Below are 45,144 nucleotides of genomic sequence, written 5' to 3'. Positions count from 1 at the left end.
CTCGGTGCCGGTCAACTTCGTGTCGGAGATGGACATCAGTGACGGCAACGCCGGCGTGCCGGTAATGGATGCGCAGGGCAGTTGGTCGGTCTGGGGTTCGACGGCAACCGGGAGTCGGTCAGCAGCGACTGGACCTCCGACCCGGCGATGACCCGCTCGACCGCTGCACAAAGCGATCTGCGCTGGATCATGACCGCGGTGGCGCCCGCATTGCAGGTACCGAAGGTGCCGGGTGTGCGCTGGGTCGGCCGGGCAGGGGGCGGGGAGCGGTTATGATGCGGTCCGGTTTCGCCGCAGCGAGCCGCCCCTCCCCCAAGGAACTCTCAGCGCATGCGCATCCTGCTTGCTCGTCACGGCGAGACGCCGTGGAACGCCGAAGGCCGTTACCAGGGCCAGATCGATATCCCGCTGTCGCCGGTGGGCGAAGGGCAGGCACGTGCGCTGGGCGAACGGCTGCACACGCTGCAGATCGACCGCGCAGTGGCCTCGCCGCTGTCGCGCGCGCAGGCTACCGCCAAGGCTGCGTTGGGTGCATCGCGCGAAAGCCTGCTGCAGACCGATGCCGACCTGCAGGAAATCGCCCATGGCGAGTGGGAAGGCCTGCTGGCCAGCGAGATCAACGACAAGGATCCCGCCCGCCTGCGCGCCTGGCGCGAAGAACCGGACACCGTGCTGATGCCGGGCGGCGAATCGTTGCGCCAGGTGCTGGACCGCAGCTGGCGCGGCCTGGCGCGTGCCGCCGATGGGCTGGGCGCCGACGACACCTTGCTGGTGGTTGCGCACGACGCGGTCAATCGCGTGATCCTGTGCAAGATCCTCGGCCTGCCGCTGTCCAAGCTGTGGAGCTTTCGCCAGGCGCCCACCACGCTCAACCTGCTCGAAGGCGACGACGTCGATCATCTCGAAGTGGTCCGTTTGAACGACTGCGCCCACCACACGCCGTTTTTCGGCGAGGCCAAGCATCGGGCGTTGTAAGACGACGTAGGCAAGGCGCCAGGGCACGCAATGACGCGTCACACCGTCGCAATCCGTAGCTGGCCGAACGCCGTTCGTTACACGCTGTTTGCGAGTGCGATCGGTGTTGGCGCTCGGGGCGTTTTCCGATTTCATTCCCGCACCGTTTCTATCCGGACAACGCTGGATCGCACCGATGTGGCTGCTGGGTGCTGGATTGACGGCGTTTGTCGTTGTGCAGGCGTACCGCAGCGGTGGATGGAAGGCGGTCATCGGCAAGCACGTGGTCAATACAATTTTGGCGGTCTGTCTCGCGCCACCGTTACTGGGTTTTTTGTGTTGGCTGGTGCTGGCCAGAGGTGGGCCTTGGGTCTACACGCGCATCGCTGGTGTTGAGTTTGAAGAAGTGCATGTCATGCAGACCGCCTATGTGCGCACTGCGCGGACCTGCAAATACCGGTTGAGTGGCGGGCCGCTCGCGCATCGGTTTCCAGGCCATCTGTGCATCGACGAAGCACTGTACCGACGTCATCCGGAGCAGCAGATGCCGGTGCGGTTGCGTGGTCAACGGTCTGCGCTGGGCATGCGTATTGCGGTGGTCGCTGAAGACGCTTGACTGTGTGCGTGGCGGCGTTCGCCAATGTGCTGGTCGATTTCGTGTCACTTCGTTTGACGAAGCATCGCGATGTCTTGAGCAGCCCTGCAGTGTGCGTTGCACAAGTACAAACGGCAATAATGTGACCCTCTTTCGTGCAACCCTTGCCATGAACGCCACCGATTCTCTCTCCGACTGGCTCGCCTACATCGAGCAGCAGCATCCCAGCGCCATCGACATGGGCCTGGAGCGCGTGCGCGAGGTTGCGGCGCGCCTGCAGATCGAAGCGCCCGCCAGGCATGTCATCGTCGTGGGCGGTACCAACGGCAAGGGCTCGACGGTGGCCTTCATCGAGGCGATCGGGCGCGCGGCCGGCTGGAAGGTCGGCGCCTACACCTCGCCGCATCTGCTGCGCTACAACGAACGCGTGCGCATCGACGGCAACGAGGCCAGCGACGCGCAGCTGGTCGAAGCGTTTGCTGCGGTCGAGGCGGTGCGCGGTGATACCACGCTGACCTATTTCGAATACGGCACGCTCGCCGCGCTGTGGCTGTTTCAGCAGTCCGCGCTGGAGTTGGCGGTGCTGGAAATCGGCCTGGGTGGGCGCCTGGATGCGGTCAACATCGTCGATTCGGACGTGGCGGTGATCACCACTGTGGATATCGACCACACCGACTGGCTGGGCGAGGATCGCGAGGCGATCGGCACCGAGAAGGCCGGCATCATCCGCGCCTGGAAACCGGTGGTGCTGGGCGAAATCGACCCGCCTTCCAGCGTGCTGCGGCGCGCTTACCAACTGGGTGCCAACGCCATCCGCGCCGGCAGCGATTACTTCTTCGAGCCGATCGACGCCCGGCAATGGCGTTGGCGCGATGTGGCCGTGACCCTGGAGCTGCCGATGCCGGCCCTGCTGGCGCCGGTGCAGCTGGCCAATGCCGCGGCCGCCATCGCAGCGCTGCAGGCGCTGCCGGTGGAGGTGCCCGCAGCGGCCTGGGTGCAGGGCATGACCGATACGCAGGTGGTGGGGCGCCTGCAGCGCATGGACGTCGCCGGCGTGGAGGTGCTGCTGGATGTGGGGCACAACCCGCAGGCTGCACGCGCGCTGGGTCAGGCACTGGCCGCGCAGCCGATCGCCGGCGTCACCCATGCCGTCTATGCCGGGTTGGCGGACAAGGATGCGGTGGGCGTAGTGGAGGCAGTGGCGGGGCAGGTGGATCACTGGACGCTGGCGGGGCTGCAAGGTGCCCGCGCCCAATCGGCGCAGGCCCTGCAGCAGCGTCTGCAGGGCACGGCCGCGGCCCAGGCGGCGTGTCATGCCGATGTTGCGCATGCGCTACGCGCGGTGCTGGCCGCCGCCCGGCCCGGCGACCGTGTATTGGTCTTTGGCTCCTTTCTTACCGTTGCCGACGCGCTAACCGCACTTCGTTCAGCCCACTAGGGTCGGCGGGGTGGCGCCGGCCTTATAATCGCCGCGGCACCCCGCCACGCCGCCTTTAGCTCTCTTCTGTGGACACTGCTCTGAAACAGCGACTGATTGGCGCCATCGTTCTGGTGGCACTTGCCGTGATTTTCCTTCCGATGCTGGTCAAGGGCCCCGCGCCATCCAGCGGCGTGGCCGACGTCCCGCTCGAAGCGCCTGCCGCGCCCGGCAATGGCGAATTCGAAACCCGTGAATTGCCGCTGGTGACCCCGGGCAATGCACCGGCTGGTGGCGCCTTGGGTATGGCGGGTGCCCCCGGCGCGCCTGCAGCGCTGCAGGACAACCCGGATGCCGCCGATCTGGCCAACCCCTCCAGCGCGCCGTCGGCGCCAGAAGTGGCGGCCGGCAACTACGCGGTGAATTTTGGCGCGTATGCCACCAGCGCCGATGCCGATGCGGTGATTGCGCGGCTCAAGCAGGCGAACTTGCCTGGCTTCAGCGAGAAGACCCAGATCGGTGGCCGCCCCGCCTGGCGCGTGCGCGTGGGGCCGTATGCCGATCAGGCCCAGGCCGAATCGGCCCGCCTGCAGGCAGTGAAGGTGCGCAGCGACGTCAATGCGCAGGTGGTGACGCTGGACGCGAATGCCGCCGCACCGGCGCCGGTCGCGACGCCGACGCCCGCGCCGGCTGCTAAACCGAGCAGCAGCGTGGCCGCTGCCAGCGCGCCGGCTGCGCCAAAGACCGAGAGCCTTCCGCCGGAACCGGCCAAGCCGGTCGCAGCGGCACCCAAGCCGGCCGAAGCGCCCAAGCCGACACCCGCCCAGCCAGACGTTGCCAAGGCAGCGCCGGCCAAGCCAGAACCTGCCAAGCCCGAAGTTGCCAAGCCGGTCGCCGCTGCGCCGACCGCGCCGCCAGCACCTGCCGCGAGCGGCGTCGGGTTTGCCGTGCAGCTGGGCGCATTCGGGCGCGCCGAAGATGCCGACGCCCTGCGCGACCGCGTGCGCGCCGCCGGCTTCAGCGCCTTCGTCGAACAGGTTCGTACCGACAAGGGCGCGCTCAACCGCGTGCGTGTCGGGCCAGTGGCCAATCGCGGCGATGCCGAGCAGTTGCGTGCGCAGGTCGCTGCCAAGGTCGGCATTTCCGGCATGGTGCGCCCGCATCCGTAAACGCCTGCGCCGGCCGCAAGCAAGCGCGGCCGCTGCGTGTGCGGCAGCCGCTCGTACACTGCACGGCTGGCGCACCGCCATGTGTCCGCTAGCTGCCCGCATTGCGCTGCCGGCTGCGGCTGGATTTTTTGAACGCCTCGCACCCACGGAGGGGAGGGCAATGACGACCGAGCCAGAGTGCAGCAACGGCGCGCGCGCCGCGCGGAGACCTCGCCAATGATCGACATGGTGCTGGGCGTCATCATTGTGGTGTCGGCGTTGCTGGGCCTGCTGCGCGGCTTCGTCGCCATCGTGGTCGGCACCTTGTCGTGGCTGCTGGCCGGCTGGGCCACCTTTCTGTTCGGCGGCGCGGCGGCCCACTGGCTGGCCGATGGCAAGCATCCCTCGGCCACCGAGTCGTTCGGTGGCTACGCCATGGTGTTTGTCGGCGTGCTGATCAGCGTGGCGGTGATCGGCATGGTCATTCGCGCCGGCGTGGACGCGGTCAAGCTTGGCGGCACCGACCGCATGCTCGGCTTCGGCCTGGGCGTGGTGCGCGGCGCGTTCCTGGCCAGCGTGCTGGTGTTGCTGATGGGCTTCACCCCGCTGCCGCGCGAGCCATCCTGGGGCCAGTCGGTCCTGCTGCCCATGCTCCAGCCCGGTGCCAGCTGGATGCGTGCGCAACTGCCGGCCTGGCGGATGCCATCGATGGAGATGCCATCGGTGGAACTCGGCAACTTGCCAGCGGAGTTGGGGAAGTTGCCCTCGGCAGGCGATAATACGGACCTGGGCAAGGCACTTGGCGGTTCCGGCCTGGGCGACACCATCACGCGTGCGCTTGGCGAACCCGGCAAAGCTGCCAGCGACGGACGCGATCCGACGCAGGCGATGCCGGCCAATATCGATCCGGCGCAGGTTCGCGGCGGAGAAAGCGACCCGGCTCGGGTCGAATCCCAAGGCCAGGCACGGCCACCTTTACAGTAACGGCGCAAGCCGAAGCGGAGAACGCGCACCATGTGTGGCATCGTCGGTATTGTCGGCAACCAGAACGTCGCCGGGCAACTTTATGACGGCCTGACCGTCCTGCAGCATCGTGGGCAGGACGCCGCAGGCATCGCCACCGCAGACGGCACGCGTCTGCGCGTGCAAAAGGCCAATGGCCTGGTGCGCGATGTCTTCGACGAAAAGAAGATGGCGGTGCTGGAAGGCCGCGTCGGCATCGCGCATTGCCGCTACCCGACCGCCGGCTCGGAGGGCATGGATGAGGCGCAGCCGTTCTACGTCAATTCGCCCTACGGCATCGCGTTGGCGCACAACGGCAACCTGATCAACACCGAGGCCTTGCGCCAGCAGGTGTTCGAGGCCGACCGCCGCAACATCAACACCGATTCGGACAGCGAAGTGCTGCTGAACGTGTTCGCCTACGAGCTGGACGCGCAGCGCATGCTGACCCCCGAGGCGGCAATCCGCGCGGTGGCCGGTGTGCACCGCCGCTGCAAGGGCGGCTACGCGGTGGTCAGCGTGGTACTGGGCCTGGGCCTGGTGGCGTTCCGCGACCCGCACGGCATCCGTCCGCTGGTGCTGGGCAAGCGCGAGCACGCCGAAGGCACCGAATACATCGTGTCCTCCGAATCGGCCGCGCTGGACATCCTGGGCTATCAGCGCGTGCGCGACGTGCGTCCGGGCGAAGCGCTGGTGATCACCGCGCGTGGCGAACTGTTCTCGGAAGTGTGCGCGTCGCCGACCAACAACGCGCCGTGCATTTTCGAATACGTGTATTTCGCGCGTCCCGATTCGATGATCGACAATATCTCGGTGCACAAGGCGCGCATGCGCATGGGCCTGAAGCTGGGCGAAAAGATCCTGCGCCTGCGTCCGGACCACGACATCGACACCATCATTCCGATCCCGGATACCTCGCGCGATGTGGCGCTGGAAATGTCCAACGTGCTCGGCGTGAAATACCGCGAGGGCTTCGTCAAGAACCGTTACGTGGGCCGCACCTTCATCATGCCGGGGCAGGGCGAACGGCAGAAGTCGGTGCGTCGCAAGCTCAATCCGATCCATCTGGAATTCCGCAACCGCGTTGTGCTGCTGGTGGACGATTCCATCGTTCGCGGCACCACCAGCCGGCAGATCGTGCAGATGGCGCGCGACGCTGGCGCACGCAAGGTGTACCTGGCCTCGGCCGCGCCGCCGGTGCGTTACCCCAACATCTACGGCATCGACATGCCGGCCGCAGAAGAGCTCATTGCGCATGGCCGCAGCGAGCTGGAAATCCAGGAATTCCTCGGCTGCGACTGGCTGATCTACCAGGATCTGGAAGACCTGGAAGTGGCCGTGCGCGAAGGCAATCCGGAGATCAAGCAGTTCGATTCCTCGTGCTTCAACGGCGAGTACATCACCGGCATCGAGCCGGGCTATTTCGAACGCATCCAGCAGCTGCGCTCGGACGATGCCAAGAAGCGTCGTCGCGCCTGAGTCACCGCGGTGGCGCGGCCGATTGGCCGCGCTGATGCTGCCGGCAAGCTGTGCAAGGCAGGACGCCTGCGGGCGCTTGCGGGCGTGCTGGGTGGCTGCTGCAAGCGGTCACTCGTGGCCGACGGCATGAGCATCGGTTCGTTCGAACGCACCGATCTGTTCGCTGCTGCGCGCCTGTGCCTGGACCAGGCCGACCCGCTGCAGAAAGTTGCACTGACCCAGCAGTACGCCGCGGCCTTTCGCGCAGGCCATCTCATGATCGATTCGGCGGCGCCTGCGCCCGAACCGATCCGCATGCCGGGGCGGCCGCCAACACCAATCCTGGTACATCCACGCGAGCTGCCGCGACGCGGATTGGGAACATCGGAAGGGCGCGCCGCGTTCATCCATGCCATCGCCCATATCGAGCTCAATGCCATCGATCTGGCCTGGGATGCGGTGTATCGCTTTCGCGGGCTACCCGAGGGGTTCTATGCCGACTGGGTGGCAGTTGCCGACGACGAATCGCGCCACTTCATGCTGCTGCGCGCGCGCCTGCAGGCGCATGTCCACGACTATGGCGACTTTGCCGCGCATAACGGCTTGTGGGAAATGTGCGAGAAAACCGCGCACGACGGCCTGGCACGCATGGCCCTGGTGCCACGCGTGCTCGAAGCGCGTGGCCTGGACGTGACACCGGCGATGATCGTCAAGCTGCGCTCGCTCGGCGATGCGGCAACCGCCGACGTGCTGGACATCATCCTGCGCGAAGAAGTGGCCCATGTCGCGGCCGGCTCGCGGTGGTACCGCTGGTATTGCGAACAGGCCGGCGTCGAGCCGCGTGCGCGCTTCAAGGCCCTGTTGCGCGAGTACGCCGGCGGCTACCTGCATGGGCCGTTCAATATCCAGGCGCGGTTGCTCGCCGGGTTCGATGAGGACGAGCTGGCCGATCTGTTGGAGCAGGCCGGCTGATCGCTGCGCCGATGCGCGCACGAGACGGCGTGGCATGCGTGCCGACACCGCCCCGCCGAGCGCGTAAACCGATCAGCCAGTGTCGCTGTCATTTGGTTTGACCGAACGCCAAGCGGTGCGCCGACCGTACCGGTCTGCCGTTGCCCGCGCTGCGCATGGCCCAACGCAACGCCCCTGCACGCAGGGGCAGCGTGCTGCCCAGATTCTGCACGTGTCCTCGCCGCTGCGTTCTCCCGGTGCCGCGACTCACACCGGACTGTGCGCTGGTTCCTTCCATGTCGCCGCCGGAATCGCATCCAGGCATCGGCAAACATCACAAAACTGTAATTTTCCTTTGTAACAACTTGCAATCTGTCCTTTGTGGCGCGCCCTAATGACGTCCCGGGGACAGGGGCCCGGTGTTTCGCATCCGTTACTTCCATGTCTTAGGAGAGAGAGACGATGAAGTCGAAGTCGATGTGCACCACGCTGGGCCTGGTGGCCATGTGCCTGGCCGGGTCGGCCGCCGCTGCCGGCAAGCCGCTGTACCAGACCGGCCCGGCGCTCAGCCGCAGCGCCACTGCCACCGCTGCAGCCGAACCTGCGCTGCAACGCCTGCTGACCGCCCCGTCCACTGCCAACGCACAGGTGGTCCAGCTCGACGCCGGCGCGGTGACCGCGACGGAAAAGCTGCTGGAACTGCAGCTGGACGGCCAGACCATCATCGCCACTCAAGCCAAGGTGGATGCGCTGGAAGGCGGCGACAGCGTCTGGTATGGCAACCTCGGCCCGCGTGCCGGCACCCGCGCGCGCACCTTGTCGGGTGTGGACCCGTTGAACTCGGCCATCCTGGTGCGTAGCGGCGACACCGTCACCGGCACCATCCGCTACGCCGGCAAGCTGTATCGCCTGCGTCCGCTCGCCGATGGCCGCCACGTGCTGGTGCAGGTGGACGAGCAGCGCATGCCGCAGGAGCATCCGGCCGAATACAGCCTGCTGCCGCGCTTCGATATGCCCAGCGACGGACGCGTCACCGCCGCCGCCGCATCGTCCGGCAGCCCGGCCACCATCCGCGTGCTGGTGGTCGCCACCAACAAGGCGGTCACCGCCTATGGCGGCAACATGCAGTCGCTGGTGCAGCTGGCGGTGGCCGAGGCCAACCAGGGCTACATCAACAGCAACGTGGGCATCACCCTGCAGCTGGCGCGCTACGAGACCACCAGCTACACCGAAACCGGCAACTTCACCACCGACCTGCAGCGCTTCCGCGTCACCAACGACGGCTACATGGACAGCATCCACACCAGCCGCAACACCTACACCGCCGACGTGGGCGTGATCGTGCTGGACAACAGCAGTTACTGCGGTCTGGCGTCGGGGATCGGCTCGACCGCCGCAAGCGCCTTCGCCTCGGTGTACTGGGATTGCGCCACCGGCTACTACAGCTTTGCGCATGAAATCGGGCATCTGCAGAGTGCGCGCCACGATGCCACCAACGACCCGAGCACCTCGCCCTATGCATACGGCCACGGCTACCGCTACGGCAACAGCTGGCGCACCATCATGGCCTACGACTGCACCAGCGGCTGCCCGCGGTTGAACTACTGGTCCAACCCCAACATCAGCTACAACGGCGTGCCGATGGGCAATGCCAGCACCGCCGACAATCAGCGCGTGCTGGTCAACACCAAGGCCACGATCGCCGGCTTCCGCTGATCCTGCTGCGCGTTCCACACGGTCCGGCACCGGCAGGTGCCGGGCCAATGCGCTACACCCGGGCACGGCGATCGCGCAGACTAGACGCACCGCCGGCCGCTGCCGGCCACGTCCTGTCGAGCGGAGCCCTCATGTCCACCTTCCTGCGTTATGCGCTGCTGTGTCTGGTCGCACTGGCCGCTGCCGGCTGCCGCCAGCAACCGGCCGAGCCCGCCGCCACCGCACCCACGCCCACCGTGGAAGCCTCGGCGCCGGCGACCGCCAACGATGCCCGGGCCCGCGCCCTGCATGTGCTCGAAGCGCGGCTGCAGAGCGACCACGCCTACCCGGACAACTGCATCAGCATCATCGACGAAGACGGCGATGTGCCGTCCACGGACGCCTTCGACTTCGCGGTGCGCGAGCGCCACGGCGACGGCTGCCCCGGTGATCCGCAGACCAGCCCGGTGCGTGACCGCTTCCGCGTCCAGGCCGATGGCACATTGCTCTGGTACGACGTGGTCAATGCCGACTTCGTCGACTATGCCGAGCGTGCACGTAGCACGCAGTGATGTCGTGCGCTCAACTGGCTCGCGGCTCCATCGCCGAGGCTGGCTGGTTGAACAGCGTATAGCGCGCCGAACGCCCGATGCCTGCGCGCGCTGTCGCCGCGCCGCGTGGACTACAGCGCCAGCTGCTCCAGTGACACGCCATCGGCATCCACGCGCAGCACCGAACCTTGTTCGTACCAGTCGCCCAGCACGATGCGCGTGCAGGTCTGCCCGCCGGCCTGCAGCGTGTGGATCGCGGGACGGTGGGTGTGCCCGTGAATCATTCGATCCAGTCCGTAGCGGACAAAGGTGGCCTCCACCTCGGCCGGCGACACGTCGGTGACCGTCTCAAAGCGCGACTGGTCGCCTTGTTTGAGTTCGGCATGGCGTGCCTGGCTGGCTGCACGTGCCTGCTGCGCGAATGCTACGCGCGCGGCCAATGGCTGGGCCAGGAACTGCGCCTGGAACACCGGGTCGCGCGTCTGCGCGCGGAACGCCTGGTAGGCGGTGTCGTCGGTGCACAGCAGGTCGCCATGCATCAGCAGCGTCGTATGGCCGTACAGATCGATCACGGTGGGGTCGGGCAGGATGCGGAAGCCCGCGCGCCGCGCGTAGGTGTTGCCGACCAGGAAATCGCGATTGCCCGCCATGAAGAACACCGGCACGCCGGCGTCGGCCACCGCATGCAGTGCCAGCGCGACCGCATCGGCAGCGGTGGAGGGCGTGTCGTCGCCGATCCAGGCCTCGAACAGATCGCCCAGGATGTACAGCGCGTCGCTGCCGGGCACCTGCGTGCGCAGAAAGTCCAGAAACAGCTCGGTGATCGCCGGCCGGGCCGGGTCCAGGTGCAGGTCGGAAATGAACAGGGTCGTCATTTCGCCATTGTACGGCGGCAGGACGGGGCGGGAATGGGGAATGGGGAAAGGGGAAAGGGGAATCGGGAAGCGGAGAAGCGGACAAGCGGAGAAGCGGGAAGCGGGAAGCGGAGAATCGTTTCGGCTGCGCAGCGATTGGTGTGCGAACGATTCTTGCAACTACGCCGGAGGCTGGCGATCGCCATCAGAAATCCTGCAGTCGTACGCGCGGTGGGACATACGCTTGGGTGGGCAACTTTGCGTCAGTTCACCGCATACCTTCAGCGCAAGATCCCCTCTCCCTGCGGGAGAGGGGTAGGGGTGAGGGTACGGGGCGAAGCCACGCGCGGCAGTCGCAATTGCTGCGTCGTGCCTCTTTCGACTTGTGCGAAACACCAATCGACGGCAAATGAATGAGGCTTCGCACGGACCCTCATCAGCGCCTGAGGGGCACCTTCTTCCCCATGAAGGAGGACAATGTCCCGGCGGGAGAAGGCCGCGGCGAAGAGGCCTTGCTGCTTACTTGGCACCGTCCTGGTGACTGCCCGTTTGCCCTGACGCTTACCTGTCAGCAAGCCGCCCTCACGCAAACCGCCAGCGCTTACCCCAACATCGTCGGCAGCCCCCACAACGACAGGCTTGCCAGCAGCACGCCGATCGCCGTGGCCGCGAGCACATCGCTGGGGTAGTGCAGGCCCAGCACCACCCGCGACAGCGCCACGCCGGCCGAAAACGGCACCAGCAGCGGGGCAAGCCACGGGTAGTACGCCAGTGCCACGATGCTGAAGGACACCGCGTGCAAGGTATGGCCGGACGGAAAGCTGAACTCGTCCAGCGGCGCCACCCACGCGCGGATGCGCACATCGGCCGCGTAGGGGCGCGGGCGTCGGGTCCAGCGCTTGAGCGCCTTGTACAGCGTCAATGCCAGCACGCCGGTGGCGGCCATATGCGCCGAGGCGCGAACCCCGTCCATGCCGTCGAGCACCACCAGCAGGCCCATCAGGCTGTACCAGAACACGCCATCGCCCAGCCGGCTGATGGTGGCGAAGGCGCGCCGTACCGGGTGACGTCGGCACCAGTGATTGGCGCGCCGGCACCAGCGCGCTTCGTGGCCGCGCAAGACCTCAAGCCGCGTTGACGACATAACGCCCCCGTGCCGCGGTGATGCCCAGCAACAAGGCTTCGAAATCGGACACCACGTTGTCCGGATGCAGGCGTTTCATTGCCTGTGCTGCGGCCATACCCAGGCGTTGGCGCAGTGCGTCGTCCTGGGTCAGCGCAACCGCGGCCTGGATGAATGCATCGTCGGAGTCCACCGCTGCGCCGTTCTGGCCGCTGCGCAGATATTCGCGTGCGGCACCGTAGTCGAAGGCGACCGTCGCCACGCCGCTGGCCATCGCTTCCAGCGTCACGTTGCCGAAGGTCTCGCTGCGGCTGGGAAACAGAAACAGGTCGCCGCTGGCGAAGTGGCGCGCCAGTGCCTCGCCGCGCTGGATGCCGCAGAAGATGAAGTCGGGGTGCTCCTGCGCGATCTTATCGCGCGCCGGGCCATCGCCCACCCAGACGAAGCGCGCCTTGGGGCGGGTCCGTTGCAGCGTGCGAAATGCCTGGATCGCCAACGGCAGATTCTTTTCGTTGGCGATGCGCCCGACATAGATCGCCGCAAAGCCGTCGCTATCGATGCCCCATTCGGCGCGCAGCGCGGGATCGCGACGGCGCGGATCGAACTGCTGGCTGTCCACGGCGCGCGCCAGCAGCTGCACGCGTGCAAAGCCGTCGTTGCGCAGAAACTGCAGCAGCTCGCGAGTGGGCACCAGCGTGGCATCGGCCTGGTTGTGGAACCGCCGCATCCAGCGCAATGCGGTGCCCTGCAGCCAGGCCGCGCCGTAGTCGGGCAGGTATTCGTCAAAGCGGGTGTGGAAGCCCGAAGCGACCGGAATGCCCAGCCGGCGTGCCGCACGCATCGCCGACCAGCCCAACGGGCCTTCCGTGGCCACGTAGATCGCATCCGGTTGCGTCGTGCGCCAATGGCGAATGAGGCGATGCGTGGCCGGCAGGCCGAATTTCAATCCTGGGTAGCGTGGCAGCGACGCGCCCCGCACCAGTAACGCATCGGTTGCATCGCTCTCCACGTGCTGGCGCGGGCGCACCACATCCACCTGGTGCCCACGTGCGCGCAGGCCGGTTTCCAACCCATGGACGGTCAGTGCAACACCGTTGACTTCGGGGGGATAGGTTTCGGTAACGATCGCATAGCGCATGCCGTTCTCCCGTTTTCGCTAGCTTCGGGCAAGGCGATGGCATTGGTGTTGCGCCGATAAGACGTGGCGGTGACAAGCGCGACGGGAGTGGGAATTCGGGATTCGGGATTTGCAGGAGCGGGCTGTGCAAATGTCAGAAAGCCCGCAACACATGGTCTGCCGGGATCAACAAATCCCCAATCCCGAATCCCCAAATCCCGCCTGAGGCCGAAGGCCTCAGGTCACAAACGGTTTGAACGCAATCCCCAGGCCGGCCATGCTTTCGACTTCGCCGATCAGGTCGGCACGCAGCAGCGGGCGCGAGTCGATCCAGCTTTGCGACAGGATCAACGACAGCCGCGTGTCGTCGGCGGTGAGTTCCAGGGTCGGAATCGGGTCCGACTCGTGCGCGCGGTGCAGCAACACCGCCAGCCGTAGCAGCGCGGCCTTGCGGCGGGTGGGCAACAGCAGGCGGTCGGGCAGGGCCTCGAACGCGGTCTTGGGCACGTTGCGTCGATGCGTGCGCACCAGCGACGCAAGCACCTGCTGCTCCTGCCGGGAAAACCCGGCGATATCCGAGTGTTCCAGAATGTAGCTGCCGTGCACGTGGTACTGGCTGTGCGCAATGATCAGCCCCAGCTCGTGCAGGCGTGCGGCGCGGCGCAGCACCTGCGCATCATCGCCGTCCAGTTGCCAGGATTCGCAGACCTGGTCGAACAGCCGGCAGGCAGTGGCTTCCACGCGCTGCGCCTGGACTTCATCGATGCCATAGCGCTGCACCAGCGAGGCCACCGAGCTGTCGCGCGGGTCGTTTTCGCCGCCGCGGCCGAGCATGTCGTACAGGATGCCTTCGCGCATCGCTGCCTTGCTGACCATCAGCTTCTCCAGCCCCAGTGCCTGAAACGCGGCTTCCAACACCAGGATGCCGCCGGCGATGATCGGGCGGCGCTCGGCAGCAAGGCCGGGCAACTGGATGTCCTCGATGCGTTTGGCCTTGAGCAGTTCATCGCGCAGCGCTGGCAACGCCTGCGCCGTGATCGCGCCCTTGGTCAGCTTCATCGCCGCGCAGATCTCGCCAATGGCCTTGTGCGTGCCGGACGAGCCGATCGCCTCATGCCAGCCCAGCGCCTTGTACTGGCCGGCAAACTGCTGGAACTCGGCGCCGATCTCGGTCAGCGCATCCTTCCATTTCTTCTTCGATAATTTGCCGCCGGGGAAAAACCGCCGCGTACTGGCAATGCAACCGGCCTGCAGGCTTTCGCGTTCCAGCGTCTGGAAGCCGCGGCCGATGATGAACTCGGTCGAGCCGCCGCCGATGTCGATCACCAACCGGCGTTGGTCGGGCTTGGGCGGCTGCGCATGCGCCACGCCCAGGTAGATCAGGCGCGCTTCCTCGCGCCCGCTGACCACTTCGATCGCATGGCCCAGCGCGGTCTCCGCCGGCATCAGGAAGGCCTGCGGCGAGCGCAGCTGACGCACCGTGTTGGTCGCCAGCGCACGCACGCGCAGCGAAGGAACTTCGCGGATGCGTTGACCGAAACGTGCCAGGCATTCGAGCGCGCGCTGGCGCGCCTCGTTGGAGAGGCCACCCTTGCCATCCAGGCCGTCAGCCATGCGCACAGTCTCGCGCAGGCGGTCGACGACGCGCAGCTGACCCATCAGGTAGCGCGCAATGACCATGTGGAAACTGTTGGAGCCTAGGTCGATGGCGGCGAGAAAATCGCCATCGCGCAGGGGCGGAATCGTGGGGGAGGGCATTGGCATGGCCGCATGGTAGCCGATGGGCCGTTGGCCACGTGAGAGGCCACGGCCGCGGCCTCTCAGATCCGGTCGAGCAGGGTCATCTGCGCCGAATGTGCCGGCTCGCCCGGTGCCGGCGTGCGCTTGTGGTACACGCCCTCGGCATCCAGTTCCCACGCGCTGACGTTGTCGTCCAAGTAGTTCTGCAGCACTTCGCGGTAGACACGCTTGGCCAGGTCCGGGTCCAGGATTGGGAAGCAGGTTTCCACACGGCGCAGCAGGTTGCGTTCCAGCCAGTCGGCACTGGCGCAGTACAACTCGGCCGCACCGTCATTGCCGAACCAGTACACCCGGCTGTGTTCCAGGAAACGCCCCACGATCGAGCGCACGCGGATGTTGTCCGACACGCCAGGGACGCCGGGCCGCAGCGTGCAGGCGCCGCGCACGATCAGGTCGATCTGCACGCCGGCCTGCGAGGCGGCATAGAGCGCACGCACCACCTGCGGCTCGTTGAGCGCGTTCATCTTGGCGATGATGCGGCCGGGGCGGCCATTGCGGGCCAAGCGCGTCTCCCGTTCGATCCGCTTCAGCACGCCGGCATGCAGCGTAAACGGCGATTGCAGCAGCTGATCCAGCTTCATGCGCGGAGCAAGACCGGACAACTGCTGGAACAGCATGTGCACGTCGTTGCCGATCTCCGCATCAGCGGTGATCAGGCTGATGTCGGTGTACACGCGTGCGGTGCCGCTGTGGTAGTTGCCGGTGCCCAGGTGCACGTAGCGTTTGAGCTTGCGTCCCTCACGGCGCACGATCAGCAGCATTTTGGCGTGGGTCTTGAAACCGACTACGCCGTAGACCACCTGCACGCCGGCCTCCTGCAATTTGTCGGCCAGGCCCAGGTTGGCCTCTTCATCGAAGCGCGCGCGCAGCTCCACCACCACGGTGACGTCCTTGCCGTTGCGCGCGGCCAGAATCAATGCATCGACAATCAGCGAATCCTTGCCGGTGCGGTACAGCGTTTGCTTGATCGCCAGCACGTTCGGGTCGACGGCGGCCTGACGGATCACATCCAGCACCGCGGTGAACGCATCGAAGGGGTGATGCAGCAACACATCGCCCTTGCTGACGATCTGGAAGATGCCCTCGCTGTCGCGCAAGGTGCGCGGATTGAACGCGGGGTACTTCAGCTCCGGGCGCTGCACCAGGTCGTAGACCTGGGTGACGCGGCTCAGGTTGACCGGCCCGACGATGCGGTACACCGCGTTCTCGTTCAACCCGAAGTTCTGCAGCAGGGTACGCATGATCGGCGCCGGGCAATCGTGCGCGATCTCCAGCCGCACGGCCGGCCGGTAGCCGCGCGTGACCAGCTCGTCACGCAGCGCAAGCGCGAGATTTTCGACTTCTTCCTCGTCCACCACCAGTTCGGAGTTGCGGGTGACGCGGAACTGGTACGAGCCCTTGACCTGCATTCCCGGGAACAGCTCGTCCACGAACTCGGACAGCACCGAGGACAGGAACACGAAGCTCTGCGCACCTTCCGGCGACAGGCTGGCCGGCAACTGGATGATGCGCGGCAACGAGCGCGGCGCGCGCACGATGGCCAGGTGGCCGGCGCGCCCGAATGCGTCCTGGCCTTCCAGCACCACCACGATGTTCAAGGTCTTGTTGAGGATCTTCGGGAACGGGTGCGCCGGGTCCAGCCCCAGGGGCGACAGCACCGGCATGATCTCATTGCGGAAGTAGGCACGCAGCCAGCGCTTCTGGCGGGAATTCCACGTCGAGCGACCGAGCACGGCCACGCCGGCATCTTCCATCGCCGGGCGCAGCACTTCATTCCATGCGTGGTACTGCTGCTCGACCAGCTTGGCCGCACGGTCGTGCACCGCGTTGAGGATGGCGGTCGGGCTCAGCCCGTCCGGGGCCGGCGGCAGGCCGAACTCCTGCGCATGCCGCACGGTGGCCGCGCGGATCTCGAAGAACTCGTCCAGATTGGTGCACGAGATGCACAAAAAGCGCAGCCGTTCCAGCAGCGGAACCTGCTCGTCCAGCGCCTGCGCCAGCACCCGGAAATTGAAATCCAGTTGCGACAGTTCCCGGTTGATGTACAGCGCCGGATCACGCAACGGATCGGTGGCGATGTCCTCGGACGGTGTGATGTCGTGCAGTTGTTTGGCGTGGCCCATGGAGTCGGTCATCAAGACGGAGATGGTGTGCGTGGTCGCCGCAAGCGCATCGCCCTGCGGCGCGGACACGCTGTGTCGCGCAGCTGCAGCGCGGCCGGTGGCGACAGTCGCTCCCTACATATCACGCCGAGCGTGACAGTGGCAGGGAGTGCTCGCGCTGCACGATGCGTGCAGCGACGAAATGACACGAGAATTCGCTGCCGCGTCCCACTTCGCTTTCGATCTCCAGGCGCGCCTGGTGCAGGCCCAGGATGTGCTTGACGATCGACAGCCCCAGCCCGGTGCCGCCGCTCTCCCGCGAGCGGCTGCTGGACACGCGATAGAAGCGCTCGGTGATGCGCGGCAGATGCGAGGCGGGGATGCCGTAACCGGTATCGCGCACCGCCAGCGCCGCGCCGTCGCCTTCGCGCACGAAGCGGATCGTCACCGTGCCGCCGCCGGGCGTGTAGCGCACCGCGTTGGTCACCAGGTTGGAAAATGCGCTGTGCAGTTCCTTGTTGGAGCCGAGCAGATCCACCCCTGCCTCGTCGATCACTTCCACCGTGTGCCGGCCCTGGCTGTGCGCCTCGGCCTCGCGGCGCAGGGTGGAGAGCATCGGCGCCATCGCCACGTGTTCTTCGCCGAGCTCTTCCTGCGATTCCAGTCGCGACAGGGTCAGCAGGTCTTCCACCAGCTGCGCCATGCGCTGCGATTGCTTGCGCATCTCCGCCAGCATCGGGCCGGAGTCCGGGAAGTCTTCCGGGTCGAGCATGTCCAGGTAGCCGTGCACCACCGTCAACGGCGTGCGCAGCTCGTGCGAGACATTGGCCACGAAATCGCGGCGCACCTGCTCCAGGCGCAACAGCTTGCTGACATCGCGCGCCACCAGCAGCCAGTAGTCGTCCGAGTACGGGATCAGGCGAAGGTTCAAGCGCAGGTCCGGGTCCACGGGCGAGGGCGCATCCAGCATCGGCTCGGCATTGCGGCCGGCCGCCAGCCAATGTGCCAGCGGCAGCGGTTGCAGGCGTTCCACCACCGACACGCCCATGTCGCCGGGATGATGCAGCCCAAGCAGGCCGCCCGCGGCCTTGTTGAACCACTGCACGCGCTGGCTGTTGCGGTCCACCACCACCACCGCATCCGGCAACGCCTGCGCGGCGGCGCGGTAGGTGCGCAGCATGTCGATCAGGCGACGCTTGCGTCCGCGCATTTCGGCCTGGCTGCGATACAGCAGCCGGTCCAGCTCGTTCCAGGCGCCGACGCCGGCAGCAGGCTCGGCACGCTGGCGTGCGGTGAGCCGGCGCAGCACCTGACGCAGCCGCCAGTAATGCCAGGCCAGGACGCCCAATGCAGTGAGCGTCAGCGCCATCCATACATGCCCGATCAGCACGCCGGCCACGACGGCAGCGCCCAACAACAGCGCAAGGGTGCCGAGCGTCTTGAGCCAGGCGGAACGGATATGTTGGGGCATGGAAGGCGTGATCACGAAGCGTCAGGTGGGCAGCCGCCCCGGCCAGAGTGCGGCCGGGCGGCCTGGCGGCACGTCAGGTCGCCGAAGAAAAACGATAGCCCGAGCCGCGCACGGTCTGCACCATGTTCTCCAGGCCGAACGGCTCCAGCGTCTTGCGCAGGCGGCGGATGTGCACGTCGATGGTGCGCTCTTCCACATACACGCTGCCACCCCAGACATGGTCCAGCAACTGGGTCCGCGTGTACACGCGCTCGGGGTGGGTCATGAAGAAATGCAGCAGACGATATTCGGTCGGGCCGATCGGCACCGGCGCATCGCCGGCGAACACGCGGTGCGCGGCGCCATCGATGCGAAGCCGGCCAACGGCCACGCTGCCGTCCTCGTCGTCCTCGCGGGTGCGCCGCATCACCGCACGGATCCGTGCCAGCAGCTCGCGTGCCGAAAACGGCTTGACCACGTAATCGTCGACGCCGGCTTCCAGGCCGCCGACGCGGTCGTTCTCTTCGCCGCGCGCGGTCAGCATGATGATCGGAATCTCGCGGGTCAGCTGCTCCTTGCGCCAGCGGCGGGCAAGATCCAGGCCGCTGGTGCCGGGCAGCATCCAGTCCAACAGGATCAGGTCGGGCACGCGGTCGGCGATGGCGGTCTGCGCCTCGCGGGCGTCGCCGGCGTGGATGGGCTCGAACTCGCCCTTGCGCAGCGCGAACGCCACCATGTCGCGGATCGCGGGTTCGTCATCGACGATCAGAATGCGTTTCTGCACGCGGGGCTTACCGTCTGGCTTTGGTGATCGCCAGTAGACTACGGTTTTGTGACTCTAATGTGACATGCCGGACGCAGGCTGCAGCCAGACTGCGGTTCTGTGAAGCGGGCTGGGCTGGTAGTGCGGTGCCGGTGTCGACGGTGGCAGGATGTGGCGGTCGGGCCGGCTCGTCGCACCCCGGCGACATCAGCGCGTGGACAGGTCCGGGTCGCGGATGCCCTGACGGCGCAGCTCCAGCACCGTTGGCGTGATCGCGGCGATGCGGGCATCCACGCGCGCCCGTGTCACATAGTCCAGGTCCTTTTTCTTCAGCGCTTCCAGCTGGATCAGCGCCTGCTCCGGGCGACCATTCAAGTAAGCAGACTCGGCATAGGCTTCGCTGGCGCGCAGATGATCGCCGGCCAGCTCGCAGGCACGCGCATAGGTCTGCTGCAGCAAGGGGTCCTCGCCACTGCGGTACAGCAACGGTTCCAGCACCTGCCGCGCGCGCTGGCCGGACGCCTTGCTGGCCTGCTCGTTGAGCGCGCCGGCATAGGTCAGTGCCACCGCGCGGTTGCTCGGCAGTTGCTTGAGCAGCGCATCGAAGCGCGCATTGGCCGCTTCGCGCTGCCCCACGCGCGCCTGTGCCTCGCTCAGGCCCAGCGCCAGCCACAGGTTGTCCGGGTGCGTCTCGAGCAGGCTGGTCAGCTCGGCCACCGGCTCGCTGGGCCGGCCGCCGCTGTTGCGCAGCCGCGCCAGCGCCAGCCCGTAGCGCTGCGCATCGCTCAGCCCCTGCTTGGCGCTGCGGCGCAGGTTTTCGTACTCGCGAATGGCTGCGTCCGGGGTGCTTGCACTGAGCACGCGCAGACGTTCCTTGGCCCAGTCGAAACCCTGCTGGTCGCCGCCGCGGCTGAGCGCATCCACCGGCAGCCGCAGCGTATAGGGAAGCAGTGCGTTGCCGTTGCGACTCAACGGCTCCGACAGGCTCGGGTCCGCCGGGTCCACGCGTTCCTGGCGCGTTCCGCCCGGCACCGAGGTGGTCAGCACCACGGTGTTCTTCTTCATCTGCTCGGCACGCGCCTTGGCTTCGCTGATGCGGGTGGTGGTGACCGGGTGGGTCTGCAGGAAGTCCGGCGCGCTGTAGCCGCCCTCGTTGGCGCGCATCGCCACCGACATGCGCTCGAAGAAGCCGGCCATCGCGTCCACGTCGTAGCCGCTGCGCACCAGCGTGCGGATGCCCAGTCGGTCGGCCTCCGATTCGTTGGAACGGGTGTAGTCGATCTGGCGTTGCTGCATCAGCCCCATCGCACTGGTGATGGTGGCCATGGTGGCATCGCCCTTGGAGTTGCCGCCGGCCTGCTGCGCGGCGACCACCGCGGCCAGCATGCCGAGCAGGATCGGGATCTGGTCACGCTGGGCCCGTTCCACCCCGCGCAGCACATGCTGCTGGGTGACGTGGGCGATTTCGTGCGACAGCACCGCCGCCACCTCGTCCTCGCGCTCGGCGGTCAGCACCAGACCGGCATTGACCGCGATATAGCCGCCCAGGGTCGCGAACGCATTGATCTGGCGGTCGCGCAACATGAAAAACGTAAACGGCTGCTGTGGTTGATCGCTGTTGGCGCCCAGCCGGGTGCCCATGGTCTGCAGCCAGTCGCCGATCAGCGGGTCGTCCAGCACGTAGTCGTAATTGCGCAGCTCGGCCAGCATCATCTTGCCGTACTCGGCCTGACGCGCCGGGGTCAGCAGCTCGCCGGCCGAGGAGCCGATATCGGGCAGGCGGCTTTCCTGCGCGGGTGCCATACCCACGGCGACGGCCAGCGTAAGGGCGGTGGCGAGCGGAAGCAGGCGCAAGTGGAACTCCCAGGTGATGCGCGGAGCATGCGGGCAGCGCAGCGCAGCGGCGTGAATCGGCAATTAATCCACAGTGTTGCGGTGACGACATGGAAATTCCAGTCGCCCGCTACCATGTGTCAGACCTCAGACCAACCACGGAGTTTCCCGTGAGCCAAGACCATACCGTGCAGGACGCCGCCGGCGGACCACATATCACCCTGTATTCCACCGCCATCTGCCCGTATTGCGTGGCCGCCAAGAACTTCCTCAAGAGCAAGGGGCAGACCTGGACCGAGGTGCGCATCGACCTGGACCCGGCCGAGCGCAACAAGATGGTCGCCCTGGCCAAGCGCACCAGCGTGCCGCAGATCTTCGTCGGCGACGTCCATGTGGGCGGCTACGACGACATGATGGCCCTGCATCGCGCCGGCAAGCTCGAGCCGCTGCTGGCCGGCAGCACGGGCGGGCAGGCATGAGTGGTTCCGACGACGGCAGCGCCGACCGCCTGCGCGAGTTCACCGAATTTCGCCAACGCATGAATCAGCGCATCCTGGCCGAGCCCAACCAGGTGGTGCGGCGCTTCTTTGCGCTGGACACCCAGACCTACCAGGCCGGTGCGCTGGACGTGAAAACCAAGGAGCTGCTCGGTCTGGTGGCCTCGATGGTGCTGCGCTGTGACGACTGCATCAGCTATCACGTCGCCCAGTGCAAAGAGGCTGGCGTGAGCCGTGAAGAATTTTTCGAAACCTTCTCGGTCGGACTGGTGGTCGGCGGCTCCATCGTGATCCCGCATCTGCGCCGTGCAGTGGATTTCCTCGACCAGCTCGAAGGCGGCGCGCAGGCGCCGGCGCAGCACGCGCACGAGTGAGGGGCCGAGCCCGGGCGGCTGCATGCCGCTCGGGATTGGCGATCGGGAATCGGGAATTCGTCAAAGGCAAGTCGCGCGCCGTTGTCAGGGCGGCGCGTTGCGTTTGGGTGCTCGGCCGCCCCACGCCGACAGCATGCGTGGCCAGCGTGCCCGCGGCGGCGTAAGCCGGCCGCACGCATTGGTGGGCTCCGCTGTGCTGTCGAAGTACGTACCGCGCAGGATGGGCGGGTGCTCGGAGCGGTCAGGGGTTTGGCGGCAGGTGACGCGCTGATACCGGGGTCTCGGTAGGCGGCACTCTTCTCACAGCGGCCGGCACCTGTGGTTTGCGTCGTCGCGCATGCGCCCGCCAGGCAGCCTGGCCTGGCAAGGATGGGAGGCGTCCGCATCCGTCGGCCGCGCAGCGACCGCCGCGCCCTGCCTGCCGCTCTTAGACCAAGGTCGGTTTGGGCGCCTTCACCGGCATCGGGCATAATTGCCCGTGAAACCTCCTTGCGCCGATCTGCCGGGTTCGACGGCTGGCGCTCCCCCCTTCAAGTTCGGAAACCCAACGATATGACGCAGACAATCACGGTCATCCGCGGCGACGGTATTGGCCCGGAGATCATGGATGCCACGCTGTTCGTGCTCGATGCGCTGCAAGCTGGCCTGACCTACGAGTACGCCGACGCTGGCTTGGTCGCGCTGGAAAAGCACGGCGATCTGCTGCCCGAGTCCACCCTGGCGTCGATCACCAAGAACAAGGTGGCGCTGAAAAGCCCGCTGACCACGCCGGTCGGCGAAGGTTTCAGCTCGATCAACGTCGCCATGCGTCGCAAGTTCGACCTGTACGCCAACGTGCGTCCTGCCAAGTCGTTCCCGAACACCAAGTCGCGTTTCGCCGATGGCGTGGACCTGATCACCGTCCGTGAGAACACCGAAGGTGCTTACCTGAGCGAAGGCCAGACCGTGTCCGAGGATGGCGAGACCGCGTTCTCCGGTACCCGGATCACCCGCAAGGGCTCCGAGCGCATCGTGCGCTACGCCTTCGACCTGGCGCGCGCCACTGGCCGCAAGAAGGTCACCGCGGTACACAAGGCCAACATCATCAAGTCGACCTCGGGCCTGTTCCTGAAGGTGGCACGTGACGTGGCTGCGCAGTACCCGGAAATCGAATTCCAGGAAATGATCGTCGACAACACCTGCATGCAGCTGGTGATGCGTCCGGAGCAGTTCGACATCATCGTGACCACCAATCTGTTCGGCGACATCATCTCCGACCTGTGTGCCGGTCTGGTCGGCGGCCTGGGTCTGGCCCCGGGCGCCAACATCGGTCTGGACGCGGCGATCTTCGAAGCCGTGCACGGCTCGGCGCCGGATATTGCAGGGCAGGGCAAGGCCAACCCGTGCGCGTTGCTGCTGGGTGCAGCGCAGATGCTGGACCACATCGGTCAGCCGCAGAACGCCGAGCGCCTGCGCGAAGCCATCGTGGCCACCCTGGAAGCCAAGGACTCGCTGACCCCCGACCTGGGCGGCACCGGCAACACCATGGGCTTTGCCAAGGCCATCGCCAGCCGCCTCTGAGCGCACTGGCAACGCCGCACAAAAAAAAGGGCGCCCAGGGCGCCCTTTACTTTTGCTTGGAGATGTCTGAAGCCACTCCATGCCATCGATCGCAGGGAAACGCTCTTGCGATTCCCCAATCCCGATTCCCGATTCCCGGCTTAGTTCCGCGACTGCAGCTTCGACAGCAAGCGAAGGAACTCGATGTACAGCCACACCAGCGTCACCATCAGGCCGAACGCGCCGTACCACTCCATGTGCTTGGGTGCGCCCTGCTCGACACCGCTTTCGATGAAGTCGAAATCCAGCACCAGGTTCAGTGCGGCCACTACCACCACGAACAGGCTGAAGCCGATGCCGACCAGGCCCGAGTCGTGGATGAAGGGAATCCGCACGCCGAAAAAGCCCAGGACAATCGTCGCCAGATACACCAGCGCAATGCCGCCGGTAGCCGCCACCACGCCCAGTTTGAAGTTCTCGGTCGCCTTGATCATGCCGCTGCGGTACGCGAACAGCAGCGCAAACATGGTGCCGAAGGTCAACAGGACCGCCTGGAACACGATGCCATTGAAGCGCGCTTCGTACACGGCCGAGATCGACCCCAGGAAGAAACCCTCCACCAGCGCGTACAGCGGCGCGGTGATCGGTGCCCAGGTCGGCTTGAAGCTGGTCGCCAGCGCGAACACCAGTCCGCCGATCGCGCCGGCAATCATGTAGATGCGTGCGGCCGGCAGCGGAACGCCGTCGGCGCCAAGCGATTGCGACCATGCGAACGCGGCGGTGAGGACCGCCATCAGCAACAGCAGGCCGGTCTTGTTGACCGTGCCGTTGAGTGTCATCGCCTGACCATCGCGGGTGACCACCGAGCCGGAGCCGAGGTCGAGGAACGTGGATTCCCGGAGGGCCGGGTTACCGCTACGCATGCGTGTTCTCCATGAAAGTAGGTGCTCGCCGAGTTGGCGCGCGTTGTTGAGAGGATACCGGATCGTCCAATTTACACAGGGTGATTGACAGCGAGGCCAATCGTTCCCAAAATAGTCGACCTTTCCAGCCTTCGGGATTGAAAGGTCCCGCCGGGGTATAGCGCAGTCTGGTAGCGCGCCTGCTTTGGGAGCAGGATGTCGGGGGTTCGAATCCCTCTACCCCGACCATTCCGAGCTCCTGGCGGCGTGGGAATGCGAAGTTCGGTCCGGGCGCCCGTAGCTCAACCGGATAGAGCACCGGCCTTCTAAGCCGGCGGTTACAGGTTCGAGTCCTGTCGGGCGCGCCATCGGCGGTACGGTAGGAAGCAGGTTTTCAGTGGTGGCTGTAGCTCAGCTGGTTAGAGTACTGGATTGTGATTCCAGATGTCGGGGGTTCGAGTCCCCTCAGCCACCCCACTGAATGACAGGCAAGTGCAGGAAAGTTTGACCCGATGCGTCGCGGGGTGTTGCAACGAAGCAAAAACGCGCATACAATGTGCGACCAGTTTCAGGGCCGTTAGCTCAGTTGGTAGAGCAGTTGACTCTTAATCAATAGGTCCAAGGTTCGAATCCTTGACGGCCCACCAGACAGGCAGCCACTCAGCGCAAGTTGAGTGGCTGTTTTTCTTTGTGCGGATGCCTGTCGCAGACGCAGGCAATCCTGGCCTGGGTGGCATCCAGCGCGTCTTGCTGTGTGCAATGACCGCTGGCGCGTCGGGCGCCAGATCAATGGCGCCCGGCTTTTTCATCCTGGCAACGGCAGGCATCGTCGCTGGGCAGATGGCGGCAATGCGCTGCGCGCCGTCCTGGTGTTGCGTGCGTCCCGGGCCGCTGTGCGCAAGCGCCTGCGCTCAGCGTTGCTTGTCCAGCAACTGCTGGCGCACGGCGATCATGCAGCTTTCCTTGCTGGCCAGATGTGCCAGGGCATCGTTGTCGGCCGGATTGCCGCTGCCCACATCCACCACCGAGACCTGCGTGCTGCCGCGGCGCTTGAAGGCGTCGATGGCGGTGCTCGCGTTCTTCAGTGGCACGGTGGCGTCATTGGAGGAGCCGCAGAGCAATGTGCGCGTCCGTGGCGTCCAATTCAGCAGATCGTTGCGCACCAGGTCCTGGCGGAACCGGTTGTTGGGGTTGCGCGGGAAATCCTTGTAGAAGCTCGGCTGGAAATAGCTGCCGACCTTGTCGATCGTCGGCAACAGTCCGCCGACGGCCAGATCGATCAGATCGTTCTTGCCCGGGAAAAGGCTCTCGACTTTTCCTGCCCATGGGTCCTGGAGCACCTGTGACGGCGAGAGGTAGACATTCTGGTAGGTGTGCTGCATGCCGACCAGGGCGTAGGTCACCAGCACCAGGCCGAAGGTGCTCTCGCCAACGGCATTGCGCCCGCTCCAGCTGTCCAGGAAGGTCTGGCTCAATGCATACGGGCCGGAAATCGGCGCGCTGGCGGCCAGCTTGAACTCGTTGGGATAGTGCGCCTCGATTTCGCGCTGGGTTGCCATGGCGGCGTGACCACCTTGCGAGTAGCCCGACAGCATCACCTTGCCCGACAGCGGGGTGTTCAGCCGCGCCAGGACCTGGCGGGCGGCGCGCATCGCGTCGATGGTCGCGCTGGCTTCGCTGTCCGCGTGCAGGTAGGGGTGGAATGGGTAGGTGGACTTGCCCAGGCCCAGATAATCGGTGCTGACCACCACGTATCCCTGGCCGGCCAGTCGGGTGACAAGCGGGTCATCGCCCTTTGCGTCGCGAATCTCCTTGGCCTGCTCTGCGGCACGTTGCGGTTCGGTGCCTGGGTCCCAGCTCAACAGCGGATAGGGGCCTGTGCAGCTGGCACCGCCTGGCACGAGCACTACGCCAGACGCCGTGGTCGGTTCACCCTTCACGCCGACCGTTGCATAGGTGAACTCGGCCACCCTGACATCGCATTTGGGCAGGTCGCTGGCCTTGTCGTTAGGCAGCAATGCAGCAAGCGCGGTGCGGGTATAGCTGGTGAGGAAGTTGCTGTTGAGCAGGGAGCCACGCGCAGGCGATGCCATCGCGATCACGGGCAGGAAGGCCAGCGCGGTTCCAATGGCGGTGAGCAGGCGTGAAGCATTGCGATTTCGTTTGTTTCCCATGGCGGATGTCCTGATGTGCGACCGCAGGTGAATGCGGCTGCGTGGGGGAGTGATGGGGCGCTTCAAGGTGTTGGCTGCCGACAGTGGTGGCATGGATCGCATGCGATCAGCGCTTTGTCAGCGGGGCGTGTGGACCGAGGCGAACGCGGTGCCCTGATCGGCCGTGACGGCGTTGCGACAGGTAATGGATGGGTGCTGGCGAGGCCCTGGCTGTTCAGGAGGCCAGACTATGGGCCTGTGGATCAGGGCCGCATTCGGCAACAACGAAGCGCGCACTCCCGGCGCGAACGCGCGAGGTGTCACGCACGCCTTCGCCTCTATCGATTCATCGGATGTTGGGCGCGGCTGCCTGGATGCAGGCCAGCATCAGTGCGCCAGGGCAGCCGCTTTTCCCGGCGCAAGGGCCAGTCAGGACGAGTCGGCGTCACCAGGCGGTTCGATCGCCATCCCGGGCTGCGCGGTAAGTGACTGGCAAGGCTGCATCCGTCACAAAAGTGGCTGGATGACTCTCGGCGAGCGCGTGCCATCGTTGCAGATGTCACGCCGATTTCTTGAGTACATCGGCATGGCGCCGACACGACCGAGCTAGTGGCAGCGGGCAGCAGCAATCGGCCTGCGGCATCGGTAATGCGGCCTGCAGCGGATCACACCCGAATCTCACTTGCAGCGCGAATGCAGTGCGCCGGCTCCAGCACCCGCCGATCAGATGCTAAGCCTGATCCACGCGTGGAAACGCAAGCAGGAAGCGCGCGCCTTCACCCGGCGCCGAAATGACGTCGACAAAACCGCCTGCCTGCCGCACGGCGCTGTAGACCTGCGCCAGGCCCAGGCCGGCGCCGCGGTTTGCACCCTTGGTGGTGAAGTAGGCTTCGAACAGGCGTGACTGCACCTGTTGATCCATCCCATGGCCATTATCGGCGACGGCGATGGTGACGTAGGCCCCGGCGGGTTTGGTCAGGCTTGCGTCGGCCTCGGTCACGCGTGCGTAGCCCGTCTCGACACGGATGATGCCGCCGCTGTCGCAGGCATCGCGCGCATTGATGACCAAGTTCAAGATCGCGCGTTCCACCGTGTGTCGGTCGACCATCGCGCAGCATCCGCCCGCATCGCTGTGCAACTGCAGCTGCAGGTCCGCGCCGATCACCTGCTCCAGCAGCGGGTTGAGCTGTTCGGCCAGGGCGGCCAGGTCGACCACTTCGGGGCTATACGGATATTGGCGCGAAAACCCGACCAGGCGCTGCGCCATGACCGAGCCGTGTTGAAGCGCCGCATCGGCGACGCCGAGCAGCTTGGCATCCTGTGCATCGATCTGCCCGCGTTGCACCACCAGATCGATCGCCGACGTGGCGGCCTGCAGCACGTTGTTCAAGTCGTGCACGACGCCGGCAAGCAATTGGCCGACTGCCTCGCCTTTCTGCGCCTGCTCGGAAATCTTCTCCGCAGCGCCTTGCGCAGCACGCGCGATATCCAGGTCGCCTTCGGTGCGCTCGTGCAGGTCGCGCAAGGTATGCAGCTCGGTCGACAGCGAACGCTCGCGCGTGCGTGCCAGCATCAGCGCGCCGATGGAGAATTCACGCTCTGCCTTCAGGGTGCGGTCCAGCGTGTGGAAGGCCGCCTCCAGTGCCCGGCGGTCAGAGATGTTCTTGCTGATCGCCAGGATGGCTTCGACATTGCCGAACTCATCGAACAACGGGCTGGTGACCACCTGCCAGGTCTGCCGGACGCCAACGAAATTGACGCAGGCCGCCTCGAACTCGTGCACCGTGCCATCGATCGATGCTGCCATTGCCGCATCCACCAAGTGCACGGACTCCGCCGGCCAGAACTCGCGCCACGGGCGGGAGAGCAACTGGGCCTGGTGGCTGGCGCCAAGGACGGTCAAGCCGTTGACGTTGACTGCCGTGATCCGCCCGTTGAGGTCGATCTCTTTGATGCAGTCTCGCGACAGTGCCACGATCTGCCGATACCGATCTCTCATCGCGGCGGTTTTCTCTCTCGGCTGATTAACGGAATTTTCGCAAACATTGCTGTCGCCGTGCACAAGAACACGGCACTGCTTCATGCTGCAGCAGGGCACCACGCTGAACCATTCACCGGACACTAGCGTACTGGTAGATGCCGGGCGCTGCGAAGAGGGAGCCAACGGCCGCCAGGTAAGGTCAGAAATGGCGGCAGACCGCCCTGGACAGGCAGCAGCGCTTTTTCTTTGCCAGCATCCCTGCAACAATGGTGGGCGCGTACAGCACTGCGAAAGTGGCGGAATTGGTAGACGCACCAGATTTAGGTTCTGACGCCGCAAGGCGTGGGGGTTCGAGTCCCCCCTTTCGCACCAGTGCAGCGCGGCCGTGAGTGTTCCGGCCGCCGCCACCCATGTAGACCACAGGTTTTTCTCGCCAGGCGTGCCATTGCACGCATCCCGCTGGCAGCGGCCGCCGTTATCGGCGAAACTACAAGGCTCGGCGGCTTTCTCGCCATCCGTCAACCCGCATCTTCCATCTCGTGCCGACGCCGTGCGCTGTCGGTGGCAGGAGTCAACATGCAAGCATCGATCGAATCCACCGGCAATCTGGAACGCCGCCTGACCTTCACCCTGCCGCAGGAGCGCCTGGAGACGCATGTCGGTGGCCGCCTGCGCGAACTTGCGCGGACCACCCGCATCAAGGGCTTCCGTCCCGGCAAGGTGCCGACCAAGGTCATCGAGCAGCGCTTCGGTCAGCAGGTGCGTGCCGAAGCGATGGAAGGCCTGCTGCGGGAGACCTTCGATTCGGCGGTGCGCGAGCATTCGCTGCGTCTGGCTGGCAACCCGCGGATCGACCAGGGCGAGAGCGACTTCGATTTCGTCGCCACCTTTGAAGTGGTGCCGGATTTCGGCGACATCGACGTGAGCCAGCTGTCGGTGGTGCGTCATACCGCCGAAGTGACCGATGCCGACATCGACCAGATGATCGAAAACCTGCGCCTGCAGCGCCGCACCTGGAACCCGGTCGAGCGCGGCGCGCAGGTCGGCGACCTGGTGGCGCTGGAGACCTGGTCGCAGGCCGGCGACGAGCGTCTGCCCGCCGAAGGCGTGGAGACCGGCAGCAGCGTGCTGGGCTCGGGCGTGATGTTCGACCAGATCGAAAAAGGCCTGGAAGGCCTGACCAAGGGCGAAGACAAGACCCTGACCATCGATTTCCCCGCCGAATGGCGCGTGCCGCCGCTGGCCGGCAAGACCGTGCAGGTGCACGTCAAGGCGGTCGAGGTGTCCGAGCCGGTGCTGCCGGTAGTGGACAAGGAGTTCATCAAGAGCTTCGGCGTGAAGAGTGGCGATGCCGAGCAGTTCCGCGCCGACATCCGCACCAACCTGGAGCGCGAGCTCAAGGGCGCGCTGATGAACCGCCTGCGCCGCGAAGTCGGCGAGCAGCTGATTGCCGCCTATGCGCACGTCGAAATGCCGCCGCGTCTGGTCGAGAACGAAGCGCGTTCGATGCTGGCCCAGCAGGTTGAGCAGGTTCGCCGCAGCGGCCGCGATCCGGGCCAGGTGCCGGACGACGCGCATCAGGGCTTCATGGACGCGGCGGCCAAGCGCGTGCTGGTCGGTCTGCTGGTGGGCGAGGTGGCCCGTCGCAATGAACTGCGTCTGGAATCCAAGCGCGTCAGCGAAACGCTGCGTCTGATCGCCTCGACCTACGAAGAGCCCGAACAGGTCATTGAGATGTACCGCAACGACCCCCAGTTGATGGGTGGGCTGCAGAGCCGTGTGATGGAAGAGCAGGTGATCGACTGGATCGCCGAGCGCGCCCAGCACACCGAGCAGCCGCTGTCGTTCCAGGACGCCATCCGGGTCTGAGGCGGTAGCAAGAGAACCGCGCCCTGCCGTCGTCAGGGTGCGGATATCGAACACGGGCGTCGGCACAGGCCGCTGCCACAACAGGAAGACCGATGAGCATTGTGACCAAAGCCCTGAACCTGGTGCCCATGGTGGTCGAGCAGACCAGCCGTGGCGAGCGTGCGTACGACATCTACTCGCGTCTGCTGAAGGAGCGTCTGATCTTCCTGGTCGGTCCCATCGACGACCATATGGCCAACGTCATCGTGGCCCAGCTGCTGTTCCTGGAAGCGGACAACCCGGAAAAGGACATCAGCATCTACATCAATTCGCCCGGCGGCGTGGTCACGGCCGGCATGGCGATCTACGACACCATGCAGTACATCAAGCCGGACGTGAGCACCATCTGCGTCGGTCAGGCTGCCTCGATGGGCGCGCTGCTGCTGGCCTCGGGCGCAGCGGGCAAGCGTTACGCGCTGCCGAACTCGCGCGTGATGATCCATCAGCCGCTGGGCGGCTTCCAGGGCCAGGCGACCGACATCGATATCCACGCCCGTGAAATCCTGACCCTGCGCTCGCGCCTGAACGAGATCCTGGCCAAACACACCGGCCAGTCGCTGGAAACCATCGCGCGCGACACCGAGCGCGACAACTTCAAGAGCGCGGTCGATGCGCAGGCCTATGGTCTGGTCGATCAGGTGCTCGAGCGTCGTCCGGAAGAGTCGATCCAGCCGTCTTGATCGCCAGGTCGCTGAAATTGCAGGAAAAACCGGCAGGGTCGGGTGGGGCGAATGTCCTCCCGACCCTGTGCTATTCTCGAAATCGAACCCCCGTGCATCGGGTGGGGTAACTGGGTAACAGAAGCATGAGCGAAGACCGCCAAGGTCGTTCCGGCGACAGCAACAAGATTCTCTACTGCTCGTTCTGCGGTAAGAGTCAGCATGAAGTCCGTAAGCTGATTGCCGGTCCCAGCGTGTTCATCTGCGATGAGTGCGTTGAGCTGTGCAACGACATCATCCGCGAAGAACTCGAAGAGAAGGCGCAGTCGGCACGTTCCAGCCTGCCCAAGCCGCGCGAGATCCTCGAAGTGCTGGATCAGTACGTGATCGGGCAGTTGCGCGCCAAGCGCACGCTCGCAGTGGCGGTGTACAACCACTACAAGCGCATCGAGAGCCGCAGCAAGAACGACGACGTCGAGCTGGCGAAGTCGAACATCCTGCTGGTCGGTCCGACCGGGTCGGGCAAGACGCTGCTGGCCGAGACGCTGGCACGCCTGCTCAATGTGCCGTTCACCATCGCCGATGCCACCACGCTGACCGAGGCCGGCTATGTCGGCGAGGACGTGGAAAACATCATCCAGAAGCTGCTGCAGAAGTGCGACTACGACGTCGAGAAGGCGCAGCAGGGCATCGTCTACATCGACGAAATCGACAAGATCTCGCGCAAGAGCGAGAACCCGTCGATCACCCGTGACGTGTCCGGCGAAGGCGTGCAGCAGGCGCTGCTGAAGCTGATCGAAGGCACGGTTGCCTCGGTGCCGCCGCAGGGTGGCCGCAAGCATCCGCAGCAGGAATTCCTGCAGGTCGACACCAAGAACATCCTGTTCATCTGCGGCGGCGCGTTCGCCGGCCTGGACAAGGTGATTCAACAGCGTTCCAACGACGCTGGCGGCATCGGCTTCGGTGCCAAGGTCAAGAGCAGCGAGCGCAAGCAGGAAGTCGGCAAGATCCTGGCCGAGGTCGAGCCGGAAGATCTGATCAAGTTCGGCCTGATTCCAGAATTCGTCGGCCGCCTGCCGGTGGTTGCAACGCTGGAGGAGCTGGACGAGCCGGCGCTGATCAAGATCCTGACCGAGCCGAAGAACGCCATCACCAAGCAGTTCAAGAAGCTGTTCGACATGGAAGGCGTGGAACTGGAGTTCCGCCCGGATGCCCTGTCCGCGATCGCCAAGAAGGCGCTCAAGCGCAAGACCGGTGCCCGTGGCCTGCGCACCATCGTCGAATCGGTCCTGCTGGACACGATGTACGAGCTGCCCTCGCAGGAAAATGTCAGCAAGGTGGTGGTGGACGAGTCGGTGATCGAGCACAAATCCGAGCCGTACCTGATCTACCAGGCGCAACCGGCTCCGGCCAAGGCCGCGTCCGGCGACTGAGTCCTGCGGCCGCGTTGCCCGGGCCTGGCCCCGCTCGCGGCTAAAGGCTTTCCGAGCGCTACTTGCAACACCTCGCCGATGGCCCCATAACGGGGCCATCGGCTTTTTTGTGCCTCTAAACCCCCATTCCTGCGGAGCGCCCCATGGCCCAGTCCCAATCAGAAGTTCTCGATCTGCCGGTGTTGCCGCTGCGCGACGTGGTGGTGTTTCCGCACATGGTGATCCCGCTGTTCGTCGGCCGTGACAAGTCGATGCGCGCGCTGGAAAAAGCCATGGAAGCGGACAAGCGCATCCTGCTGGTGGCGCAGAAGTCGGCCGAAACCGACGACCCGGCGGCCGGCGATCTGTATACCGTCGGCACCCTGGCGCAGGTGTTGCAGCTGCTCAAATTGCCCGACGGCACCATCAAGGTGCTGGTCGAGGGGCTGTCGCGCGTCACTGTTGACAAGGTCGTCGAACAGGACGGCGCACTGCAGGGCCAAGGCACCGAGGTCGAAGCCAGCGATGCCCGTGAGCCTCGCGAGGTGGAAGCGATCGCGCGCTCGCTGATGTCGTTGTTCGAGCAGTACGTCAAGACCAACCGCAAGCTGCCGCCAGAACTGCTGCAGACCCTGGCCGGCATCGACGAGCCGGGGCGCCTGGCCGACACCATTGCCGCGCATATCGGCGTGCGCCTGGCCGACAAGCAGCGCCTGCTGGAGATCACCGATATCGGTGAGCGCCTGGAGCTGTTGGTTGGCCTGGTGGACGGCGAAATCGACGTGCAGCAGCTGGAAAAGCGCATTCGCGGCCGCGTCAAGTCGCAGATGGAAAAGAGCCAGCGCGAGTACTATCTCAACGAGCAGATGAAGGCGATCCAGAAGGAACTGGGCGACCTGGACGACGCGCCGGGCGAGCTGGAAGAGCTGGCCCGCAAGATCGCCGAGGCGGGCATGCCCAAGCCGGTCGAGACCAAGGCCAAGGCCGAGCTCAACAAGCTCAAGCAGATGTCGCCCATGTCCGCCGAAGCGGCGGTGGTGCGCAACTACCTGGACTGGCTGCTGGGCGTGCCGTGGAAGAAGCGCACCAAGGTGCGCAAGGACCTCAAGGTGGCCGAAGACACGCTGGACGCCGACCACTATGGTCTGGACAAGGTCAAGGAGCGCATCCTTGAATACCTGGCAGTGCAGTCGCGCGTGAAGCAGATGAAGGGGCCGATCCTGTGCCTGGTCGGGCCGCCGGGTGTGGGCAAGACCTCGCTCGGCCAATCGATCGCCAAGGCGACCAACCGCAAGTTCGTGCGCATGAGCCTGGGCGGCATCCGCGACGAGGCCGAGATCCGCGGCCATCGCCGGACCTACGTCGGCTCTATGCCGGGCCGTTTGGTGCAGAACCTCAACAAGGTCGGCAGCAAGAACCCGCTGTTCCTGCTGGACGAGATCGACAAGATGTCGATGGACTTCCGTGGCGATCCGTCGTCGGCATTGCTGGAAGTGCTGGATCCGGAGCAGAACAATTCCTTCAACGACCATTATCTGGAAGTGGATCTGGATCTGTCGGAGGTGATGTTCGTCGCCACCTCCAACTCGCTCAATATCCCGGGCCCGCTGCTGGACCGTATGGAAGTGATCCGCATCCCCGGCTACACCGAGGATGAAAAGCTCAATATCGCCATGCGGTATCTGGTGCCCAAGCAGATTAAGGCCAACGGTTTGAAGCCGGAAGAGATCGAGATCGGTGGCGATGCGATCCAGGATGTCGTGCGCTATTACACGCGTGAGTCGGGCGTGCGTAACCTTGAGCGGGAAATCGCCAAGATCTGCCGCAAGGTGGTCAAGGAAATCTCGCTGGCCGGCCCGCAGCCGGCGGGCAAGAAAGCCGTGGCCAAGAAGGGCAAGCCAAAGGCGCTGGTAACGGTTGGCTCGAAGAATCTCGACAAGTATCTGGGTGTGCGTCGTTTCGACTTCGGTCGCGCGGAAGAAGAAAACGAGATCGGCCTGGTGACCGGTCTGGCATGGACCGAAGTCGGCGGCGAGTTGCTGCAGGTCGAATCCACGCTGGTGCCGGGCAAGGGCAACCTGATCCTCACCGGTCAGCTTGGCAACGTCATGAAGGAATCGGCATCGGCTGCGTTGTCGGTGGTACGTTCGCGCGCCGAACGGCTGGGCATCGATGTGGATTTCCTGCAGAAGCAGGACGTGCACGTGCACGTGCCTGACGGCGCCACCCCCAAGGATGGCCCAAGCGCGGGCATTGCGATGGTGACTTCGCTGGTGTCGATCCTGACCAAGGTGCCGATCCGTGCCGATGTGGCGATGACCGGCGAGATCACCCTGCGTGGCCGCGTCTCGGCGATCGGCGGGTTGAAGGAGAAGTTGCTGGCGGCATTGCGTGGCGGTATCCGCACGGTGTTGATCCCGGACGAGAATCGCAAGGATCTTGCCGACATCCCGGCGAACGTCACCCGCGATCTCAAAATCGTGCCGGTGAAGTGGATCGACGAAGTGCTGGACCTGGCGTTGGAGCGCCCGCTGGCACCGAAAAAGGCCGGCAAGGAAAAGGCGCGCAAGACTGCATCGCGCGTTGCCGTCCGCGGTAAGTCGCGCACCACTCCCGGCACGCGCGTCAAGCACTAACGCGCGCTGTCTAGGACATCCCGAAACAAGCCAAAACCCGCGTCGTTATTGGGTTTTGGCTTGCGTGCTGTTGGGGGCGCTGGTATAAATGCACGACTCGTGGGCGCGGCAAAATGTGATGCGTCACGCGATACCACTTGTGTCGGGTTCTTCGCTAACGGCAAGAGCGCCGATTGTCGATTCCGCGGCATCTGCCGCAAAGGGAGTTTCAAGAATGAATAAAACCGAATTGATCGATGGCGTTGCCGCTGCCGCTGACATCTCCAAGGCTGAAGCTGGCCGTGCTGTCGACGCGGTTGTGAGCGAAATCACCAAGGCGCTGAAGAAGGGCGACGCCGTCACCCTCGTTGGCTTCGGCACCTTCCAGGTCCGCGAGCGCGCTGAGCGTACCGGCCGCAATCCGAAGACGGGCGACAGCATCAAGATCGCCGCTTCGAAGAATCCTGCATTCAAGGCTGGCAAAGCCCTGAAGGATGCAGTAAACTAATCGACTCGCTAGGGTGCTTAGCTCAGCGGTAGAGCGTCTCCCTTACACGGAGAGGGTCGGGGGTTCGAAACCCTCAGCACCCACCACTAAGCACCAAGCAAAGTTTCAAGCGCGGAGCGGTAGTTCAGCTGGTTAGAATGCTGGCCTGTCACGCCGGAGGTCGCGGGTTCGAGTCCCGTCCGCTCCGCCAGTTACACCGAAGCCCCTGAGCGATTGGGGGCTTCGTTTTCTCCACAACATTCGCGCTGCGAATGCGGCGGGGGAAGATGTCCAAGTTTAAAGCGGAGCGGTAGTTCAGCTGGTTAGAATGCTGGCCTGTCACGCCGGAGGTCGCGGGTTCGAGTCCCGTCCGCTCCGCCAGTTGTACCCGAGCCCTCGGCCTTGTGCCGGGGGCTTTTTTTTGGCGTTTGTCGTGCGGTGAGTTTGGCGGTTGCAGCGCTGCAGACAGATGACCTGGGCATGGCGGAGTGGGTTCCATGTCTACCCTTCTCTTCCACCACGAGCAGGGCGCCGCGGCTTCTGCGCCGGGATCCAGTTTATGCATCGCCGCGCTGCGGCAGCGGGCGTCGGGCTGGGTGCTTGGCGTCAGGCGGGTTACACTGCGCGGCTCGCCCACAGGCCGTGATTTGCCAATGCTGCAGAAACTTCGCGACAAGACGTCAGGCTGGATCGCTACCGCCATCCTGGGGTTGCTGATGATTCCGTTCCTGTTCGTCATCGACAACAGCTACCTGGGCGGCATTGGCGCCAACAACGTGGCCAAGGTGCAGGCGCCACCGACGTGGTGGAAATCGGCACCGTCATGGTGGCCGGTCTCGCTGCTGTGGCAGCACCATGAAATCAGCACGCAAGATTTCCGTGCACGCTTCGAGCAGGCGCGCATGCAGGAACGTCAGCGCCAGGGCGAGAATTTCGACCCGCGCACGTTCGAATCCCGCGAGAACAAGCTGCAGGTACTCGACCAGCTGGTCGACGAACAAGTGGTCCGTCTGAGCGCCGAAGATGCCGGCATCGTGATCGGCGATGCGACGGTGCGCGACTACATCACCAACATCCAGGCGTTCCAGGTCGACGGCAAGTTCAGCCCCGACCAGTATCGCGCCGCGCTGGCACAGAGCACGCCGCCGCGCACGCCTGCGCAGTTCGACGCGCTGGTACGCGACAGCCTGCAGCAGTCGGTGATCCCGCAGGCCGTGGCCGAATCGGGGTTTGCAACCAAGGCCGAGTTCGAGCGCCTGCTCAAGCTGATGGGCGAAACGCGCGATGTGGAGTTGGCAATGCTGCCGGCGCCGGCGGCCGATACCGCCCCCGTCAGCGATGCGCAGATCAAGCAGTGGTACGACACGCATGCGCAGGACTTCCGTCAGCCCGAGACGGTGACCATCGAATATGTGGAGCTCAATGCCGCCACGATGCCGCCTGCCACGGCAGCCGACGAGGCGACGTTGCGCAAGCGCTATGAGGAAGAGAAGGCGCGCTTCGTCGAGCCGGATCAGCGTCTGGCGTCGCATATCCTGATTAGTGCCGGCAGCGATGCTGCCGCGCAAAAGGCGGCCGAGGCGAAGGCGGCAAAGCTTGCAGCGGAAGCCAAGCAGCCAGGCGCCGATTTTGCGGCACTGGCCAAGGCCAACTCGCAGGACCCCGGTTCCAAGGCTGCCGGTGGCGACCTGGGTTGGGTCGAGAAGGGCACCATGGTCAAGCCATTCGAAGACGCACTGTTTTCGATGAAGGCGGGCGACGTGGTCGGGCCGGTCAAGAGCGAGTTCGGTTATCACGTGATCCAGTTGCGTGAGGTCAAGGGCGGCCAGGGCAAGTCGTTCGAGCAGGTGCGTGACCAGCTTGCCGCCGAGCAGCTCAAGGCAGATGCCGACAAGGCATTTGCAGACGTGAGCGGCAAGTTGGTGGATCAGGTCTATAAAAATCCCACTGCGCTGGAGCCTGCGGCCAAGCAGGTCGGCCTGCCGGTGCAGACGCTGGGCCCGTTCTCGCGGAACACGGCCAGCGGCATTGCCGCCAACCCGGCGGTGCTGCGTTCGGCGTTTTCCGAAACGCTGGTGCAGGACGGGACGGTGAGTGACCCGATCACCATCGCGCCCAACCACAGCGTGGTGCTGCGTGTGACCAATCACACCGCCGAACAGGCGTTGCCGATGGACAAGGTGCGAGACAAGGTGATTGCCGCGGTCCACGCCGATCGCACTGAAAAAGCGGCTGCTGCTGCGGCCGATGCGCTGCTGGCGCGCGTGCAGAAGGGCGAGACCCTGCAGGCACTGGCTGCAAGCGAGAAGCTGCAAGTGCAGCCGATTCCGGGGTTGCCGCGTACCGCGCCGATTCCGACGCCGGCTGCAAACCGCGCAATCTTCAGTGCCCCGCGTCCGACTGCAGGCAAGCCATCGGCAGGAAAGGTGGAGCTCGATGGCGGTCGTTTCGCGGTCTTCGTCATCAGCAAGGCGACGCCGGGCGACCTCAAGCAGATGCCGGCCGAACAGCAGACGATGCTGCGCGAGCAGCTGAGCCAGATCGATGGCAACAACGCCGCGCAGGCCTATGTCAAAGAAATGCGCAAGCGGTACAAGATCCAGATCGAAGAAGCGCAGCTGTAAGGTTGCGCTGTCGGATGGTGTCAGGAACGAGCCCGGGTAACCGGGCTTTTTCTTTGCTTGTCACTGGGCCCCGAACAGTCCGAAGGTGCGGTGGTGTCTTCGCCTGTGCCAGCGTTTGGCGCATGCAGGACCTGCTGCCTGGATTCGGAAAGACGCTTCCAGGCAAGGCAGTTCGGTGGCAATGGCGCGCATGGCCCGCGCTCGGGCGGCGTTGCAAGCTATCCAGTGCAGGATTGCCGGGCACGAGCGGCCGGCCGGGTCGTTACGCACTGCGCGTAGTGTTGTGGTGGTAGCGGCCGTAGCCGCGAGGGGCCGTTCCCGGTAACGCCCCCTCGCGGCCAGGGCCGCTCCTGCGAGAGCGCGATGGCTATGGCGGTTGGGACTTCGGCACTCGGCACCGGAACAGTGGGGGCGCCGACCGGTGCGCCCTCAGGGCGCGTCGTTGAACGACAGCACCATGCCCGGCTTCAGTACCGCGCGCTTGTCCAGGCCATTGCTGGCAAGCAGGGTGGCCACGGTGATGCCGTAGCGGCGGGCAATGGCCCAGGCAGATTCGCCGTTGCGAACCGTGTGGGTCCGGGCGGGCGCGCCGGACGCCTTGGCTATCGCAGCACTGTTGGTGGCGGCGGCGCCGTCATCCGTGGCCATCATCGGAGTCGTCGAGGCGACGACGGCACCGCTGGAACCGGGCTGCGCGGGCGCTGCCGGAGCCAGGACATGGACGCCCCTGGGGGCCGCGCGCGCACCTGCCAAGGCAGGGTTCAGGCGGGCCAGCAGTTGCGGCTCGATGGCACGCTGCCCGGCCCAGGTGTTGAGGCTGGTGCCGGCGGGGAGTGCGTGCTCGGTCAGTACGGGCACCTGGCGGTCCAGCGAGGTCAGTAACGTGCCCTGTTGTTGCGCGTGGTCCAGGACACAGGCCAGTGCATGCAATTTTTCGACGTAGTCGTAGGTGACCTTGGACATGCCGGGCAGTTGCGACGGGCTGGCATTCTGGGCATTCACCCCGGCGCTGCGCATTGCCTGCAGCACGCGGTACTCGCCGGCGTTGTACGCCATCAGCGCCAGTCGCCAGTCGCCACCGAACATACCGTACAAGGTCTTGAGATAGCGCACCGCCGCAGTGGTGGAATCCACCGCCGACAGTCGGCCATCGTATTGCGCGCCCACCGGTACATGGTGGTTACGTGCAGTGGTGGCGACAAACTGCCACAGGCCCGCAGGGCCGCTGCCGTTACGTGCACCGGGGCGATAGCCGCTCTCGACGAAGGGAATCAGCGCGAATTCCGTCGGCATGTCTGCGGCGCGCAATTCATCGACGACATAACCGAACAGCGGCAGGACATCCTGCGCATCGTCGGCCAGGCGGGCCGGGGCGCGTGAGAAGTGCTGCTCCCAGCGCGTGTCGCTGTGTTCGCTGTCGCAGCCGGGATCGGCGCGGCCGTCCAGAAATGCCGAAAAGATCTCCCGCCCGTTACGCATGCTGGGGGCGGTGGGCGATGCGGTGGGGCCGTCTGCGGGTTTCAGGCGGGCTGCGTCGTTGGACGAGGCCGCTGCCGGTGCAGTGGCCGCAAACGCGGCCAGCACTGCCAACACCAACCGCCTCATGCGCGAAATTCGTCTTTCCAGCGCCGAAGTTCGGCGAATACGTCTACTTCGGAGGATACCGCTGCAGTCGCGCGCGTTGTGACTGCGGCGCGGATCTCGGGGCGGTTGGTACGTAAGAACGGATTGGTGGCCAGTTCACTCTTGAGCGAAATCGGCAGGGTAGGACGGGCTGCATGACGCATGGCCTGGGCTTCCTGTTGACGGCGCTGCAAGGCAGCGTTGGTGGGATCGACGTGCAGCGCAAAGGCCGCGTTGGCCAGGGTGTATTCGTGGCCACAACACACAAGCGTATCGCCAGGCAGGGAGGCCAGGCGCTGCAACGAGTCGAACATCTGGGGAGCGGTACCTTCGAATATCCGCCCACAGCCTAGGCTGAACAGGGTATCACCGCTGAACAGGTGGGTGTCCGTCACGAACGCGATATGGGTGCGGGTGTGGCCGGGAACGTCCAGCACCTCCAATGCCGTCCCCAATAGCGTCAGGCGCTCGCCCTGACCGACCGGATGCGCGTCGCCGGGAATGCGCTCGTCGTCAGGCCCGAACACCTCCAGGTCCGGCCAGCGCTGCTGAAGCGTGGTTACGCCGCCGACATGATCGGCGTGATGGTGGGTCAACAGGATGGCCGTGGGCACCACGCCATCGTGCTGTGCGGCAGCAATGACCGGCTCGGCCTGCCCGGGATCGACAATGACGGCGCGGCCATCCGCGGCGACAAGCGCCCAGATGTAATTGTCATCGAATGCGGGCAGGGCGATCAGTCGCATAGAATCGGGACCATGCCTGCCACGTCATTCTCCCGTCAAGCTGGTGTCTCATCCTGGTTTGATACGGGGGCGGGGCGCGGCCTGCTCCAGTCCGAGCGTCGCCTGGCACTGGAGGCGCTGCAGACGCGTCCCTCCCAGCCGTGGTTGTGGCTGACGCCGACCAAGGATCTGCCACCACGCGAGTCGCTGGATGGGCGCGGGCTGCGCCTGTTCCGCAGTGCGGGGCGGTTCGCCGGCGATGCACGCTGCACCATGCCGTTCCCGCTGCCAACCGAAAGCCTGCAGGCCATCGTGGTGCAACATGCCGTGGTTGGCGGTGCGGCGGATTTCCTGAGCGAGTGCGAGCGGCTGTTGATGCCGGGTGGCCGGCTGTGGCTGTTTACGCTCAACCCGCTGAGCCCCTACCGGTTTCATTGGGCGCGTCGCGGCCCGGTGGCCTTGCGGCCGGATCGCTGGCGGCTGCTGGCGCAGCGCGCCGGCCTGCATTGCGTGGAAACAGAGCGCTACCTGGGGCCGATCTGGCGTGTCGGGCGCGGCTCCTCCGATCCTGGCCGCGCTCCGTGGCGCGCGGTGTATTTACTTGAAGTGGAAAAGCGCGCCTCGGCACCGATCGCGCCCACACCGATTGCGCTGCCGTCGCGTTGGCCGCAACCGGTGGCCACGATCTGACTGACCTTTGCCTCATTGCAACTCTTGGAACCTGATGAAATCAATTGAAGTGCATACCGACGGCTCCTGCCTCGGCAACCCCGGGCCGGGTGGCTGGGCAGCGCTGCTGCGTTACAACGGCCGCGAAAAGGAACTGGCCGGCGGCGAAGCGGTGTCCACCAACAATCGGATGGAGCTGATGGCGGCGATCATGGCCCTGGAAACGTTGACCGAGCCATGCCAGATCGTGCTGCATACCGATTCGCAATACGTGCGCCAGGGCATTACCGAATGGATGTCCGGCTGGGTGCGCCGCGGATGGAAAACTGCCGGCGGCGATCCGGTCAAGAACCGCGAGTTGTGGGAGCGGCTGCACGCGGCAACCCATCGCCATCGCATCGATTGGCGCTGGGTGAAGGGGCACAATGGCGACCCGGACAACGAGCGCGTCGACGTGCTCGCCCGCAACCAGGCCATCGCCCAGCGCGGTGGCGCTGCAACTGCGTAAGAGGATTCATGCGTCAGATCATTCTCGATACAGAAACCACTGGCCTGGAATGGCGCAAGGGCAACCGCGTCGTCGAAATCGGTGCGGTGGAGCTGCTGGAGCGACGGCCCAGCGGCAACAATTTCCATCGCTATCTGAAGCCGGACTGCGACTTCGAGCCCGGGGCACAGGAAGTGACCGGGCTTACCCTGGAATTCCTGGCCGACAAGCCGCTCTTCAGCGATGTGGTGGAGGAATTTCTTGCCTACATCGACGGTGCGGAGCTGATCATCCACAACGCCGCATTCGACCTGGGCTTTCTGGATAACGAGCTCTCGCTGCTGGGTAGCGGCTATGGCCGCATCACCGATCGTGCCAGCGTGACCGATACCTTGATGATGGCGCGCGAGCGTTACCCGGGGCAGCGCAACTCACTGGATGCCTTGTGCAAGCGCCTGGGCGTGGACAACTCGCATCGCCAGCTGCACGGCGCCCTGCTCGATGCGCAGATCCTGGCCGATGTCTACATCGCGCTGACCTCCGGGCAGGAAGAGATCGGCTTTGCCAGCGACGATGCCGGCCAACGCTCCGAGGACGGCAGCGGCATGATCACCTTCGACCCGGCCTTGTTGTTGCCGCGGCCGCGGGTCGTGGTCACCGCGTCGGAAACGCAGGCGCACGAGGCGCGGCTGGCGCAGTTGCGCAAGAAAGCCGGTCGTGCACTGTGGGATGCGCCGGTTGAGGAGGTTGCTGCGGCAGGCTAGGACGGCTGCGCCGGGGGCGTCTGCCGTCACGCGCTCGTGGCATACACCATGACGGGCCTGTGCCGGGTGCAGCACGGCGCTGTGTTAGGCGATCCGCGCCGACGTCCGAGGCCGACGGCGCGCAGCCTTGCTCAGTAGCTGCGCACCAGGATGGCGGTGATGTTGTCCGAGCCGCCGCCATCCAGTGCCGCGGCCACCAGGCATTCCACGCACTCCTGCGCGCTGCAGTCGGCCTGCGACAGGGTTGCGGCGATGGCGGCATCGTCCACTTCCTCGGTCAGGCCGTCGCTGCACAGCAGTAGCTGCATGCCGGATTTGAGTTCGCCCTGCATGGTGGCAACGTTGAGGTGCGCCGGGTCGGTGACGCCCAGCGCCTGGGTCACCACATTGCGATGCGGATGCGCGCGCGCCTGCTCGCTGGTCAACGTGCCCTGGGCGATGAGTTCCTGCACATAACTGTGGTCCTGGCTCAACTGCGCCAGCCGGCCGTCGCGCCACAGATACGCGCGGCTGTCGCCGACCCAGGCCACTTCGAAGCGCTGGCCCAGCACGCGTGCGGCGACCACGGTGGTGCCCATCGGCAACGTGTCGTTGCAGCGCCGCGAGGTCTTGATGATTTCTTCGTCGGCGATGCGCACGGCCTGGGCGAGCGGGGTGCCGGCGCGGACTTCGCGCACGATGGTCTCGCGCGCCAGGGCACTGGCCACCTCGCCGCAGGCGTGACCGCCCATGCCGTCGGCCACCAGCCACAGCCCCAGCTCGCTGTCGCCGTAATAGGTGTCCTCGTTGAGGTCACGGCGCAGGCCGACGTGGGTGAGGTGTCCGAATTCGAGCATGGGGCCAGTCGCCAGGGAGAAGATGCGCCACCATCATCGCGGCCGGGACGGCCAGCAGCAACCGAGCCATTGCCGGTGCCGCAGCGCCGGTTCACGCCGGGCCGGCAGGCGGTGACGCCAACGCTGGCCCAGGCCGCTTGTGGCCCGGCGCGTGTGCCCGTATGATGCACGGCCCCAGGACACTGGGGACCATCTGGAGAGGTGGCAGAGCGGTTGAATGTACCTGACTCGAAATCAGGCAGGCGTTTATAGCGCCTCGGGGGTTCGAATCCCCCCCTCTCCGCCAGATTCGCATCAGCCCCCGCAAGGGGGCTTTTGTTTATGCGTCGCAGCCGGCTGTGGCTGCGATGACTACAATCCGCTCGATCCCCGTTGGAGGCCTGTCATGTCCGAGATCCTGGTGCCCGTGTCCTTTGGTGAGCTGCTCGACAAGATTGCGATCCTGCAGATCAAGTCCGAGCGCATGAGCGATGCGGCCAAGCTGGCGAATGTGCGCAACGAGTTGTCCGCGCTGGAAAACAGCTGGATGGCGCATCCGGCCGCCGGCCACGACATCGTGCGTCTGCGCGCCGAGCTCAAAGCCGTCAACGAGCGGCTGTGGGTGATCGAGGACGACATCCGGCTCAAGGAACAGGCGCAGACCTTCGACGACGGCTTCGTGCAGCTGGCACGCAGCGTGTACATCGAAAACGACGAGCGTGCGCGGATCAAGAAGCAGATCAATCTGGCGCTGGGCTCGTCGTATGTGGAAGAGAAGTCCTATCAGGATTACCGCGCGACCGGCGCCTGAGGCAGTGATCGGGTGATCGCGCTGGCGTACGTCAGTGGGGCCGCAGGGCCGGCGGTGCGTGTCCCGGCGGCTGGCGATCAGGGCGTTGCCCATTGCCTCGCGGGGCGATGAGGTCGCTGCGTCGCATTTGCGCACCGCGCAACACGCCGGTTCGCGCGTGCCTGCAGCGGCCAACGCTCAGCGCGGATGATCGGCGCGATAGCGTTCGAATGCGGCAATCGCGTCGTCGACGGTAATCAGCGACATCACCTCGTCGAACTCGATCTTAGTGCCCCAGCTGAGCTGCTCGGCCGGTTTGCCCAGGTATTTGCGCGCGGCCGCGTCGTAGCGGTCCACGCAATAGCGCACATCCGAGTAAGGCCCGCTACGTCTGGGGTTGCTGGCCGCGTGCAGGCCAAGCACCTTGGTGCCCATCGCGTTGGCGATGTGCATCGGCCCCGAATCGGGGGTGACCACCAGGTCTGCGCGGGCAAGCAGCGCGGGGAGCTGCTTGAGCGTGTCCTTGCCGACCAGGTCCAGTACCGGCGCGCGCGTGGCGGCGACGATGGCGTCGGCCGTGCTGCGTTCCAGTGCGCTGCGGCCGCCGCACAGCACGATGCGCCAACCTTGCGCCGCCGCGTGATCGGCCAGCGCCGCGTGGCGCTCCGGGTACCAGTTACGACGCACATGGCTGGAGCAGGGCGAAATCATCAGCACCGGGCAGCCGTCGCCCTCCCACTGCGCGCGTGCCCAGGCGTGCGCCTCGGCGGGCACCGGCAGGTCCCAGCGAACCTGCGTCTGGCGCAGGCCCAGCGGCTCGGCGAAGCTGCCGATGGCATCGAGTACGTGGATGCCCGGGCGGTCGGGGATGCGCTCGTTGACGAATAGCCCGTGCAGATCCTTGGAGCGGCTGCGGTCGTAACCGATACGCCGGCGCGCCGGCACGAACGCCGACAACACGTTGGCGCGAAAGGCCACCTGCATTTGCAGCAAGGCGTCGAAGCGCCCCGGCGGCGCCAGCGACCGGCGTAATGCGCGCATGCCGGCCACGCCGCTGCGTTTGTCGTAGGCATGGAACTGCACGCCGGGAAGGCCGTCGAGCAGCTTGAGGCCCGCCTGGTCGATGATCCAGTGCAGCTGCGTCTGCGGGAAACCGGCTTGCAGCGTGCGCACCAGCGGCACCACATGGGTGACATCGCCCAGGGCGGACAAGCGCAGCAGACACAGCGATGCAGGCGTTACAGCCATGGTGTTGTTAGACTCGATAGATGGTTTCTTTCGACGCCACCGAAGCGCTGACGCCGTAC

At 65.5% G+C, this 45,144-nt stretch carries 37 protein-coding genes, 9 tRNA genes and 1 pseudogene; 32 read left to right on the top strand and 15 right to left on the bottom strand.

Annotated elements, in window-relative coordinates:
- From OZ10_RS03030 to OZ10_RS02985, 10 genes and pseudogenes are all read left to right on the top strand, one after another.
- Nucleotides 1–276: pseudogene (locus OZ10_RS03030) on the top strand (S46 family peptidase); the annotation flags it as partial.
- A 54-nt stretch (nt 277–330) separates the two neighbouring features.
- Nucleotides 331–975: a histidine phosphatase family protein gene (locus OZ10_RS03025; protein ID WP_039412210.1), complete on the top strand. Its 645-nt coding sequence runs from the start codon at nt 331–333 to the stop codon at nt 973–975.
- Between the two features lie 103 nt (nt 976–1,078).
- Nucleotides 1,079–1,570 carry a hypothetical protein gene (locus OZ10_RS03020; protein ID WP_425520195.1) on the top strand — a complete coding sequence of 164 codons (492 nt, stop codon included), beginning with the start codon at nt 1,079–1,081 and terminating at the stop codon, nt 1,568–1,570.
- A gap of 148 nt (nt 1,571–1,718) precedes the next feature.
- On the top strand, nt 1,719–2,987 hold the full coding sequence (gene folC, locus OZ10_RS03015; protein ID WP_039563909.1) for a bifunctional tetrahydrofolate synthase/dihydrofolate synthase: 1,269 nt from the start codon (nt 1,719–1,721) through the stop codon (nt 2,985–2,987).
- Nucleotides 2,988–3,055: 68 nt separating this feature from the next.
- Nucleotides 3,056–4,135, top strand: a complete 1,080-nt coding sequence (locus OZ10_RS03010; RefSeq protein WP_039412217.1) for an SPOR domain-containing protein — start codon at nt 3,056–3,058, stop codon at nt 4,133–4,135.
- Nucleotides 4,136–4,351: 216 nt separating this feature from the next.
- Nucleotides 4,352–5,098 carry a CvpA family protein gene (locus OZ10_RS03005; protein WP_039412219.1) on the top strand — a complete coding sequence of 249 codons (747 nt, stop codon included), beginning with the start codon at nt 4,352–4,354 and terminating at the stop codon, nt 5,096–5,098.
- A 30-nt stretch (nt 5,099–5,128) separates the two neighbouring features.
- Complete coding sequence (gene purF / locus OZ10_RS03000; protein ID WP_039412221.1) at nt 5,129–6,595, top strand: amidophosphoribosyltransferase; 1,467 nt, start codon at nt 5,129–5,131, stop codon at nt 6,593–6,595.
- Between the two features lie 126 nt (nt 6,596–6,721).
- Nucleotides 6,722–7,546: a ferritin-like domain-containing protein gene (locus OZ10_RS02995; RefSeq protein ID WP_039563913.1), complete on the top strand. Its 825-nt coding sequence runs from the start codon at nt 6,722–6,724 to the stop codon at nt 7,544–7,546.
- A gap of 441 nt (nt 7,547–7,987) precedes the next feature.
- Nucleotides 7,988–9,241, top strand: coding sequence for a zinc-dependent metalloprotease (locus tag OZ10_RS02990; protein ID WP_039563908.1), 1,254 nt, complete (start codon nt 7,988–7,990; stop codon nt 9,239–9,241).
- A gap of 131 nt (nt 9,242–9,372) precedes the next feature.
- On the top strand, nt 9,373–9,792 hold the full coding sequence (locus OZ10_RS02985) for a hypothetical protein (protein WP_039563907.1): 420 nt from the start codon (nt 9,373–9,375) through the stop codon (nt 9,790–9,792).
- A 110-nt stretch (nt 9,793–9,902) separates the two neighbouring features.
- On the opposite strand, the gene lpxH is transcribed toward OZ10_RS02985, so the two are convergent.
- The 8 genes from lpxH to OZ10_RS02945 form a co-directional block, all read right to left on the bottom strand.
- Complete coding sequence (gene lpxH, locus OZ10_RS02980; protein ID WP_039563906.1) at nt 9,903–10,646, bottom strand: UDP-2,3-diacylglucosamine diphosphatase; 744 nt, start codon at nt 10,644–10,646, stop codon at nt 9,903–9,905.
- 580 nt (nt 10,647–11,226) lie between these two features.
- Nucleotides 11,227–11,769 carry a phosphatase PAP2 family protein gene (locus tag OZ10_RS02975; protein WP_039412229.1) on the bottom strand — a complete coding sequence of 181 codons (543 nt, stop codon included), beginning with the start codon at nt 11,767–11,769 and terminating at the stop codon, nt 11,227–11,229.
- Nucleotides 11,750–12,886, bottom strand: a complete 1,137-nt coding sequence (locus OZ10_RS02970) for a glycosyltransferase family 4 protein (RefSeq protein ID WP_039412231.1) — start codon at nt 12,884–12,886, stop codon at nt 11,750–11,752. The genes OZ10_RS02975 and OZ10_RS02970 overlap by 20 nt, the downstream gene beginning before the upstream one ends.
- Nucleotides 12,887–13,102: 216 nt before the next feature.
- Nucleotides 13,103–14,623 carry an exopolyphosphatase gene (gene ppx / locus OZ10_RS02965; RefSeq protein WP_179455073.1) on the bottom strand — a complete coding sequence of 507 codons (1,521 nt, stop codon included), beginning with the start codon at nt 14,621–14,623 and terminating at the stop codon, nt 13,103–13,105.
- A gap of 62 nt (nt 14,624–14,685) precedes the next feature.
- On the bottom strand, nt 14,686–16,788 hold the full coding sequence (gene ppk1 / locus OZ10_RS02960; RefSeq protein WP_039563912.1) for a polyphosphate kinase 1: 2,103 nt from the start codon (nt 16,786–16,788) through the stop codon (nt 14,686–14,688).
- A gap of 121 nt (nt 16,789–16,909) precedes the next feature.
- Nucleotides 16,910–18,238, bottom strand: a complete 1,329-nt coding sequence (gene phoR, locus OZ10_RS02955) for a phosphate regulon sensor histidine kinase PhoR (protein ID WP_039412235.1) — start codon at nt 18,236–18,238, stop codon at nt 16,910–16,912.
- 73 nt (nt 18,239–18,311) lie between these two features.
- Nucleotides 18,312–19,001: a phosphate regulon transcriptional regulator PhoB gene (gene phoB / locus OZ10_RS02950; protein ID WP_002806631.1), complete on the bottom strand. Its 690-nt coding sequence runs from the start codon at nt 18,999–19,001 to the stop codon at nt 18,312–18,314.
- Nucleotides 19,002–19,187: 186 nt separating this feature from the next.
- Nucleotides 19,188–20,834, bottom strand: coding sequence for a M48 family metalloprotease (locus OZ10_RS02945; RefSeq protein WP_039563910.1), 1,647 nt, complete (start codon nt 20,832–20,834; stop codon nt 19,188–19,190).
- Between the two features lie 149 nt (nt 20,835–20,983).
- Between OZ10_RS02945 and grxC the strand changes: the two genes are divergently transcribed.
- The 3 genes from grxC (at nt 20,984) to OZ10_RS02930 (ending at nt 23,244) form a co-directional block, all read left to right on the top strand.
- Nucleotides 20,984–21,292 (top strand): glutaredoxin 3, encoded by a 309-nt coding sequence (gene grxC / locus OZ10_RS02940; RefSeq protein ID WP_039412239.1) that lies wholly within the window; start codon nt 20,984–20,986, stop codon nt 21,290–21,292.
- On the top strand, nt 21,289–21,684 hold the full coding sequence (locus OZ10_RS02935; RefSeq protein ID WP_039412241.1) for a carboxymuconolactone decarboxylase family protein: 396 nt from the start codon (nt 21,289–21,291) through the stop codon (nt 21,682–21,684). Before grxC ends, OZ10_RS02935 begins: the two co-directional genes overlap by 4 nt.
- A gap of 552 nt (nt 21,685–22,236) precedes the next feature.
- Nucleotides 22,237–23,244: an isocitrate dehydrogenase gene (locus tag OZ10_RS02930; protein ID WP_010368534.1), complete on the top strand. Its 1,008-nt coding sequence runs from the start codon at nt 22,237–22,239 to the stop codon at nt 23,242–23,244.
- Between the two features lie 140 nt (nt 23,245–23,384).
- On the opposite strand, the gene OZ10_RS02925 is transcribed toward OZ10_RS02930, so the two are convergent.
- The gene (locus OZ10_RS02925; protein ID WP_039403972.1) at nt 23,385–24,146 is read right to left on the bottom strand and encodes a Bax inhibitor-1/YccA family protein; all 762 of its coding nucleotides are present in this window, start codon (nt 24,144–24,146) and stop codon (nt 23,385–23,387) included.
- 151 nt (nt 24,147–24,297) lie between these two features.
- On the opposite strand from OZ10_RS02925, the gene OZ10_RS02920 reads away from it, so the two are divergent.
- The 4 genes from OZ10_RS02920 to OZ10_RS02905 all read left to right on the top strand — a co-directional run bounded on the left by OZ10_RS02920 (nt 24,298) and on the right by OZ10_RS02905 (nt 24,772).
- Nucleotides 24,298–24,374, top strand: a tRNA-Pro gene (locus OZ10_RS02920).
- Nucleotides 24,375–24,416: 42 nt separating this feature from the next.
- A tRNA-Arg gene (locus OZ10_RS02915) sits at nt 24,417–24,493 on the top strand.
- A gap of 32 nt (nt 24,494–24,525) precedes the next feature.
- A tRNA-His gene (locus tag OZ10_RS02910) sits at nt 24,526–24,602 on the top strand.
- A 94-nt stretch (nt 24,603–24,696) separates the two neighbouring features.
- Nucleotides 24,697–24,772 (top strand) — tRNA-Lys (locus tag OZ10_RS02905).
- A 264-nt stretch (nt 24,773–25,036) separates the two neighbouring features.
- Here the strand turns inward: OZ10_RS02905 and OZ10_RS02900 are convergent.
- Nucleotides 25,037–26,299: a lipase family protein gene (locus OZ10_RS02900; RefSeq protein ID WP_039563905.1), complete on the bottom strand. Its 1,263-nt coding sequence runs from the start codon at nt 26,297–26,299 to the stop codon at nt 25,037–25,039.
- A gap of 709 nt (nt 26,300–27,008) precedes the next feature.
- Nucleotides 27,009–28,277 (bottom strand): two-component system sensor histidine kinase NtrB, encoded by a 1,269-nt coding sequence (locus OZ10_RS02895; RefSeq protein WP_039403976.1) that lies wholly within the window; start codon nt 28,275–28,277, stop codon nt 27,009–27,011.
- A 269-nt stretch (nt 28,278–28,546) separates the two neighbouring features.
- Here OZ10_RS02895 and OZ10_RS02890 point away from each other — a divergent pair.
- The 10 genes from OZ10_RS02890 to OZ10_RS02845 all read left to right on the top strand — a co-directional run bounded on the left by OZ10_RS02890 (nt 28,547) and on the right by OZ10_RS02845 (nt 37,964).
- Nucleotides 28,547–28,631 (top strand) — tRNA-Leu (locus OZ10_RS02890).
- Nucleotides 28,632–28,835: 204 nt separating this feature from the next.
- The gene (gene tig / locus OZ10_RS02885) at nt 28,836–30,128 is read left to right on the top strand and encodes a trigger factor (RefSeq protein WP_039403978.1); all 1,293 of its coding nucleotides are present in this window, start codon (nt 28,836–28,838) and stop codon (nt 30,126–30,128) included.
- Between the two features lie 92 nt (nt 30,129–30,220).
- On the top strand, nt 30,221–30,847 hold the full coding sequence (clpP, locus tag OZ10_RS02880) for an ATP-dependent Clp endopeptidase proteolytic subunit ClpP (protein ID WP_002806026.1): 627 nt from the start codon (nt 30,221–30,223) through the stop codon (nt 30,845–30,847).
- Between the two features lie 125 nt (nt 30,848–30,972).
- On the top strand, nt 30,973–32,259 hold the full coding sequence (clpX, locus tag OZ10_RS02875; RefSeq protein ID WP_003483788.1) for an ATP-dependent Clp protease ATP-binding subunit ClpX: 1,287 nt from the start codon (nt 30,973–30,975) through the stop codon (nt 32,257–32,259).
- A 143-nt stretch (nt 32,260–32,402) separates the two neighbouring features.
- A complete protein-coding gene (lon, locus tag OZ10_RS02870) occupies nt 32,403–34,874 on the top strand; it encodes an endopeptidase La (RefSeq protein ID WP_039563904.1) in 2,472 nt (823 codons plus the stop codon).
- A gap of 214 nt (nt 34,875–35,088) precedes the next feature.
- Nucleotides 35,089–35,361 (top strand): HU family DNA-binding protein, encoded by a 273-nt coding sequence (locus OZ10_RS02865; RefSeq protein WP_002806049.1) that lies wholly within the window; start codon nt 35,089–35,091, stop codon nt 35,359–35,361.
- Between the two features lie 11 nt (nt 35,362–35,372).
- Nucleotides 35,373–35,447 (top strand) — tRNA-Val (locus OZ10_RS02860).
- Nucleotides 35,448–35,474: 27 nt separating this feature from the next.
- Nucleotides 35,475–35,551 (top strand) — tRNA-Asp (locus OZ10_RS02855).
- A 93-nt stretch (nt 35,552–35,644) separates the two neighbouring features.
- Nucleotides 35,645–35,721 (top strand) — tRNA-Asp (locus tag OZ10_RS02850).
- A 272-nt stretch (nt 35,722–35,993) separates the two neighbouring features.
- A complete protein-coding gene (locus tag OZ10_RS02845; protein WP_039563903.1) occupies nt 35,994–37,964 on the top strand; it encodes a peptidyl-prolyl cis-trans isomerase in 1,971 nt (656 codons plus the stop codon).
- A gap of 429 nt (nt 37,965–38,393) precedes the next feature.
- Here the strand turns inward: OZ10_RS02845 and OZ10_RS02840 are convergent, their stop codons facing one another.
- Both OZ10_RS02840 and gloB read right to left on the bottom strand, forming a co-directional pair.
- Nucleotides 38,394–39,569: a lytic transglycosylase domain-containing protein gene (locus OZ10_RS02840; RefSeq protein WP_039404002.1), complete on the bottom strand. Its 1,176-nt coding sequence runs from the start codon at nt 39,567–39,569 to the stop codon at nt 38,394–38,396.
- Nucleotides 39,566–40,333 (bottom strand): hydroxyacylglutathione hydrolase, encoded by a 768-nt coding sequence (gene gloB, locus OZ10_RS02835; protein WP_039404004.1) that lies wholly within the window; start codon nt 40,331–40,333, stop codon nt 39,566–39,568. Before gloB ends, OZ10_RS02840 begins: the two co-directional genes overlap by 4 nt.
- Before the next feature lie 12 nt (nt 40,334–40,345).
- Between gloB and OZ10_RS02830 the strand changes: the two genes are divergently transcribed.
- The 3 genes from OZ10_RS02830 to dnaQ are packed head-to-tail and all read left to right on the top strand — an operon-like array spanning nt 40,346 to nt 42,232.
- Complete coding sequence (locus OZ10_RS02830; RefSeq protein ID WP_039404006.1) at nt 40,346–41,002, top strand: hypothetical protein; 657 nt, start codon at nt 40,346–40,348, stop codon at nt 41,000–41,002.
- Between the two features lie 34 nt (nt 41,003–41,036).
- On the top strand, nt 41,037–41,489 hold the full coding sequence (rnhA, locus tag OZ10_RS02825) for a ribonuclease HI (protein WP_039404008.1): 453 nt from the start codon (nt 41,037–41,039) through the stop codon (nt 41,487–41,489).
- Between the two features lie 8 nt (nt 41,490–41,497).
- Nucleotides 41,498–42,232, top strand: coding sequence for a DNA polymerase III subunit epsilon (gene dnaQ, locus OZ10_RS02820; protein ID WP_039404011.1), 735 nt, complete (start codon nt 41,498–41,500; stop codon nt 42,230–42,232).
- Nucleotides 42,233–42,363: 131 nt separating this feature from the next.
- Here the strand turns inward: dnaQ and OZ10_RS02815 are convergent, their stop codons facing one another.
- Entirely contained in the window at nt 42,364–43,068 is a 705-nt protein-coding gene (locus tag OZ10_RS02815) for a PP2C family protein-serine/threonine phosphatase (protein WP_039404013.1), read from the bottom strand.
- A gap of 195 nt (nt 43,069–43,263) precedes the next feature.
- Here OZ10_RS02815 and OZ10_RS02810 point away from each other — a divergent pair.
- Nucleotides 43,264–43,354, top strand: a tRNA-Ser gene (locus OZ10_RS02810).
- 99 nt (nt 43,355–43,453) lie between these two features.
- The gene (locus tag OZ10_RS02805) at nt 43,454–43,858 is read left to right on the top strand and encodes a DUF6165 family protein (RefSeq protein ID WP_039404016.1); all 405 of its coding nucleotides are present in this window, start codon (nt 43,454–43,456) and stop codon (nt 43,856–43,858) included.
- Between the two features lie 177 nt (nt 43,859–44,035).
- On the opposite strand, the gene OZ10_RS02800 is transcribed toward OZ10_RS02805, so the two are convergent.
- Complete coding sequence (locus OZ10_RS02800; protein WP_039404018.1) at nt 44,036–45,085, bottom strand: glycosyltransferase family 9 protein; 1,050 nt, start codon at nt 45,083–45,085, stop codon at nt 44,036–44,038.
- Nucleotides 45,086–45,144: the final 59 nt, after the last annotated feature.

It is taken from the genome of Xanthomonas cannabis pv. cannabis (genome assembly GCF_000802365.1).
Classification (GTDB): Bacteria; Pseudomonadota; Gammaproteobacteria; order Xanthomonadales; family Xanthomonadaceae; genus Xanthomonas; species Xanthomonas cannabis.
The sequence above is the reverse complement of the archived record's forward strand: the minus strand, read 5'-3'. Positions and strand labels throughout refer to the sequence as shown.

What these genes read in the sequence shown, in the direction of transcription:
- OZ10_RS02975 (WP_039412229.1), bottom strand. Translation starts at nt 11,769, where the DNA reads ATGTCGTCAACGCGGCTTGAGGTCTTGCGCGGCCACGAAGCGCGCTGG.
- OZ10_RS02840 (WP_039404002.1), bottom strand. Translation starts at nt 39,569, where the DNA reads ATGAGGCGGTTGGTGTTGGCAGTGCTGGCCGCGTTTGCGGCCACTGCA.
- OZ10_RS02815 (WP_039404013.1), bottom strand. Translation starts at nt 43,068, where the DNA reads ATGCTCGAATTCGGACACCTCACCCACGTCGGCCTGCGCCGTGACCTC.
- OZ10_RS02925 (WP_039403972.1), bottom strand. Translation starts at nt 24,146, where the DNA reads ATGCGTAGCGGTAACCCGGCCCTCCGGGAATCCACGTTCCTCGACCTC.
- dnaQ (WP_039404011.1), top strand. Translation starts at nt 41,498, where the DNA reads ATGCGTCAGATCATTCTCGATACAGAAACCACTGGCCTGGAATGGCGC.
- OZ10_RS02805 (WP_039404016.1), top strand. Translation starts at nt 43,454, where the DNA reads ATGTCCGAGATCCTGGTGCCCGTGTCCTTTGGTGAGCTGCTCGACAAG.
- rnhA (WP_039404008.1), top strand. Translation starts at nt 41,037, where the DNA reads ATGAAATCAATTGAAGTGCATACCGACGGCTCCTGCCTCGGCAACCCC.
- phoR (WP_039412235.1), bottom strand. Translation starts at nt 18,238, where the DNA reads ATGCCCCAACATATCCGTTCCGCCTGGCTCAAGACGCTCGGCACCCTT.
- OZ10_RS02845 (WP_039563903.1), top strand. Translation starts at nt 35,994, where the DNA reads ATGCTGCAGAAACTTCGCGACAAGACGTCAGGCTGGATCGCTACCGCC.
- clpX (WP_003483788.1), top strand. Translation starts at nt 30,973, where the DNA reads ATGAGCGAAGACCGCCAAGGTCGTTCCGGCGACAGCAACAAGATTCTC.
- OZ10_RS02895 (WP_039403976.1), bottom strand. Translation starts at nt 28,277, where the DNA reads ATGAGAGATCGGTATCGGCAGATCGTGGCACTGTCGCGAGACTGCATC.
- OZ10_RS02865 (WP_002806049.1), top strand. Translation starts at nt 35,089, where the DNA reads ATGAATAAAACCGAATTGATCGATGGCGTTGCCGCTGCCGCTGACATC.
- OZ10_RS02995 (WP_039563913.1), top strand. Translation starts at nt 6,722, where the DNA reads ATGAGCATCGGTTCGTTCGAACGCACCGATCTGTTCGCTGCTGCGCGC.
- OZ10_RS02985 (WP_039563907.1), top strand. Translation starts at nt 9,373, where the DNA reads ATGTCCACCTTCCTGCGTTATGCGCTGCTGTGTCTGGTCGCACTGGCC.
- OZ10_RS02900 (WP_039563905.1), bottom strand. Translation starts at nt 26,299, where the DNA reads ATGGGAAACAAACGAAATCGCAATGCTTCACGCCTGCTCACCGCCATT.
- OZ10_RS02970 (WP_039412231.1), bottom strand. Translation starts at nt 12,886, where the DNA reads ATGCGCTATGCGATCGTTACCGAAACCTATCCCCCCGAAGTCAACGGT.
- folC (WP_039563909.1), top strand. Translation starts at nt 1,719, where the DNA reads ATGAACGCCACCGATTCTCTCTCCGACTGGCTCGCCTACATCGAGCAG.
- OZ10_RS02930 (WP_010368534.1), top strand. Translation starts at nt 22,237, where the DNA reads ATGACGCAGACAATCACGGTCATCCGCGGCGACGGTATTGGCCCGGAG.
- purF (WP_039412221.1), top strand. Translation starts at nt 5,129, where the DNA reads ATGTGTGGCATCGTCGGTATTGTCGGCAACCAGAACGTCGCCGGGCAA.
- OZ10_RS02990 (WP_039563908.1), top strand. Translation starts at nt 7,988, where the DNA reads ATGAAGTCGAAGTCGATGTGCACCACGCTGGGCCTGGTGGCCATGTGC.
- ppx (WP_179455073.1), bottom strand. Translation starts at nt 14,623, where the DNA reads ATGCCCTCCCCCACGATTCCGCCCCTGCGCGATGGCGATTTTCTCGCC.
- tig (WP_039403978.1), top strand. Translation starts at nt 28,836, where the DNA reads ATGCAAGCATCGATCGAATCCACCGGCAATCTGGAACGCCGCCTGACC.
- lon (WP_039563904.1), top strand. Translation starts at nt 32,403, where the DNA reads ATGGCCCAGTCCCAATCAGAAGTTCTCGATCTGCCGGTGTTGCCGCTG.
- clpP (WP_002806026.1), top strand. Translation starts at nt 30,221, where the DNA reads ATGAGCATTGTGACCAAAGCCCTGAACCTGGTGCCCATGGTGGTCGAG.
- OZ10_RS02935 (WP_039412241.1), top strand. Translation starts at nt 21,289, where the DNA reads ATGAGTGGTTCCGACGACGGCAGCGCCGACCGCCTGCGCGAGTTCACC.
- lpxH (WP_039563906.1), bottom strand. Translation starts at nt 10,646, where the DNA reads ATGACGACCCTGTTCATTTCCGACCTGCACCTGGACCCGGCCCGGCCG.
- gloB (WP_039404004.1), bottom strand. Translation starts at nt 40,333, where the DNA reads ATGCGACTGATCGCCCTGCCCGCATTCGATGACAATTACATCTGGGCG.
- OZ10_RS02830 (WP_039404006.1), top strand. Translation starts at nt 40,346, where the DNA reads ATGCCTGCCACGTCATTCTCCCGTCAAGCTGGTGTCTCATCCTGGTTT.
- OZ10_RS03005 (WP_039412219.1), top strand. Translation starts at nt 4,352, where the DNA reads ATGATCGACATGGTGCTGGGCGTCATCATTGTGGTGTCGGCGTTGCTG.
- OZ10_RS03025 (WP_039412210.1), top strand. Translation starts at nt 331, where the DNA reads ATGCGCATCCTGCTTGCTCGTCACGGCGAGACGCCGTGGAACGCCGAA.
- ppk1 (WP_039563912.1), bottom strand. Translation starts at nt 16,788, where the DNA reads ATGGGCCACGCCAAACAACTGCACGACATCACACCGTCCGAGGACATC.
- OZ10_RS02800 (WP_039404018.1), bottom strand. Translation starts at nt 45,085, where the DNA reads ATGGCTGTAACGCCTGCATCGCTGTGTCTGCTGCGCTTGTCCGCCCTG.